This is a genomic window from Prochlorococcus marinus str. MIT 0917 (genome assembly GCF_027359575.1).
GTDB lineage: Bacteria > Cyanobacteriota > Cyanobacteriia > PCC-6307 > Cyanobiaceae > Prochlorococcus_B > Prochlorococcus_B marinus_D.
In genome coordinates this window covers 1,699,326-1,756,578 of the sequence record NZ_CP114784.1, presented here as the reverse complement: position 1 = coordinate 1,756,578, position 57,253 = coordinate 1,699,326, and the positions used below count along the sequence as shown (strand labels likewise).

Below are 57,253 nucleotides of genomic sequence, written 5' to 3'. Positions count from 1 at the left end.
GAAAGATTTCTTAAGACTTTTTAAGGTTATTCCAGCTAAAACTGAAATTATTAATGGTTTAGGGAACTGATCACTCGATTGAAATGATGAGACAGATTCTTTAATTTTGCTGAATTGTTGAGGTTTTACAGCCAATATTTTCAAAGGAGCTTTCCATACTTCTCTGGAGGAAGAATCTTCACTAGATACAACTTTTATTTCCTTGGGAAGATCATTCAATGCAGATTTAATACTTGAGCTACTACCAACAATTCCTAAAACATGTTGAGGATGATATTCACCTCTTTCCAAAAGAGGTGAAACAATAGCCTTCGCCATACTGCCAAGGCCAATTATCCCAATAGAAATTTCCAAGCTATTTAATCATTCAAAGAGCTGTAGCTACAGTCTCCCCCCAAGCCGGCTCTGGAGCAGGAGAGGTTCCCTTGGAAATCAAATCATTACCTTGACTACTCATACTTGAAGGGGAGGCTTCCTCTTGAAATGAATTAGTCACAGTTACGCAAGAAGGTGCAAAAAGGAAAATACTTTCTCCAACTCTTTCTTGATGTCCATCAATAGCAAAAGTCCCACCTGCAACAAAATCAACTGCTCTTTGAGCCTGATCAGGCTCCATCATGGTGAGATTTAAAATAACTGTTTTACGCTCCCGTAAAGCTTGGATCACTCTTGGCATTTCATCAAAGCTACGAGGTTCCATCAAACTAACTTCAGAATCATTTGTTGAGATCCCAGGCATACCAATAACATTTGAAGATTTAAAACCACTCCTTCCATCAAAAGGATTGGTCTGAGAGATAGTTGCCATCTCTCCACTTCCTTCTTTATTGCCTCTATTGAAATTCTCAAAGTCATCACTTGTATCGTAATCGAGCTCATCAAAATCACTATCTAAAAAGTCATCGCCAGCGACGACAGCACGAAGACGGGAAATAAGCGACACCAGTTAATCCTCTCGGGATGATTTGTTAAAGGTTGGACAAGCCAACGATCGATACATCTTCAATGACATGAAGTATGAACCATATACTTAAATAACGTTCCTTATCTTAAGGGGCAAGCTTTTTTATTAGTTTTTTCATATCTTTGACAATCATCTAAGCTTGACGTTTGCCAAATAAAAGAGATCCTAATCTAATCCATGTAGCACCACCTTCAATAGCCTCTTGCCAATCATTGCTCATTCCCATTGAGCAATCCTTTAATCCCAAATAATTTGCAAAGTTTCTACATTCAGAAAATAAATCTTTTCTTTGATATAAATTGAGAGCTATTGGTGGAATTGTCATTAGTCCTACCAAATTAATATTTTCAAGAGAAATAATATTGGACCAACTTTTCATAAGCTCTTGTTTTATAAATCCACCCTTGTGGGGGTCATTTTGAAATTTAACTTGTAAAAATATATTCGGAGTTTTTTGCTCTTCCTGTGAAATTCTAGAGATTCGTTCAAGCAAAGGCAAAGAATCAACAGAATGAATAAAGTCAAATTCTTTTACAACTCCCCTAACTTTATTTTTCTGCAATCTCCCAACAAAATGCCATCGAAGTTGCTTTAGATCATTCAGATCGATTTTTTTTGGAATAGCTTCTTGCAAGCGACTTTCTCCAAAATCCAACTGACCATAACTAGAAAGTTTACGTATCGATTTATGATGATGGCCCTTACTTACAGCAAGTAAATTTACCCCTATGGGCAAATAGTCTTTAATTATCTTAAATTCATTAGAGTCAATCAAAATCTAGTCACATAAAAGTTTGATTAAATAATTCTTGCCAAACATCCATATCTGAGGATTTTTCTCTCTTACATCTAGACAAATTCATTTCAGAATGATGTCGAGCATCCATATATGGAATAACTTCAAAAGTTGCTCCCCGTGGTTGCAAAGTAACTAAGAAAAATATTTTCTGTGCATATAATGTTGCATATACATCTCTACCATTACTTGCTGGTGAGACTAGATATAGCATTCCAAAAGTTGGGTGATTTAGATAGCGTTCAGCGTTCAAATCTGATTTTTTTTAATTAAGACGTACCATACAGACAACGTAAGATAATAGCTATCAAAAGCAAAAGAATCGAATTTAAATTAATCCACAAATGTTTAGGATTACCAATAATACTAGGTCTTAATTGTTGTGATGATAGCCACAGCCCCTCTCTTAACATTAAAGAATCAGCCCCCTGTTCAGCCCTAAGCAAGATATTTGATAAAAGTCTTTCCCCTAAAGTAATAAATAAACCCAATGAACTTTTGAGTCCCAATTTTCTAAATTCAATTGCCCTCACAGCAATTGAACGAAAGAGATTTTGGAACTCCTCTTGAACTAAAGGTAAAAAGCGTAAAGCCAAAAGCAGTTGAAATGATATTTTTTCCAAGGGAAATCCCAATAATGCTAAAGGAGAAAAAAACCACCTTATTGCCCACACAAGGTCTTCAGGAGGTGTTGTAATTAACATCAAATTCACACTGTGAATAACAGTAAAAATCAAGGTCGAAGTTTTAATACCTAATTCTGCAGAGCGACGATCGACAACTAATGGTCCTAATGAAATCCCTCCGAAGTTAAATGGTCCCAACCTAAAAATCTCCCATGATCGAGTCAAAACAATTGCTCCAGGTATTTCATCAGGTGCTCTTATGGGCAATGCAAATGATGATTCACTAGCAGGTAAAACAATAGATAAGGAGCCAATAAGCAAAGAGAAAGCTAATAAAAAGAGTAGAGATCGCCACCAAATACGTGGAGGAAGCAAACTAAGAAATGTAATTAATAAAAGAACAAAAGCCGTTGAAATTCTCCACATGGAGTTAGCTAAGATTGGAGTCAACAAAAACAACAGGATCCAAGAGAGTTTGATTCTAGGATCAATACCACGAAGCCAGCTAGATTTGCCAGAGACATATTGACCAATTGGAATCTTTTTTAGCCAATCCATAAATAGTTACTAATTTCGCCCCCCTTTCTGTTGGCGTGCCAAATCTTTTTCGGCATCGCGTTGCTGCTTCCCTCTCCAAAACAATTTTATAGGAGTCCCTTCAAAACCAAGACCCTCTCTAATTTGTCTCTCAATATATCTTCGATATGTTTCCCCAAACAATTTAGGTTCATTCACAAACAGAGTAAAACTTGGAGGATTAATAGCCACTTGAGTACCGTAATAAAGACGCCCTTGCTTTCCACCTCTCGTTGTAGGAGGACTTCTCCATTTCAATGCCTCAGTCAGTACCTCGTTAACAACTGATGTGGTTACCCTTCTTCTACTCTGATCAACTGCCAAAGTAGCTAATGCAAAAATTCCATCTACTCTTTGTCCCGTAAGCGCAGATGTAAAGATCATCTCAGCCCAGTCGAGAAAGTATAGTTTTGAACGAATGTCTTTTTCCATTGCAGACATTGTGTGACTATCTTTTTCTACAGCATCCCATTTATTAATAACAATCAAACAAGCTCTTCCTTCCTGCTCAATTCTACCTGCAAGCCTTTGATCTTGTTCTGTGACGCCATCCAAAGCATCTATAACCAACACACAGACATCACTTCTTTCTATTGCCTTAAAACTGCGATTAATACCAAAAAATTCTGGGCCATAATTAACACTTCTACGTCTACGTATACCCGCCGTATCAACTAATTTCCATTCCTTACCCTTATTAGTAATTCGAGTATCAATCGTATCTCGAGTTGTACCCCTAATAGAACTAACAATTGCCCTTGTCTCTCCACAAATAGAATTAAGAAGACTTGACTTGCCTACATTTGGTCTCCCAATAATTGCTAATTGGACAGGAGAATCACTAACTTCATCTAAATCTTTAGAGGGAAACAAATTGACTACATTATCAAGCAGGTCGCCTGTACCTACTCCATGTATAGCAGAAATTGGATAGGGCTCACCAAGACCAAGCTTCCAAAATTCAGCTGCCATCGCTAACCCTTGTTCGGGAGATTCACATTTATTGACCACCACGAGTGTTTTACAAGAATGAGACCTTAAAAATTCAGCAATCGATTCATCTGCGGTAGTAACTCCCTCCTGGCCATCAACAATGACTAATGCAACCACTGCCTCTTCAAGTGCAAGATTAGCCTGCTCTCTAATTTCAGGAAGGAACTCACTATCGTCGTCAAAAACCAGGCCTCCAGTATCTACAACTTTGAAATCTCTATCCCTCCAAAATCCATTTTGATAAGTTCGGTCTCTAGTTACACCTGGTTCATCATGAACAATGGCTTCTCTGCTCTGACATAAGCGATTCACCAATGTAGATTTCCCAACATTTGGGCGTCCAATTATTGCAACTATTGGTAGCGCCAAATTTCTCTACCTTTCATAAGATTATTTACCCTTTATAGGTCAAAATCAAGATTCATTCTTCATACTACAAGTATGAGCAAAGAGTTCGATTCCAAAATGAAATTTAGAAATCAAACTTCCCTAAAAAGATTGACCCAAAGGAAAAGGGATTCATTTACTAGCAAACCATCTTTAAAAACAATCCTTCTGGTTTTGATAGCTTTTCTGCAAGTACCAATTTCCTTACAAGCATCATTAAGTATTTTTTGCTTATTTTCTGAAACCGGCGAAGCAAATAAAACTTTGTTTTTTTGTAAAAACTGATATAAATCCAAGATTACTTTAAAGATGAAAGAGTTATCTCCGATTTTTTTAGCAGGAAATGGTACTTCTAGATCTTTGGAATGTCCCATTATTCAGTCCCCACTAGCAGGCGTAAGCGATCAAATATTCAGGAAATTTGTTCGCAGATGGTCTCCAAAAGCTTTACTTTTTACCGAAATGGTAAATGCAAAAAGTCTTGAATTAGGTCATGGAAAAGAGAAGGTAATTGAGCTTTCAGAAGAGAGTGGACCCATTGGTGTTCAACTTTTTGACCATAGGCCAAATTCAATGATAGAAGCTGCAATCCAAGCCGAATCATCTGGTGCATTTCTTATAGATATCAATATGGGTTGCCCAGTAAAAAAAATTGCCAGGAAAGGAGGCGGCAGTGCTCTATTAAAAGAACCAGAACTTGCTCAATTAATTGTCAAAAAGGTTTCCAAGGCGATATCAATTCCAGTAACAGTAAAAATAAGGTTGGGGTGGTGTGAGACCACAAGTAATCCAGTATCTTTTGCTTTAGGGCTACAGGAGGCTGGAGCACAACTGATAACTGTTCATGGGCGAACGAGAAGGCAAGGATTCTCTGGGAATGCAAACTGGGAAGCTATTTCAAAAATCAAAAAGTCATTAGATATCCCTGTCATTGCTAATGGTGATATTAAAAACTCTCGAGATGCTATTGAATGCCTAAATATTACTAATGCCGATGGGGTGATGATAGGCAGGGCAAGCATGGGTGCCCCATGGCTAGTTGGGCAAATTGATGAAGAAATTAAAAAACAAAAAACTTTTGAACCACCTGACGCAAAGATGAAAGTAAGCTTATCTTTAGAACACCTAAAATTACTTGTTTCAAAGAAAGGTACTCATGGACTTTTGATTGCTAGGAAACATATGAATTGGACTTGTAGAGGTTTTGAAGGCGCCTCTACTCTTCGCCACAAATTAGTTAGAGCAAGCACTCCAAAAGACGCAATAAAACTACTCGAAGACGAACTAATGAAATTCAACTAAAAAGTTTTAGGGCATTATCAACGGCCAACTTTGTCTAATCAACAGTAAAGAAAAATATGGCCTAGTCCCTGCGGGTAGATCAGATGCCCTAAGAATTTGTTGAGCTGAAAATCCTATTCTTTCTGCGAATATAGACTTTTTTATTAGATCAAGTTCTTGAAGCAAAGGTTTGACCCATTCCCATTTTTTACCAAGTTTTAGCAAAACAACTACCCTTTTCTTAGACGCCGCATTAGACAAAACAACCTTCAACTCCTCAGATGAGTCTGGAACGGGCAAAACAAGTAATTGTTCCTCTTTAAAAGCAAGTGGTAATCTACTTTTCGCGGCAGCTGCAGAAAAAGATGTAACACCTGGAATCAAGTTAACAACGCACTCTGGATGATATTTTTCTAACTCCTTTGAAAGATACGACCCTGTCGAAAAAATCGAGATATCTCCTTGAGCAAGAAAAATAACTCTTTCACCTTTCTCAACCATCTTCATTAATTCATCCCCAGCGACTCGCCATGCACTTTGTAAAGTGTTCTGATCGTCAACCATGGGGAAATGTAAAGGTAATTTTTTTTTATCTTTGGTTATCCATTTTGAAGCAATTTTTGCAGCAAGACTCTCTCCTCCCCAAGTCGAGACAGGATAAGAAACAACAGTTGATTCTTGAATGGCATCAACTGCTGCCAAAGTTAATAAAGAAGGATCACCTGGGCCTACGCCAGTAATAGTCAAAACTTTCATTTAGTTGAGTAACATTTGTCTACTTAAAAGAGATAATTAACTATGCATTCTTGGTTCATGATGCATTTCCAATAAAGCATCAGATTCAACCTTAGCTAATTCTTCTAACCTAGAAGTAAGAAGATTTCGATCAAAACGTTCATCTGCCAACTTCCAATAAATTCCAAAATGCCTAGCCTCGCTTTTTAGTAAGTCGGCATATAAATTACGAAGTTCAATATCAGTAGAATGTATAGACAATAATTTCATTCTTTCATGACTCCTTGCCTCAATAAGGCCCGCGACTAGAAAACTATCCAACATTCGAAATGGTTCATCTTTAGAAATATTTTTTGCCAGAATTGTTCCATAAGGAGGTGAGGCTAATTTTTGAAGTTTTTTTCCACGCGACTTCAAAATAGACAAAACCCTCTCAAAATGTTCAAGCTCCTCTCTTGCTAAAGGGCTTAAGACCTCTGAAAGCCCAGGTTCACTTACATAACGAAACATAAGTTGCAACGCCACTCCAGCAGCCTTTCTCTCACAATGCGCATGGTCCAAAAGTATTTCCATTGGATTAGAAATTGCAAGATCTACCCAATCTTCAGTAGTTTTATTTACTAGCCAGCGAATCTTTGATTGCCCAAAAACTTGAGATTTTGAATTATCCATAAGTTCCTCAGGCTTGCTTTAAATAAGAAACTATCCCCTCCAAAGCAAGTTGATAACTATTTGCTCCAAAGCCACAAACTAAACCCACTGCTTTATCTGAAAGGAATGATTTATGTCGAAATTCTTCCCTAGAATAAATATTACTTAAATGTACTTCTACATAAGGAATAGAAACTCCTAACAAAGCATCTCTAAGAGCAATAGAGGTATGTGTATAAGCACCTGCGTTAATTAAAATTCCATCAATTGAACCAACACAATTCTGAATGCAATCAATCATCTCGCCCTCTGAATTACTCTGAAAGAATTTGAGCTTTGCATCAAGCTCACTAGCTAAATTCAATAACTCTTCCTGAATGTCTTCTAAAGTTTGCGATCCATATAAAGATGGTTCCCTTTTTCCAAGAAGATTTAAATTAGGACCATTAACAAGTAAAAGATCCATACTCCTTAGGAATTAAACATCTTTCATGATCGTATCCATTACAACCTCAAAGGACCAACAAATTCGAGAAAAGTGGCACCATTTACTGTTAATCTCATGACGTGGATCGGGTCGGTGCCCGAGTGGTTAATGGGGGCGGACTGTAAATCCGCTGGCTACGCCTACGTTGGTTCAAATCCAACCCGGCCCATCTTTCCACAAGCCCTTGTAGCTCAGCGGTAGAGCACTCCCTTGGTAAGGGAGAGGTCTCGGGTTCAAGTCCCGACGAGGGCATCGTCGGAGGGACATCAAAGAGATTCAACCGCAAAAAAGAGACCTCAAAGGGTCTCTTTTTAAATGCTGATGCACTGCGAATAATGAGGATTTGCGAAAAAATACTTAGCAGGAACTTTCAGGATAAATCAAAAACTGAAAACTAAATATTCCCGATTTGTTCCAGACAAGAATACAAATGTTCCCGACAAAAATTGCATTAAAGAAGGGGGTGAGATTATGGTCACCCCCTTTGAGTTCAGCACTTTTGTATCCAAATGAACATTTCACCCCGACTTTCTAACTTCGACCCAATGGAACGGAAGTGCTAGAACTCCTAATTCATTTCTAACAAATATGTATTAAAGAAACATGAGATTAAACACCTGATTAAGCGACAGCATCATTTATCTGATTCTCCACTAACTCCCAATCATTAGACAGCAGTTCATTCCAAGTTTCATAAGCGGATTCATAATCCAGTCTTCTTGTGTTTTTCAATTGGGTTGGGATACCTTTTTCCGTGCAATACCAAAGTTGAGTTAAGACAGTCGGTGTAACCATGACCGATTTCGGATCACGAATAAAGAACAAACAAAAATCTCTTGCAGGAGCGACTAACCATCCTGCTGGAGTCGACAATGCTTCTTTTATTGGTTGGTTCATTTCTTAATTAAAATGACAAAGAAACCTCCTCCTCAATGATGGCTTCTTTGCCGCTTACGACGAGGATTTAACTAATACAAATATACTATCCCTGCCTAGATAGTCAAGCAAAGAGGTCGCGATAAAAAAAGGGGGTGGGTGAGATTTTGGTAACCCCCTTTGAGTTCAGCACTAATGTATTTAACTGAACTTTCCACCTTGAATAACCCAACCATCTACTGGCAAGTAAGTACTAGTACGCCTAATTCATTTCCAGCAAATCTGGACAAAGTGAACATGAGAACAAATTCCTGTTTAATCAGCGACCTAATAATCTTTGTGCTTTCTGATAATCAATTTTAAAAGATCGAAAATCGTTGTTATTAACTCAATATTTCAACTGAAAGTAATAAGGAATTAGATGTGGAAGCATTTCAAAGGAAATCAATAGGATAGATAGCCAAAGAAAGATTGATGAAAGAGTATTAGACCCATTGGACCTGAAACTACGAGTCGCTTGCATGATCACACATCCGGTTAGTTCAATGTTTTTTAGTAGTCCATTGAGCAGTTACCAAACTGCACGCATTCATTCTCGTAATCGACCTCATCAAAATCAGTTTCATAATTAGAAACCAGATTGCACCAATCGTTCCCTTGGATAGGAACCCCACAAGATTTAGAGAATGTTTCCTTTACGTCTTCGATTGCATGTTTAAAAGGATTACCGCATGACATGGCTTGTCCTCCTAATAGTGTCTTGATTTATTTCTACTCCTACAAACCAAAAATATCTATACAGAGAACCCAACTGTAGAAATACCTTGATGTTCTCACCACTATGAATTTCCATTCAAGAGGCGTGAAGCAAGATCAGGAGTCAAAACACTTCTATCTCTGGGGTAATGGCCTCGAAGGGGGCAATCAAACATTCCCTTGCTACTTACGAGGTATCTTTATGATTAAAAAAAGAGCCAAGATTTGGACAACAATCATTGCTAATAGTCAATGGTTTTCTAAACTTTTTACTAGCATGGCAGATGCTTTAGTTGATGACTTCACGAATAATCAACCCATAAGGGTTTGGAAATCAATCTAATTCAGGAGATATTCTCGCCGAAGGAGACTGATTTAACTAATTAAAAATTGCATTAAGAGAGGGGCCCTAATGATTCATCAACCTTGAGTCCGTGTCTTTATTTATAGAACGGATTGTGTGAGTGGTTTCTCTGCTTTCCTTTTTCACTCAAATCCACAAAGAGTCTGCATCAAAAAAAATTCCTAATTACCCAAAGGAAGTAAATCCTACTTATGCATTTATTGCTGAAATGCGCAAACAATTGATTCGACAAACTGACTCTCTTTTGGGATAGAAGACATGATTAAAAAGACGGAGAAGTTCAATGTGAATCAGGGTATGACTCTTTTGCTGCTTAAAAAAATTTCATTACCTGCAAACCTAGTATTTCAACTGATTCTCTTTATTACTAATTCAGAAAATAATATTGGTTACGAGAAATATTAATAGGCACAAAAAAACCGCCCGTTCAGAACAAGGCGGTTTTTTTGTGAGATCAGGCGCAAGTGTTTCCTTGTTTCCACTGCTGAGGATCTCTACTCCTCACAAAACAAAAATAAGCTGATTTACAGTAAAAAGAGCAATTAGAAGTAAAGTTTTTAAACTGTCACAGATCATAAGGATTAAAAAGTTTTGCTTCAGCAAAGACAATCAGCTTTTTGTAACAAGATGAACATCGACAAAACAATATTCTGTTTATAGTAAATCTGTAGCAACAACTACCAAAAACGTTCAACTCATCCAATGATGAGCCGCAGTTTGACTCAAGCCAAGGAACGGGGACTTGAGCATATTTCGGAGATAAAAAATGTCTTTAACCTACAGAGGTCTTAAGTACAACCAGCATAAAGCAATTGTAGAAAAGCAGCATGTACAACTTACATATCGAGGTAAGTTATACCAAAGCTAGATACAATTACAATTTCTATTTGCCCTTAATTTTTAAGGGTTTTTTTTTGCAAACTTTTAAATTACTTAATAATATTAGATCTTTTATTGAAATATAAATTTATCATTGCCAAGGTGAAAATTATTAAAAAAGATATTAAGAATAAAAAAAGGTAATTACCAGAAATCATATCTAATTCTCCATTCAATATTTTTTGTAAGAAATTTTTTAATCCAATATCTTTGATTTTTCTTGCGGCAAAACCACTAGCAACAAAAGGTGAATCTGAGATTATTATGCTAAAAATCAAAGCAGGCATAAACCTTTTCCATGTAATTTTCGTTAGTCCAATTGCATAGCAAACAAAATCAAAGAACCCTGACATCAAAAGAGCTGTCATAAGGAAATAATTATTTTCCAGATAATCTTGACTAATGCTTTCGACTTTTCGCATTTGTCTTGAACCAAGTAATCTACTAATGTAATTTCTTCCTAATTTTCTAGCAAGTAGAAATGATATTGAACAAGAGAAAAAATCTGCAAAAAATATAATAACTAGCCCCTGCGTAAAGCCAAACTGAAATCCAGCAGCAGCGGAAAATATTGTTCCAGGTAAAACTGGTATTATTATACTAATGGATCTTAATAAAAATAATAAGAATATTAATATTAAGCTAAAAAAGTTATTCGAATTTAAACCGCTAACAATGTCATAAAAGAAATCACTAATACTATTAACATCCAACAGAAAAATATTAATACATACAACAACAACAAAGAAAGCTATTATTACGTACCTAAAATATTTACTAATGATAAAATTATTAGTCATAAAATATTTTTACAATGGAAATCTAATTCAATCTTTAAATTATAGTAATCAGATTATTAAAAAATTCGTAAAGAGATCACTAATTCTGTTCAAACTTTAAGCTACACATTGTATTAGCCTCTGTTAAAGGCATTTCTCCGGAGTTCCATTTCTCATATACGCATGTATAAAAAGGTTCATTTAAACTACTTAAATCATTTTTTTGATCTATTAATTCTCTTAGATATTTAGCTTTGGCCCTAAGATATTCTTTTTTATATAACCAGTACATCACCTCGGCAACACCTACAAAAGCAAGGGAGAATACCAAAACGACAAACAAATGATTAATCAATCTTTCTATTCTAGGGATTAATACAATAGTCCTAATATCCAAATAAAGTAACTCGTAAATAATACTCAAAACCCTTTTTCTTTTTTTTTACTTAAAATAGTGATTATTACCTTTGAATATTTTCATAGCCACTGTTAATAATTTTCAGATCAAATAGTTGCCATTCAGAGCCTTAGAGCCAAGAACCGAGTCAAAATACTTATGGAGCTGTCTTCTTAGGCCCTAAGCTCAATTAATGATTTATTTTGTTAGAAGGAATGAAAATCGGAAACAACAATGTCATTAGAAAATTTCGTACTTAATCAATTACAAGATCCCGTTTTATCTGGTAAAACAAGGCACGAGAAGTGGAGAAGGAAACAACTCGATGCTTTATCAAAATTATTAGAAAACCATCAGAAAGAAATCTTAAATGCTTTAAATCAGGATTTAGGAAAGCCTGCCACAGAAGCCTTCTTTGAGATTATTGCTGTTAAACAAGAAATCAAACTGGCGCAAAAAAGTTTATCCAATTGGATGAAGACAAAGCAAATCAACGTTCCTGTCTCTCTTAGACCTGCTCAAGCATTGGTCCAACCAGATCCTTTGGGCTGCATTCTGATAATTGGTCCGTGGAACTATCCTTTTTCACTTACTCTTCAACCACTTGTAGGAGCGTTAGCCGCTGGGAACACAGCTGTTTTAAAACCATCTGAGCATGCACCACATGTATCTTCTCTAATAAAAAAACTTATAGAAAAATATTTTGCACCAGAGATCGCACAAGTCTTTGAAGGAAATGGAAGTATTGCTGCTGATTTAATGACTCAACAATTTGATCACGTCTTTTTTACGGGTGGAGAAAATATAGGAAAAAAAGTAATGGAAGCCGCCTCAAAAAACCTTACTCCCGTTACTTTAGAGCTTGGGGGCAAAAGCCCAGCCATTGTAATCGATGGTGCCAATATAGAAGTAACTGCCAAGAGAATTACATGGGGAAAAAGTCTAAACGCTGGTCAAACATGTATTGCGCCGGATTATTTATTGGTTGAGCATGAACTTTTTGATTCTTTAATTATTAATTTAAAAAATTCGATTAATGATTTTTATGGAAATACACCATTAGATTCAAAACATATGGGGAGAATTATCAATCAAAATCAATTTGATAGACTTAATAATTTATTAAAACAAGCAAAAAAGAATAACCAGATTATCTATGGAGGAGATAGCAATGAAAAAGAAAAAAGAATTAGCCCTACTCTCATCAAAATCGATAATAGAAATGATCCACTAATGAAGGAAGAACTTTTTGGTCCATTGCTACCTATTTTATGTATTAAAAATCTCGACCAAGCCATTTCAGACTTAAAGTTATTGCCTAAACCACTTGCTCTATATCTTTTTGGTGGGAGCGAGAAAGAACAAGGAAAAGTACTTTCAATGACCTCATCAGGAGGCGTTTGTTTTAATGATGTTGTATTACAAGCAGGAATTCCAGAACTTCCATTTGGAGGTGTTGGAACAAGTGGTATGGGAAAATATCATGGCAAAGCAGGTTTTGATAACTTTACTCATTACAAATCAGTCCTAAAAAGACCTTTTTGGCTAGATCTAAATTTCAGATACCCTCCGTATAAATTAGATATATCTTTACTTAACAAATTATTAGGTTAAAATAATTTTATCGACAAGATAGATTATTAATTTAGGCTTGAGATGATTACAAAGAAAAAAATACCAATAGTTTTATTTTGCATTAATAGTGTTATCTTTCTCTTATCAATATTTACTTTAAAAGCTAGTGCAGAAACAAAGATTATTGCAAAAAGTGGTGATACCCTTGTCAAGATATCCAAGCAATATAGAGTTCCCTTGAAAGAACTAATGTATAAAAATAATTTCAATGATGCGACAAAAATAGTAGAAGGAGAAGTTATAGTAATACCTGATAAAAACATTACTAAATACAAAAAGAATGAACATCTAACTTATAAAGTTCTTGAAGGAGATACTCTTTATAAGATTGCAAGAGATTACAACGTAAATATAAAAGATATTATTTACATAAATAATCTAACAAATGATTCTTATCTTAAGCTTAATCAGATTATTTTATTACCAAAGGGAGCTAAATATAAAAAAGCAATTAATGAAGAAGATATTAAATTAGCCAGTAAAAAAGTTTTTTATCATAAAACATCTAAGACAGAAGATCTTTCAACGATCGCATATATACACAAAATACCAATAGAAGAAATTAAGACTTTGAATACATTAAATGATCCTATAAAAATCAAGCCTAATATCAAATTAAAATTAAGAGAGAATAAACCTTCAAAATGGCTAAAATATGGCTCATTAATGATCAATTGGTCAGACTGGACATATTTTGATGGCAAATATATTGCTCAAGCAAAAACAAAAAAAAATAAAAATTTCTATTTAGCTCTTAGCTGCCAAAACAGAGCATTAAACAATACATTAAATAATGCTTACTGGACAAGATGGTATTTCCCTGAAACTGATTTTGAATTTAAATTAATTAATGACTTTTGTGATCAGGATTTTAATTTTTAAATTATTTATTCATTTCAAGAGATGGAGGTTCCAATCTTTCAGAGTCTTCCTCAACAAGTTGCAATCTCAACCTTTTCCCTCCTGAAAGTTCTCCAAGAGAAACTCTTATTGTTGAACCAGTTAGCGTTTGCAGAGTGTCTAAAAGCTCTCTTAAATAAGGCGTACTACTCCCAGACTCGACCCATAGCCTCTCTTGCAAACCTTCTAATCTTTTCCAAGCGGAATGAAACTTTAGAATAGAACTCTCTATTGTTTTTGCTTGCCCAAAAGCATCTGAAAGTAATCCTAAAGAATCCAACCTGAGAGCTTCTTGAGTGGCTTTATCTAAATTTAAATTCTTATTTTGAAAAGCTCTTAAAGCTAGAGAAGCATCTAAAGACTTTCCCATCCATTTAGCAGTATTCGTCATGTCTTTTACTGAATCAATTTCAGGGTTTTCTCTTAAAGTTTGGCAGATTTCTTCTTGCTGTATAGGCGACAACTTAGATAATTCTCTTACCAATGGCGCAACAAACTTAGCTGGTAACAAATTCGATTGCGTTTTTTCTCTAATTTCATCTGGCAAAAGAGAGCTTGTTGCGGCCATAAATTGATCAGTTAAACTCTTTACTTGTCTTCTTGTTATGTCCTTCCCTTCATTCGCAGCCTCAGAAATCATATGTTGAATCTCAGGTTCAGCATGTGCCGTTTCGATAAAAGCTCTTTTTGAAAAATTATTTACGCTTGATTCTTCAAGAATTCCATCCACCACAAGATTATCTGACGAATCAGCTAATTGAATAAGCGAATATGCTTTGCTTTTACTGATTTCCATCTCCCTTAACCACTGCAAAAAGCCTGTACCCCTACCATCCCCGCCTCTCTTTTCTCTATCTCTTACAACGCGTAAAATCCTTCCTCTCCAAATTTCGGTTTGTAAATCAAACTGCTCGCAAATAGACCATGCATTTTCTAATCTCTCAATGAAATCAATATTACTTAAGTCGTCTTGCTCAGGATCAGGCAAATCAAAACTAAGAGAAGAGGGGTCTAAAGATGACTTTGATATCACAAAAAATAAAATCTTTTAAGGTTCAACACTTCAAAGCTAATTGAAAATTAGCCCGAAAATCAATATGAATTATTTTTGTCTGGAAGCTAAAAATAATTTAAAGACGATCTACTTTTTTAAAATACCAGCGACAGTCTGTGACACAAATACAAATATTTCCTGTTCTGATGGATAATAATGATATTAATCATTAGAGAAGTCAGATGAGCTTTGCAAGAAAAGATAAGGTTCGCATCTTGCGACAAGAATCATACTGGTTCAATCAAATTGGAGAAATAGTTTCTATCGATAAATCTCCAGCGATGAGGTACCCAGTGACTGTCAAATTTGAAAAATGTGATTTCAAAGCTTTCAGTGGTGTTGATGGTGGTGCCAATACCAGTCAATTTTCAGTAAAAGAATTAGAAGCTGCATCAAATTAGCTGCATTATTACTTTTGCCTGAATTACCAGAAGTTGAGACAGTTAGAAAGGGACTTAATAAACTTCTCAATAGTTTTTTTATTGAAAGAATAGAAGTATTAAAAGAAAGATCAATTGCAAGTATTGGTGGATCTGAAAGTTTCAAAAGTAATATTAAAAATAGTTATTTAGGGGAATGGGAAAGAAGAGGGAAATATTTAATAGGTTCACTAAATACGAAAGATAAAATTAGTAAAGGTTTTTTGGTTGTTCACCTTAGGATGACCGGTCAATTCAAATTAATAAATAAACAAATACCCCCATGCAAACATACTAGAGTAAGGTTTTTTGCAAAGAGAGGAAAAGAGCTTCGTTTTATAGACATTAGAAATTTCGGACAAATGTGGTACGTACCACCATCGAAATCAGTCCCAGAGATAGTATCTGGAATTAAAAGATTAGGTCCAGAGCCGTTTAGTTCTGATTTTAATAATCATTATTTAAAAGAATACTTGAAGAAAAAAACTCGCTCGATTAAATCTGCTTTATTAGATCAAGAAACTGTTGCTGGTGTTGGAAACATATATGCAGATGAAACATTATTTGATGCAGGTATTAATCCAAAAACCAAAAGTAGGAATTTAAAAAACTCTGAATTAAAAAAACTTTGCAATAGTCTGGTCAAAATTTTAAATATAAGTATAGGAGAGGGAGGTACAACTTTTAGTGACTTTAGAGATTTAGAGGGAATTAATGGAAATTATGGGGGACAAGCATTGGTATATAGAAGAAGTGGTAAAAGCTGTAAAAAATGTGGAGGGAAGATTTTGCGAGAAAAAATTTGTGGCAGAAGCACTCACTGGTGTCCTAATTGCCAAAAATAATTTTCCATTAAAAGAGGGTCCAAAAGGACCCTCTTTTGAAATATTTTTACCTGGCATTGAGCTATTTTCTCAGGGGGCTACCCCCCAAATATCGTCGCCGCTGATGCGTTTCACAACCGAGTTCGAGATGGATCGGAGTGGTTCCACATCGCCATGAACACCAGGATAGTGTTATTTAAGAACCCTGAAGACTGCATAGAAATTATTAAAAAATAATCAGAAAAAACAAAGCATTAATTTGAGTAAAAGCAAAAGAAGGTCAAGCCCTCGATCTATTAGTACTCCTCCGCTGCATCTGTTACCAGACTTCCACGTAGAGCCTATCAACGGGTGTTCTTCCCGTGATCTTACTGGTTTAAACCATGGGAATACTCATCTTGAGGTGGGCTTCCCACTTAGATGCTTTCAGCGGTTATCCACTCCGCACATGGCTACCCAGCGTTTACCGTTGGCACGATAACTGGTACACCAGAGGTGCGTTCCTCCCGGTCCTCTCGTACTAGGGAGAAATCCTCTCAATATTCCTGCGCATACACCGGATATGGACCGAACTGTCTCACGACGTTCTGAACCCAGCTCGCGTACCGCTTTAATGGGCGAACAGCCCAACCCTTGGGACCGACTTCAGCCCCAGGTTGCGATGAGCCGACATCGAGGTGCCAAACCTCCCCGTCGATGTGAACTCTTGGGGGAGATCAGCCTGTTATCCCTAGAGTAACTTTTATCCGTTGAGCGACGGCCCTTCCACTCAGAACCGTCGGATCACTAAAACCGACTTTCGTCCCTGTTCGACTTGTAGGTCTCACAGTCAAGCTTCCTTCTGCTTTTGCACTCGACGACTGATTTCCAACCAGCCTGAGGAAACCTTTGTGCGCCTCCGTTACCTTTTAGGAGGCGACCGCCCCAGTCAAACTGCCCAGCAGATACTGTCCGTTTCCCGGATAACGGGTAAACGTTAGATCTCTAGCTCTGAAAGAGTGGTATCTCACCGTTGACTCAGTAGCACCCAAAAGCACTACTTCAATGTCTCCCACCTATCCTGCGCATTCAGAGCCCGAGAACAATACCAACCTGCAGTAAAGCTTCATAGGGTCTTTCTGTCCGGGTGTATGTAGTCCGCATCTTCACAGACAATTCTATTTCGCCGAGCCTCTCTCCGAGACAGCGCCCAGATCGTTACACCTTTCGTGCGGGTCGGAACTTACCCGACAAGGAATTTCGCTACCTTAGGACCGTTATAGTTACGGCCGCCGTTCACCGGGGCTTCAGTCACCAGCTTCGCTTACGCTAACCAGCTTCCTTAACCTTCCGGCACTGGGCAGGTGTCAGCCCCCATACATCGTCTTGCGACTTAGCGGAGACCTGTGTTTTTGGTAAACAGTCGCCTGGGCCTCTTCACTGCGACCAGCTTTCGCTGGCATCCCTTCTCCCGAAGTTACGGGACCATTTTGCCGAGTTCCTTAGAGAGAGTTATCTCGCGCCCCTCGGTATTCTCTACCACCCCACCTGTGTCGGTTTCGGGTACTGGCAGTTATGCCTTAACGGGTATAGGGATTTTCTTGGAAGCATGACGTCACCAACTTCGCTGCCGTGGCAGCTCGTACTCACGCCTTAGCTCAGAACGTTTTCTCCGTTCCTCAAAGCCTCGAACGCTTGAACCAGTAACCAACATCTGGATTGGCTAGCCTTCTCCGTCCCCCTTCCCAAAACATAACTGGTACAGGAATGTTGACCTGTTATCCATCGACTACGCCTTTCGGCCTGACCTTAGGACCAGACTAACCCTCCGCGGACGAGCCTGCCGGAGGAACCCTTAGGGTTTCGGGGCATGGGATTCTCACCCATGTTTTCGCTACTCAAGCCGACATTCTCACTTCTATGCAGTCCACGCCCGCTTACGCTAACGCTTCACCCCACATAGAACGCTCCCCTACCATTTATAAATAAATCCGCAGCTTCGGTACAACACTTAGCCCCGTTCATTTTCGGCGCAGGATCGCTCGACCAGTGGGCTATTACGCACTCCTTTGAGGATGGCTGCTTCTAAGCAAACCTCCTGGTTGTCTGGGCAATCCCACCTCCTTTATCACTTAGTGTTGATTTTGGGACCTTAGCTGGCGGTCTGGGCTGTTTCCCTTTCGACTATGGAGCTTATCCCCCACAGTCTGACTGCCTAGTTACACACAGGGTATTCAGAGTTCATCACGATTTGGTACCGCTCTCGCAGCCCGCACCGAAATGGTCGCTTTACCCCCCTGCTGGAGCACTAGACGCTACGCCTCAACGTATTTCGGGGAGAACCAGCTAGCTCCTGGTTCGATTGGCATTTCACCCCTAACCACAGCTCATCCGGTGACTTTTCAACGTCAGTCGGTTGGGACCTCCACTTGGTATCACCCAAGCTTCATCCTGGCCATGGTTAGATCACCAGGGTTCGGGTCTATAAACACTGACAAAACGCCCTATTCAGACTCGCTTTCGCTATGGCTCCACCATTCTCGGTTTAACCCGCCAGTGCCTATAAGTCGCCGGCTCATTCTTCAACAGGCACACGGTCACCCGATAAGTCGGGCTCCCATTGCTTGTAGGCTCATGGTTTCATGTTCTATTTCACTCCCCTCCCGGGGTTCTTTTCACCTTTCCCTCACGGTACTGTTTCACTATCGGTCACACAGGAGTACTTAGCCTTACGAGGTGGTCCTCGTAGATTCACACGGAATTCCACGTGCTCCGTGCTACTCGGGATACAGATAGGCTAACTCTCCTTTCGATTACGGGGCTTTCACCCTCTATGGCGCGCCATTCAAGCGCTTCTTCTAGGTTTGTTAGTCCACGTTTCTGTCCCACAACCCCGACAGTCGAAACTATCGGTTTGGGCTATTCCCCGTTCGCTCGCCGCTACTTAGGGAGTCGTTATTTACTTTCCTTTCCTCCAGCTACTAAGATGTTTCAGTTCGCTGGGTTGGCTCGTGCCAGCCTATATATTCAGCTGGCCGTTCTAAGGGTTGCCCCATTCGGAAATTCCCGGATCAAAGCGTGTATCCAGCTCCCCGAGACATATCGCAGGTAACCACGTCCTTCATCGCCTCTGTGTGCCAAGGTATCCGCCATGAGCCCTTTGTAGCTTGACCTTAATACAATCACAAAATCAATTGTGCTCGGCTATTACTCAAGAATTAAACATGAATTCCATAAACAAATAATTTGGTTTTAAGGCCACATTATTTGTTCAGAATTATGCATCCATGAGATGCTTTATTCTTTCTAATCTATGCAGTTTTCAAGGTTCTACTGAATTCTCATGGAATAAATCCATGTGAGCCCAGCATGTTATCAACTTAAAAAAGATGATAAGAAGCTAGGTTCTTTTCAAATAGACAATCTAAGTCACATCTACAATTTTCCTCCGGAAATTTAGTTACCAGGGTAGGTTTCAGTGGAGGTAAGCGGACTCGAACCGCTGACATCCTGCTTGCAAAGCAGGCGCTCTACCAACTGAGCTATACCCCCAACAACGAATGGGCCATCCTGGACTTGAACCAGGGACCTCACCCTTATCAGGGGTGCGCTCTAACCACCTGAGCTAATGGCCCAGGAGAAACCCTTGTTGGGTGTGACCTAGACAAGTTTAGGAACTGAAATTAAAGGATTAATTTATAAAATTAATTCGAAAATCTGAGGTACCGATCGACCTTAAGGTGACAGGATTGCGGCCTAAGATAAATTACTTAGACATCACAATCAATTAATTGTCTCCCTGTTAGGAGGTGATCCAGCCGCACCTTCCGGTACGGCTACCTTGTTACGACTTCACCCCAGTCATCAGCCCCACCTTCGGCGTCCTTCTCCACAAGGGTTAAAGTAACGACTTCGGGCGTGGCCAACTTCCATGGTGTGACGGGCGGTGTGTACAAGGCCCGGGAACGTATTCACCGCAGTATGCTGACCTGCGATTACTAGCGATTCCTACTTCACGTAGGCGAGTTGCAGCCTACGATCTGAACTGAGCCACGGTTTATGGGATTTGCTAGCTCTCGCGAGTTTGCTGCCCTTTGTCCGTAGCATTGTAGTACGTGTGTAGCCCAGGACGTAAGGGGCATGATGACTTGACGTCATCCACACCTTCCTCCGGTTTATCACCGGCGGTCTTTCTAGAGTGCCCAACTAAATGCTGGCAACTAAAAACGTGGGTTGCGCTCGTTGCGGGACTTAACCCAACATCTCACGACACGAGCTGACGACAGCCATGCACCACCTGTCACTGCGTTCCCGAAGGCACCCTCTAATTTCTTAAAGGTTCGCAGGATGTCAAGCCCTGGTAAGGTTCTTCGCGTTGCATCGAATTAAACCACATACTCCACCGCTTGTGCGGGCCCCCGTCAATTCCTTTGAGTTTCACACTTGCGTGCGTACTCCCCAGGCGGAACACTTAACGCGTTAGCTACGACACCGAAGGGGTCGATTCCCCCGACACCTAGTGTTCATCGTTTACGGCCAGGACTACAGGGGTATCTAATCCCTTTCGCTCCCCTGGCTTTCGTCCATGAGCGTCAGTAATGGCCCAGCAGAGCGCCTTCGCCACTGGTGTTCTTCCCGATATCTACGCATTTCACCGCTACACCGGGAATTCCCTCTGCCCCTACCATACTCAAGCCAATCAGTTTCCACTGCCATGATGGAGTTAAGCTCCACGCTTTAACAGCAGACTTGAAAGGCCGCCTGCGGACGCTTTACGCCCAATAATTCCGGATAACGCTTGCCACTCCCGTATTACCGCGGCTGCTGGCACGGAATTAGCCGTGGCTTATTCCTCAAGTACCGTCATATCTTCTTCCTTGAGAAAAGAGGTTTACAGCCCAGAGGCCTTCGTCCCTCACGCGGCGTTGCTCCGTCAGGCTTTCGCCCATTGCGGAAAATTCCCCACTGCTGCCTCCCGTAGGAGTCTGGGCCGTGTCTCAGTCCCAGTGTGGCTGATCATCCTCTCAGACCAGCTACTGATCGATGCCTTGGTGAGCCATTACCTCACCAACAAGCTAATCAGACGCGGGCTCATCCTCAGGCGAAATTCATTTCACCTCTCGGCATATGGGGTATTAGCGGTCGTTTCCAACCGTTATCCCCCTCCTGAGGGCAGATTCCCACGCGTTACTCACCCGTCCGCCACTAACCCGAAGGTTCGTTCGACTTGCATGTGTTAAGCACGCCGCCAGCGTTCATCCTGAGCCAGGATCAAACTCTCCGTTGTAGTCAGGCCCTATTGTAAAAATTAATTCTACTCAGTCTGATTTGCTTCTCCCACTAATAACAGCACTGGCGTACTGACTGTGATTGTTGCCACCTTATTTAAATAAGGGTTCTAAAGAGTGCACTTAGTTTTATCTTCGTGACTTTCCCGGATCTCAGATCCGTCGTTGCTCTAACTCCGTAACACCAAATATCAAGATAGAGCCGTGAAACTCTAATCCGAAATAGTGACAGAATTATGCAACTAATTTCTTTTGACGGGACCTCACACCTTTATCGCAAATACATCCAATTAATAAATAATTGAACGCGATAAAAGCGTCAGTTCCTAAACTTTTAAGTTGTCCAGGTGCAATGTCTTTGACTTAAAAAGCCAAGAACATTTTCGATCTTGCGACCGTTTCTCAGCTTACAACACCAAAGGGTTTAGTCTTCGAATGTTGTAAAACTCCCACTTAACTAAAAAACTTTCGTAATTTCGCTAACTGAGTACGCTCCAGATTGACTTTTGCGCAGAAGAATAATTTAAACCATCAACGTACTTAGATGCAACAAAGTTGCAAATGAAATGTTTTACCTCTTACTATCAATATCAAAGGAGTAAGCCATAACTAGCTTTTAGCGATGGCAACAGATTATCTTAATGCCCGCACGTTTTAGCCAACAACACCAAAGGGTTCGCCCTAACTCGAATGAAGACAAAGTTGTTGCAAGAGCCAAAGAACATTTTGAAAAAACTCTGATTGAAATCTCTGGAGATATCGCAGGAAGTGTCGCGGCTTTAGAACATCCAACAAAAAATGATGCTCTCAATTATGGAGAGATCTTTTTAAGGGACAACGTCCCAGTAATGATTTATCTACTGACTCAAAAACGATTTGACATAGTCAAGAAATTCTTGACAGTAAGTCTCGATTTGCAAAGTACTACTTATCAAACTCGAGGGGTTTTTCCCACAAGCTTTGTAGAAGAAAAAGGAAAGTTAATAGCAGATTATGGTCAAAGATCTATTGGAAGAATTACCTCTGCTGATGCAAGCCTGTGGTGGCCGGTACTTTGTTGGCTGTATGTAAGAAAAAGTGGTGATCAAAGTTTTGGGACAAGTCAACAAGTTCAAAGAGGTGTTCAACTTCTTCTTGATTTAGTTTTGCATCCAACTTTTGAGGGGAATCCAGTTTTATTTGTACCAGATTGTTCATTTATGATCGATCGACCTATGGATGTTTGGGGAGCTCCTCTTGAGGTAGAAGTTTTGTTGCATGCATGCTTAAAAAGCTGCATTCAACTAATGGAATTAAGCAGAAAAAATCAAAAAAGTCGATTACTTGATCAAAGACTTGTTTTAACTCGTCAGTGGGTGCATGACCTTAGACAATTTCTTCTGAAACACTATTGGGTAACAAGCAAAACGATGCAAGTTCTAAGAAGAAGGCCTACTGAGCAATACGGTGAAGATCAACATCAAAATGAATTCAATGTCCAACCCCAAGTAGTCCCTTCATGGCTTCAAGATTGGCTCGAAAATAGAGGTGGATACCTTATTGGAAATATTAGAACTGGTAGACCAGATTTTCGTTTTTATAGCTTGGGGAATTCCTTAGCGTGCATGTTTGGAGTATTGACTGCACCGCAGCAGAGAGCATTATTTCGACTTGTTTTACATAACCGGGAACACCTCATGGCACAAATGCCAATGAGAATCTGTCATCCACCAATGGATATAGAGGAATGGCAAAATAAAACAGGCTCAGACCCGAAAAACTGGCCATGGAGTTATCACAATGGAGGTCATTGGCCAAGTCTTTTATGGTTTTTTGGTGCATCTATATTGCTTCATGAAAAACGTTATCCAAAAGCCGATGTTTTACTCATGGGACAGATGAGGGCTCTTATTGAAGAATGTTATTGGAGTCAATTGAATCAGCTCCCAAGACAAAAATGGGCAGAATATTTTGACGGGCCAACTGGTACATGGGTAGGTCAACAATCCAGAACTTATCAAACATGGACTATTGTTGGATTTTTATTACTTCATCACTTATTGAGAGCTAAGCCTGAGGATGTATTGATGCTGGATTTAGAGGAAAGTTTCTAAAACAAACCAAGAGTTAGAGATTTATCAATAGGTAAACATGCTCCTATACCCAGATACATTGTCAAAAATGTTCCAAACAAAAATAATGACATTGCAACTGGCCTTCTAAAAGGGTTAGCAAATTTATTGATATTTTCTATAAAAGGAAGAATCATCAAACCAAGAGGTATCAAAGTCTGGAGAGCAATTCCAAGTAACTTATTAGGTACAACACGTAAAATTTGAAAAACAGGGTATAAATACCATTCAGGAAGAATCTCCAATGGGGTTGCGAACGGATTAGCTTTATCTCCAAGGAATGCAGGATCAAGAACTGCTAAGCCAACAACACATGCAATGGTCCCAAGAATAACCACAGGGAAAATATACAACAGGTCATTGGGCCATGCTGGTTCGCCGTAGTAATTATGCCCCATTCCTTTAGCAAGTTTTGCTCTTAATTTTGTATCAGCTAAGTCAGGTTTCTTAAGAGTAGACATGATTTAAGAAAATTTTTAAGATAATTGAGTTTTATTGGAATATATATTTTTAATTTTTAATTATAATGGTCCGGAGATTCCTTGTTTTCTAATCATTAGAAAGTGCATCAACATAAATACTGCTAATAGCCATGGCATTACGAAAGTATGAAGACTGTAAAACCTTGTCAAAGTTGACTGCCCAACACTCTCACCACCTCTTAAAAGTTCAACCATAAAGTCTCCAATTACTGGAATAGCAGCAGGTACTCCAGAAACAATTTTAACTGCCCAATAACCGACTTGATCCCAGGGCAATGAATAACCTGTGACTCCAAAAGCAACTGTTATAACTGCCATAACTACGCCAGTTATCCATGTCAATTCTCTGGGTCTTTTAAATCCCCCAGTTAAATAAACTCGAAAAACATGCAAAATAAGCATAAGCACCATCATTGAGGCACTCCATCTATGAACTGATCTAATCAACCAACCAAAGCTGACGTCTGTCATTAGGTAACTGACTGAGCTATAAGCTTCAGTTACAGTAGGCTTGTAATAAAAGGTCATCGCGAATCCAGTCGCGAATTGAATCAAAAAACAAACCAGTGTTATTCCACCAAGACAATAAAAAATGTTGACATGTGGAGGAACGTATTTTGAAGTGACATCATCAGCTATGTCCTGTATCTCAAGACGTTCCTGGAACCAGTCATAAACCGGTGAAGAGTTCGCCATCCACTTATGCACTGTACTTTCAAATATCTTACTCGATGTGCCCCTTGGTCGCCGCAAAAGATCAATCCAATGCTTTCATCTGTTAAATCTTTAACTAAGCTACTGCAAAGATTTTTTGCAGTAATAATTTGTTTTGGTATTTTATTTCAAGTCTTTACTCAGCCCGCTTTTGCCCTGAATGATGGACAATTACTTGTTATTGAGGCCTGGAATCTAGTTAATGCGGGTTTTTTAGATCCTAAGAAATTTGATGAAATTCAATGGAAAAGATTGCGTCAAAAAGCTCTTGAAAAGCCAATAAACAACTCTCAACAGGCTTATTCAGCTATAGAGGCAATGCTTCTTCCTCTTGGAGATCCCTATACACGTTTACTAAGACCAGTTGATTATGAAGCGATGAAGAAAAGCAATATAGGGAGTGAAATAAATGGCGTTGGACTTCAGCTAGGGGCTCGAAAAGAAGATGGAGAGATAGTTGTGATATCTCCTCTTGAAGGCTCTCCCTCCTCGGATGCGGGTATTAAAAGTGGAACAATTTTAAAAAAAGTCAACGGTCAATCTCCCAAACAATTAGGACTTGAAGCAACAGCAGCAAAATTAAGAGGACAAACCGGAACGCAAGTAATCGTTGAATTAGAACAACCTGACAATGAAATAACAGAAATTTCTTTAGAAAGAAGAAGTGTTGATTTAAGACCAGTTAGGACTAAGAGGATAAGAAATGAATCTCATACATTGGGTTACTTAAGAATTACACAATTTAGTGAGGGAGTCCCTGAGCAAGTCAAGGAAGCATTGGAAGAGCTCTCTGACAAAGAAATAGATGGACTAATTTTGGACTTAAGGAATAACTCTGGAGGTCTTGTAAGTTCTGGACTCGCCGTTGCTGACGATTTCCTAAGCAATATGCCGATTGTTGAAACAAAAAAAAGAGATTCCATAAATGATCCAATCAGTTCTGGGATAGAAACTCTTTATGACGGCCCCATGGTTACTCTTGTAAATGAGGGGACAGCAAGCGCTAGTGAAATTCTTGCTGGTGCTCTTCAAGACAATAAAAGATCTGAACTTATAGGTAATAAAACTTTCGGGAAAGGCCTCATACAATCTCTAACCAATCTCAGCGATGGGAGTGGTTTAGCTGTAACAGTTGCAAGCTATTTAACTCCAAGTGGAAGAGACATACAAAATCTTGGAATTGATCCTGATCGCCTCTTGGAAATGCCAGAGCCACTTAACCCAGGTTCTGATGATGACAGATGGCTTTTAGATGCAGAGCTAATCATGCAAGCTACTTTGGACAAAGAAGAAGTCTCAGAAAAATTATCAAAAGAGAATCAAGTAAAAGAAGAACAATTAAAAAGCCAAGAAATTAAATAGTAATGTCAACAAGAACTTATTATGACCCTCTGCATCAATCTATTAAATTAAGCAGCTCAATTCCAGAGGAGAAAATGGTTATGGAATTAATAGATTCCTCTCCATTTCAAAGATTAAGAAGAATCAAACAACTAGGACCTGCTTATTTAACGTTTCATGGTGCAGAATCAAGCAGATTTACTCATTCTCTTGGTGTATTTCATATTGCAAGAAGAGCAATAAATCATTTATCTGAGATGAATTCTAGATTAAAAGAGCACAAATTCATTCTCTACGGTGCTGCTCTTTTACATGATCTAGGTCACGGACCACTAAGTCATACAAGTGAGGAAATATTCAAAATCAAGCACGAAGAATGGACAGCAAAATTAATAAATTCAAATCAAGAAATTACTATGATACTTAATAAATATGGGAAGGGAAATGCAAAAGCAATTTCAGATCTAATCCAATCGAGGAAAGCCTCAGAAAAATCAATAATTTCTTTAATTAGTAGTCAGCTTGATTGTGATAGGCTTGATTACCTAATGAGGGATAGCTATACAACAGGAGCAAGATACGGTCAGTTAGATATTGATCGAATAATATCAGCAATGATAATTGCACCAGATGGAGATTTAGCAATACACCCTAAAGGATTAATGGCAGTTGAGCATTATTTAGTAATAAGGAATCTTATGTATAGAAGCGTATACAATCATAGATTAAATGAAGTTTGCAATTGGTTATTAGAACAAATCATAAAAACAGCAAGAAAAATTGGACCAAAAAAAGTATGGGCTGATGGAAACATGTCTGAATGGCTATGGAATCATGAAGAAATGAGCCTAGAAAGTTTTTTATCTAATGATGACATAGTAACTTGTTATCATATTAATAAATGGCAATACTCTAGTTCTGATAATTTATCTAATCTTTGTAAACGTTTTATAAATAGAAATTTATTAAAAGCATTAAATTTATCCTCCTTCTCTTTAGAGATAAGGCTAGAAGCTCTAGCAAAAGCTAGAATACTATCAGAAAAATATTACATGGAGCCAGATATCTCCTGTGGATTAAGAGAGCAAGTGGTTAAAAGCTATCATCCTTATAAATATGGACTTCGTTTATGGGATGGAGAAAACTTACAGGCTCTAGAGGAAGTTTCACCATTAGTTGAGAGATTAATAGAGCCTAATCAATCTTCATGGTTGATTTATCCTAAAGAAATAGAAAGTGAGTTAAAAATAGAGATAGAAAATCTAAAAATGAAACATAATTAAAAATGAATTCAAAGACTCAAAAAATTATTATTAATCTCGAAGATAGTAAATATCTAAATTGGAAATTATGCTTAAGAAATAAATTAAAAAATCTGAAGTCAAGCAACATAGAAATCGATTGTAAAAATCTCGATCTTTCATGTACAGAAATATCAGATATAATTTCAATTGTAAATCAATCTAATTGTAAAGTAATTAGTTTTTATTCATCATCTTCAAAGACAATAGTAAGCTCTCAATCATTAGGTTATAAATCTCAATTTATTCTTGAAAACGATTCATACGAAAACTTAAAAACAAAAGAAAAAGATTTGACTGTTTCAAAAACTAACTTTCATCAAGGGACTGTAAGATCAGGAGAATATCTTGAAAGCCCTGGGGATTTGTTAATCCTTGGAGATGTAAATCCAGGGGCAAAAGTTAGTGCAGAAGGAAATATTATTATATGGGGAAGACTTCTTGGGATTGCCCATGCAGGCAACAAAGGCAACTCTAAAGCAACTATTTCGGCACTTCATTTTAGACCTGTTCAACTAAGAATCGCTAAAAAAGTTGCCAGAGGGCCTAAGGAGAAGCCTCAACTTGGTCTTGCAGAGCAAGCAAGAATAGATTCCGAAGTAATTATAATTTCCCCACTCGAGAACACATAGTACGAGAAGTTAATCCAAATAGGATTTACAAATAAAATCAAGAATAAATTACTACTTAAGACCTGAGAGATGTCTTCAAAAGCAAACCCAATGCAATCGATCTGACAATAAAGCTTTTTTCTTCATCAAAATCGAACTAAAATTTGTCGAATCCAAGGAGGTCCGTGGCGACAGATACGCGTGTAATTCTTATTTGCTCAGGGAAGGGTGGTGTCGGCAAGACAACCCTTACAGCAAATCTTGGCATTTCACTGGCAAGGCAGGGGTTAAACACTGCTGTCTTAGACGCAGATTTTGGTCTGCGAAATTTGGATTTACTTTTAGGTCTTGAAAATCGAATTGTGTATACGGCACAAGAAGTTCTTGAGGAGGAATGCAGGCTTGATCAGGCCTTAGTCAAGCACAAGCAAGAATCTAATCTATCTTTACTTCCTGCTGGGAATCCAAGAATGCTTGATTGGTTAAAACCAGATGATATGAAGCGTATAGTCGATATGTTAAAAGAACAGTTCAATTACGTTTTAATTGACTGCCCTGCAGGAGTTGAAGATGGATTTAAAAATGCTATGGCAGCCTCTCAAGAAGCAATTGTAGTTACCAACCCTGAGGTATCAGCAGTAAGAGATGCAGACAGAGTAATTGGTTTACTTAATACAAATTCTATTAAACCAGTCCAGTTAGTTCTTAATAGAGTTAGACCAAAGATGATGGCAAACCAAGAAATGCTTTCTATCAATGATGTAACTGATATTTTAGCCTTACCTTTACTTGGTCTTGTATTAGAAGATGAACAGGTAATTGTCAGTACAAACAGAGGTGAGCCTCTAACTTTAAATAGCGTTAATTCCCCAGCAGCTAAATGTTATTTAAATATTGCCAAGAGATTACAAGGAGAAGATATTCCACTTATTGACCCAATAGAGGAGAGTTCGGGATTTGGTGCGAAATTTAGAAGACTAATGCAAACAAAAATTTTCTAAAACAATGGCAATGACACTTAGAGACATTATCAACAAGTTGCTACGTAGGCAGCCCGCTAGCGCTAGCACTGCGAGAGAGAGGTTGCAACTTGTTTTAGCTCATGATCGATCAGATCTCAGTACAGAACTTTTAGATCAAATGAGAAGAGAAATACTTGAGGTAGTAGCTAAGTATGTAGAGATAGATGTCGATGAAGGCGCAGTAAGCCTTGAGACAGAAGATCGCATGACCGCATTAGTTGCGAACCTACCAATAAAAAGAACTATGAATGGTCAAATCAAACTTAAAGAGCCTAAGGATCAGCCAAAAGAAAATCCTCAACAAACTGAAGCCACAGATAAAAATTCTTAATCACTGAAAAGATTGCATTCATTGTGTTGGATGAGATCAAAAAGAAACTTAAAAATTATTTTCAACAAATTTCCTATATGGATTAACTTTTAGATTACTTTCTTAGGTAATATAAAAAAAAGCCGGCTTAGCTCAGCGGTAGAGCAGCGCTTTTGTAAAGCGAAGGTCATCAGTTCAAATCTGTTAGCCGGCATTTTAGAAAGCAGAGCTAAAAATATCTATTTAGATTCACCAGAGACAATCCAAATAAAAAAAACAAAAACAAAGAAGTTGAAAAACTTTAATTGATAAATCCAATCAAAACCAATCATGGGCAATCTAAACACCCACCAAAAAAGAAACTGCAAAAATAAAACGGTCACAAGCAGATAAATCATTCTTGTCTTTTAATTCAAAACAACTGAACCAGCTCTTAATAAATTCCAGTCCCCTTCTCTCCATTCAACAACTGTGCTTGCGAGACCAGAGGAATTTGGCCAAGGAACAGGAGCAAGTATTGGAATCCCAGGGAATTTAATCGAAGCTTCTAAAGCATCTTTAACAGGTGCTTCTCCAGAAATGTTTGCACTAGTAGTTGCAAGAGGACCTGTTTTTATAAGCAAATCTCTTGCAAGCTTTTGGGCGGGGACTCTGAAACCTAGAGAATTAGAATGACAATTTAGATTCTCAGAAAAATTTCCTGTTGTTGGCAAAACAATTGTTAAAGCTCCAGGCCAATAAATTTTTGCCAATTTCAAGCCGTCTTCTTTGGCACAAGGATGAACAAACTCAAATAAATCATCCAAGCATCCTCCCATTAATATAAGTGGCTTAGTTGAAGGCCTTTTCTTGATAGCCCATATTTTCTTTGAGTATTTGGGGTATGAACAAAGTGCTGGCAAAGTATCAGTAGGGAATAAAGCTAAAGATCCCTTTCTCAACTTTAAAGCCAAGTCAGAAACTCCCAATTGCTCGATGATCATTTCATTTTTTACGGCAAATTGCATAACGCTTAATTCCACTTAAATCTTTTTCAAAGGAAACTTCTTCCATTCCAATATTCTTCATGACATCAATTATCTTTTCACTTTGATCATAATGATGTTCAAGAATTAACCAACCTCCTTTAGCAAGTCCATTTGATGCCCCGAGAATGATTTTTCGAGAAGCATTCATTCCATCCTCTCCACCATCCAAAGCTATACGAGGCTCATGGTTTTTAACAACTGGTTCTAACTCTGCAATTAAGTCAGAAGGTATATAAGGAGGATTACTTAAAACTAGATCAAAGCTTCCCCACCATCTTTTCAAAGGTTCCCACCAATCTCCCAAAGAAAATCTCACATTCGCATTAGGAACAATAGATTTTAAATTTCTTTTTGCGAGGTCTAAAGCTTCATTACAAATATCAGAGGCATGTCCATTCCAATTAGGAAGAGATTTAGCTAAAGATACTGCAATCGGTCCAGAGCCCGTACCTAGATCAGCCCATCTTCCACGATCAATATGAGTCACTTTTTTCAAAGCAAAATCAATCAAAAATTCTGTTTCTTGCCGAGGGATCAGAGCCTCTGATGAAGCCTCTAACTCAACATCTCTCCAGGGACATTTAGAAATCAAATATTGAAGTGGTGTTTGATCTTTCAAATGAGATTCCCAAATAGATTCTAATTCTTCAGTTGAGATTTCTAAGAAAATAAAATGCTCAGGATTCAAAATTATCTTTTGCAACTTAATCCAAGAAACTCCAGCAGCTATATCTAAAAGCCAATCAAAATCAACTTTACTTCCTCCTTTCAATATCATTTTTTTTCTCCATTGAAGAAAAGTATTACCAGTAATGGAGTTGACAATCAAAATAATATAATGATTTAAAATTCAGGTCCTTCTTCAAGGAGTAATAATATATTTTTTATTTGTACTGGTAAATCTCTAACTAACTTTATTGAATTATTTATTTTGTTTACGACAACAAGACCTATTGAGGCTTCTGCACCAATATCACCATTTGATTTCAAAAATAAAGTTTTACAATTAAGTCTTATTTTATTTTCCAGCTTAAATTGACTATTTAATAAAACCTTTTCCCCATGAAAAAAAGATATTTTATATTTTATTTGCATAGAAATCACTATTATTTCAAAGCCTTGTTTGGATAATTCGGAATATGAGCATCCAACTTTATCTAATGCATCGATTCTCCCCTCTTCTAAGAAATCTAAATAAGAGCCATGCCACATAACTCCTGCATGGTCAGTGTGCTGAGGAAGAACTGTTTTTTTTAATTTCCATCTATTATTTGCTGCACTCATCCTAAAGAAGAACAAATTATCTTAGTCTTTTAATTTAACGTATAAGTATTTGAAGCCATACCTTTACGGTAAAACTTCAAAAATTTTAAATACCTCAAGCAAATACTTGAGAACTTTTATTTGATTTAAGTCCTAAATTACTTTTTAGGCTCAGGGCTCAATCTACCCTTGCTGGTATCAGAATAAAAGCTTGATTTCTCGCCATCGCTGGTAGAAACGAAAAGGCCAATAAGAAAGATCGTTGGTACTCCAACAAATAAAAGACTTGCGGCAAATCCAAAACTAGTGGTTTCCATACCCAGGTTTTTACTCAGAACAATTTTAACTGAAACAAACTATATATCCCTTAAGCAAAAAAACTGGGTTTTAAATCAAAGAGACTGAGATTTTGTAATTTGCCGAAAAATTACGATTTTAAAACCCTATTCAATTATTTGGATTTGATATGGCCAAAAAAATTTCCCAAACTTATCGGTTTTAAGTAAATTCATTGCCGATTTTCAGTTTTTTTAAAACTAATTGGTTATAAAAAAGTCTTAAAATTACAAAATAAATTTAAATTCAACAAATTCTTTTTTTTCTTCTTTTTTTCATCTTTTCTAGTCTATCACTGTCTATTCGCCATTTTTAGACCCTCAAAACCAGTTAGATTTGACTCAAGAGTGTCAAAAGTCATTTCAGGTCTCTACATCCTGTGCCTTAACTCAAGCAATACCATTTACGATCTTTCCAGTCTTGCTGCATTAAGCAGCTTCGTTACACGAACCTGACCCATGGGATTGCCCTGGTATCGGGTGCACACAGTCGTTATCAACGACCCTGGCCGCCTCTTGGCCGTGCACCTCATGCATACTGCTTTGTTAGCCGGCTGGGCCGGCTCAATGGCCTTATATGAATTGGCCATTTTTGATCCTTCTGATCCAGTACTTAATCCAATGTGGCGCCAAGGCATGTATGTCATGCCGTTTATGGCCCGCCTAGGAATTACAGGTAGCTGGAACGGATGGGATATAACCGGAGCAACCGGAGTTGACCCCGGATTCTGGAGCTTCGAAGGTGTTGCTGCAGCTCATATAGTTTTCAGTGGTCTTTTAATGCTCGCTGCCGTATGGCACTGGACATATTGGGACCTTGAATTGTGGGAAGATTCCCGCACTGGAGAACCAGCTTTAGATCTTCCAAGAATATTTGGAATCCATCTTTTCTTAGCTGGCTTGACATGCTTTGGGTTTGGCGCATTTCATTGCTCAACTGTAGGCATATGGGTTTCTGACCCATATGGATTAACCGGGCATGTAGAAAAAGTTGCTCCAGTCTGGGGTGCAGAAGGATTTAATCCATTTAATGCTGGAGGGATTGTCGCCAATCACGTTGGGGCAGGACTTTTAGGAATAATTGGTGGAATATTCCATATCACCAATAGACCTGGAGAAAGGCTATATAGGGCTTTAAAGCTAGGTAGCCTAGAGGGCGTTCTAGCAAGTGCTCTAGCAGCTGTTCTTTTTGTATCCTTCGTAGTCGCTGGAACCATGTGGTATGGATCAGCAACAACTCCAGTTGAATTATTTGGTCCAACCAGATATCAATGGGATTCTGGGTATTTCAAAACTGAAATCAACCGCAGAGTTCAAGAGTCTATGAATGATGGTGCTTCGAAAGCTGAAGCTTATGAAGCCATTCCTGAGCAACTTGCTTTCTATGACTATGTCGGCAATAGTCCAGCAAAAGGAGGACTATTCAGAGTTGGAGCAATGGTTAATGGCGATGGAGTTCCAAGTGGATGGCAAGGTCACATCTCATTTACTGATAGCGATGGCAATGACTTAGAAGTAAGAAGAATTCCAAATTTCTTTGAAAACTTCCCAGTCATTCTTGAAGACAAGGATGGGAACGTTAAAGCTGACATTCCTTTCCGTCGCGCCGAAGCTAAGTACTCTATTGAACAAACTGGAGTAACAGCTACTGTTTATGGTGGTGAATTAAATGGTCAAACATTTACTGATCCAGTCATAGTAAAGCGTTTAGCTAGAAAGTCTCAACTTGGAGAAGCATTCAAGTTTGATAGAGATCGCTACAAGTCTGATGGTGTATTCAGAAGCTCTCCAAGAGCCTGGTTCACTTATGCACACTTGTGCTTTGGCTTGTTATTCCTCTTCGGGCACTGGTGGCACGCCGCAAGAACTCTATTTGGCGACAGATTCTCAGGTATCGATCCAGAGCTTGGGGATCAAGTTGAGTTTGGTCTCTTCAAAAAACTAGGAGACGAATCAACGCGCCGAGTTCCAGGTCGAGCCTAACTCAGGATTCTTTACCCCCTTATACCGAGAACTTAGATGGAAGCTTTCTCCTACGTGCTAATACTTACTTTGGCACTTGTAACTCTCTTCTTTGCTGTAGCATTTCGCGATCCTCCGAAATACGACAAGTAAAAGTCACAAAAAAAGCCCTGAAATTTCAGGGCTTTTTTTGTGACTGGACCTTAATTTAAAATTTTTATTAACTTCATTCTTCAATAACAAATACAATTTATTTAATTAAAAAGTAGTTTTATTTAATCTTCCCCTTCTCATAAGCCAAATAAATGTTTAAAGTTAGTTAAATCATTGAAAAGGGCTGCATGCAGTGCCCATCTTGCCAAAATACAGACAGTCGAGTTCTTGAATCTCGTTCCGCCGATTCTGGAAGAAGCGTCAGAAGAAGAAGGGAGTGCTTAAATTGCGACTTCCGATTTACTACTTATGAAAGAGTGGAAACTACACCAATTACTGTTTTAAAAAGAAGTGGAGCAAAAGAATTATTTAATCGAAGTAAAATAGTTAATGGTATAAACAGAGCATGTGAAAAAACACTTGTAAATGGATCTCAAATTGAATTTATTGTTGATGAAATTGAACTAGAACTTAATCAAGGAATTCGAAAAGAAGTAAAAACAAATGAGATTGGAGAAATGGTTCTTTCACAATTAAAAGATATTAATGAAGTTGCATACATAAGATTTGCCTCTGTTTATAGACAATTTGATGGGATAAATGATTTTATGAAAACCCTTGAATCACTAAAACCAATAAAAAAAGAACAATTGGCATCAGTTCTTTAACTAGAAAGACCTATCAATAAAGTAGAATTTAAGCTCAATATGGTCGGCGGGCCATTTTGTATTTCTATCGCACTGTCCTAAAAAGGCAGACCGTCATTCAAGCATGTCCGAAAATCAAGCAAGCAAAGTTCAAGAAAAGAATCCTGAAAAAGAAACATCAATACCTGAAGAAACTATCTCAAATTCTGTAAGTGCTGAATTAGAAGAGAATTCCAATAATGAATTAAAAGAAGAAGATATCCCAAAAAACATTCCTGCTGCTGATAACTCTTCAAGCAGAGTTAATAAGAGTGATCTTGAAAGTGCAGGCTTCACTCTTGATGAATTTGCATCTTTACTAAGCAAATATGACTACAACTTTAAACCTGGAGATATAGTAAATGGAACTGTTTTTGCTCTTGAATCCAAAGGAGCAATGATTGACATTGGTGCAAAAACAGCTGCTTTTATGCCAATGCAAGAAGTATCCATAAATAGAGTCGAGGGCCTGAGTGATGTTTTACAGCCTTCAGAAATTAGAGAATTTTTTATAATGACGGAAGAGAATGAGGATGGTCAATTATCCTTATCAATTAGAAGAATTGAATATCAACGAGCTTGGGAAAGAGTTCGACAATTGCAAAAAGAAGATGCAACAATTTATTCAGAAGTTTTTGCTACAAATAGAGGTGGAGCGCTAGTTAGAGTTGAAGGACTTAGGGGCTTTATTCCTGGATCCCATATAAGCACTAGAAAGGCGAAAGAAGAACTAGTTGCTGATTTCCTACCTTTGAAATTTTTAGAAGTTGATGAAGAAAGAAATAGGCTCGTCCTAAGTCATCGCAGGGCTTTGGTTGAAAGAAAAATGAATCGTCTTGAAGTTGGAGAAGTTGTTGTAGGAGCAGTTAGAGGAATCAAACCTTATGGTGCATTTATAGACATTGGGGGTGTAAGTGGGCTGCTTCACATTTCCGAGATAAGTCATGAACATATTGAAACTCCCCACTCTGTATTAAACGTCAATGACCAAATGAAAGTCATGATCATAGACCTAGATGCTGAAAGAGGACGAATTTCCCTTTCTACTAAGGCACTTGAACCAGAGCCAGGAGATATGCTGACAGACCCTCAAAAAGTTTTTGATAAAGCTGAGGAGATGGCCGCAAGATATAAACAAATGCTTCTTGAGCAAGCTGAGGAAGGAGAAGATCCTATTGCAGTAATGACTATTTGATTATTGAATTTATAGGAATGGCAGAGCTGTTAATAAAAAATAGTTCTGTTGGTTTTATTAAAGCAATAATATTTGATAAGGATGGAACATTATCGAATAGTGAGGAATACTTATTAGAACTAGCCAAAACTAGAGTAGATTTTGCAGTTGCCAAATTTAGAAAATTAAAAATAAACAATTTTAAAATCTTTTTATTAAAAAAATTACTTAATTCTGTTTATGGATTAACAAATCAAACTCTTTCAGCTAATGCAAGTCTAGCAATTGCATCGAAAGAACAAAATATTATATCTACAGCAACAATATTCACTATTTTTGGTTTTGATTGGTTTAAATCAATTTCAATAAGTCAAACAATATTCGATGAAGTAGATATTTTCCTTGCTAAAAATAAAAATAATAGACAGAAGCGCAAGAAATTAATTTCTGGGGCATTTGATCTATTAGCTTCTATCAAAAATAAAGGTGTAAGTATTGCATTAATGACGAATGATACACAAGTTGGCATCGAAGAATTTATTTCCAGCAATCAACTAGAGGGTATGTTTGATTATCTTTGGAGTGCTGAGAATAAACCGTCAAAACCCAACCCAAAAGCAGTTATAGAACTTTGCAAAAGAATGCTAATAAATCCTTCAGAATGTGCACTTATTTCAGATGCTGATACTGATTTAAAAATGGCCAAAGAAGCTGACATACCAATAATAATAGGCTTTAGTGGTGGATGGAAAAATCCTCCCATTCTCACCGAAACACAATTCATTATCGAAAAATTAAATGAATTAAATATTCAGATAAACACCTAAAGTAGTATTCAAGTCAGATTTCCAATGAGTAGATACGTTTTTACCTCTGAATCGGTAACAGAAGGGCATCCCGATAAAATTTGCGATCAAATAAGTGATGCTGTTTTAGATGCTCTTCTAACTGAAGATCCAACAAGTAGGGTTGCATGTGAAGCAGTAGTAAATACTGGATTATGTCTAATAACTGGAGAAATAACTTCTAAAGCGGAGGTTGATTTCAATAAGCTTGTTAGAGAGGTCATCAAAAACATTGGCTATGAAAGTGCAAGTGCTGGTGGCTTTGATGCTAATAGCTGCGCAGTCCTAGTTGCACTTGACCAACAGTCCTCAGACATTGCTAAAGGAGTAGATGAAGCTGAAGACCATTCAACAGACCCACTAGATCAAGTTGGTGCTGGCGATCAAGGAATTATGTTTGGATTTGCTTGTGATGAGACTCCTGAACTTATGCCATTGCCAATTAGTCTCGCTCATCGATTAGCAAGACGATTGGCATTAGTGAGGCATCAAAAATTAATTGATTATCTTTTACCTGATGGGAAAACCCAAGTAAGTGTCTCATATGAAAACGGATTACCCAGCTCCATAGACACAATTCTGATTTCTACTCAACACAAATCAGAAGTCAATGGAATAACTCTTGAAGATGAAATCCAAAAAATAATTGCAAAAGACCTATGGGAATTAGTTGTCGAGCCAGCCACAGAGGACCTAGCTCTAAAACCTTCACTAGAAACTACTCGTTTTCTAGTGAATCCAACAGGAAAATTTGTAATTGGAGGACCGCAAGGAGATGCAGGACTCACAGGTCGCAAAATAATCGTAGACACATATGGTGGATATGCTCGCCATGGTGGTGGAGCGTTTTCTGGAAAGGATCCTACAAAAGTTGATAGATCAGCAGCTTATGCAGCAAGATTTGTCGCGAAAGCTTTGGTTGCAGCAAATCTTGCAAAAAAAGTTGAAGTCCAACTTAGTTATGCAATTGGTGTAGCCAAACCAGTCTCAATACTTGTTGAGTCTTATGGCACCGGAAAAGTTTCAGACGCTGAATTAACTCAACTAGTTCAAGAACAATTTGATTTAAGACCAGGGGCAATTATTAAATCTTTTAACCTACAAGAACTTCCTAGACTAAGAGGAGGACATTTTTATAAAGATATTGCAGCTTATGGTCATTTTGGAAGAACTGATATATCTCTTCCATGGGAAGATGTTTCTCAAAAAGCCAAAGAAATCAATTTACTCGTGTAAAAAGATTTAAATCAAAAAATGTTAAATGATTCTCTTGTACTTGGCATAGATCTTGGTACATCGGGTACAAGAATTGCAATAATCAATACTAAAAAAAAAATACTATTCACATCATCAAAAACATACTCTAAAGGTCTCGAAATATCGGAAGACTGGATAAATAGCCTCAAAAATCTAATACAAGAAATTCCAAAAAGTCTAAAAGAAAAATTGGTTTCTTGTTCAATAGCGGGTACTTCTGGAACACTTTTAGCATGCAAAAGAAATGGAGAACCTTTAGGAAAAGCCCTACCTTATTTTGTATCTTGTTCGGAATATTCATACGATATTAAAAAGATATTTACCAAAGAATGTGCTGGCTCAAGCATAAGTGGAAGTGTTGGGAGAGCATTAAGACTTATAGCCTTATACGGTAATGAAATAATCTTAAGGCACCAAGCAGATTGGGTGAGTGGATGGCTTATCAATAATTGGGAATATGGTGAAGAAGGTAACAATATTAGGATGGGATGGGAAATATCAAATAGTTCATGGCCAGCAAAATTTCAAAATTTAAAATGGTTAAAATGTCTTCCTAAAATAATTCCTTCAGGACAAATAATGGGAAATATATGTATTAAAAAAGCCCATGAATTAAATTTACCAAAAAACCTTCAAATCATAGCAGGAACGACAGATTCTAATGCTGGAGTTTTAGCAACTTTACCTAATAAAAATGATGGTATAACAATCCTTGGTAGCACAATAGTTATTAAGAAGTTTGTTAATAAAGCCCTTTCAGGCAAAGGCATATCAAATCATAAATTATTTGGGAATTGGTTATCTGGGGGAGCATCTAATGCAGGGGCAGCGATACTCTTAGATTTCTTTGATATTGAATATATTGAAGAACTAAGCAAACAAATAAATCCTAATAAGTCTACCGGATTGAATCTTCTTCCACTATCAAATCAAGGCGAAAGATTCCCAATAGATGATCCCAGTTTAAAACCTAAACTTGAGCCCAGACCAGTAAGTGATTCTCTTTATCTACATGCATTATTTGAAGGATTGGCGAAAATAGAAGCGAAAGGCTGGCAGAAACTTCATGAATTAGGAGCTGATTTACCTAAGCGAATAATTACTATTGGAGGAGGTGCAAAAAATATTACTTGGAAAAAAATAAGAGAAAAAGAAATCGGTATACCAATAAAAGTTTGCAATACCCCACCCGCAGCAGGAGTGGCAAGTATTGCATTGCAGAGATTATTATGAATAAAGGATTAAATTCTTTATGAAATTTTTAATTTTACTTTCTTTAAACTTAACTAAATTATTAATTAATTCCAAAGTCAATAGTAAAAAAACTTATGAATCCCGAACCAATCACCCAAGAGTCAAGTACAAGAATATGTAATCATATGAACAAGGACCATAAGGATGCAGTCAATGCATATGCAAAATATTATGGAAAAGTTAAAACTTTTAAATCAGCAACAATGATAAGCATATCTAAAGAATCTCTCCAGCTTCAAATTGATAACAAGACATTGGAAATAAAATTTGATCATATTCTTCAAGACTGCTCAGATGCTCATAAAACATTGGTTCGGATGATTAAAGCTATTCCTACGTTATGAAATTTGCTTACAACAAAACCATGGAGAAGCTAGCGTTCTCATGATTTTCAAATTACGTTTGCAATTGACAAAAGAAAATTAAGGAGATTTCAATTTATTTTTCTATAAAGTACTTACGAATTGGTAGATTATCAAGGGTTAATGCCGGGATAGCTCAGTTGGTAGAGCAGGCGACTGAAAATCGCCGTGTCCCCAGTTCAAATCTGGGTCCTGGCACCATTATTAAGCACCGAAAGGTGCTTTTTTAATGCCTATTTACCATCAATTCACTATGCTGTAACCGCCTATCACAACAATGTTTTAGAGAGAAATAGAATATGCCTTCCGTCGAAAACAAGGGTATTAGAGGCGATTCCGAGAGGAGTAAAACTGGTATGTAAGTACCCGATAAGTCCCATAACAACTCACTTACATAACCATCAGGGTCAGTCCACACGCAAAAAAGCATAAAGAAAGAGCACCTGTAACGGTAGGTGCTCTCTAATCCAAATGAGGAATAGGATCTTCTGTTCTATGTATTAACTAAATCTTTTCTACGCTCTCGCTCAAAATAAGCATCGTCTTGGTAGGCGGATTTGTTCTTTTCATACGGCATTAGAAAATATCCTCCCAAATGATCTACTTTCTTGCTCCATAACTCTGTGCTTGTAAGCAAGAAGTTTTGGATACGCTCTAAGAATCTCAGCAACCGTATCTGCTTTGGATAGATTGAACTGTTCTGAATACTCCTCAATTAGTTGAGATAGGTCATCATTTCTGCTTGAAATATTTAACCAAATGCCTTGTTTTCTCATTTGATTTTCATATTTTTATAATAATTATTTATTCGCCTTTAGAAACCCAAAATTGATAAATAGATCTGAAAGTATTGGCATCCTTCTCTTTAAAACGTACTCATTTCTGTAAGCCTGGTTGTTTTGTATCTTCTTATAAATTGTATTTATATAATAATTTGTTTGATTCAATAATAAAAACTTAATAACTATACTTTTCTAAAAATAGAGTTTATATTCCAACTATTATTCATTCCCCAAAAATCGCAAAAATAAGTATCAACTTCATAATTCAGATTTCTTATACCATTCTCAGATTGTATTGTCTCTTGATACTTTATTTGATCTAACGTATCTTCTATTACTAGATAATCTCCAGATCTTAAGAAAGGATCAATAGATCTAACTATCTCGTCAACATTTACATGAGAGTCTTCAATAATTAGAATTGGGCTTTCCATATTTTCGAATAAATCTCTACTTTTATCTATAAATTCATTGATTTTGTTATTGTCAAGTTGATGGTATTTTATTTTGCTATCTTCTGGAAGTTTTACTCTGTCTGGGTTAATATCAAAAGTATGAATTTTACAATCTAATGATAGAGATTTCATAATATCTTCCATCCATAGAGAACTACCTCCATCATATGTTCCAAATTCCAATATAGTTTTAGGCTTTATTTCTTGTATCATCATCATGTAGATACTTAGAGTCATTGGATCTTTCATTAATGTAAGCCCTTTCCACTTATGTTTATTCCATTTAGAGGCTTTTATTGTCTGAGTATAACTTTGAAGGAAAGCAGCTGATAATTGATAAATTACTGTAGCAAACTTCCTATTTTTAATATTTACAAATCTCATTTATTTTTTTGAATTTTGAAATACTAATATTATTGTAATAGGTCTGAATTGTTAGAATATGTTTTATTTTGGAAATGTTAACCAGCCAGTAATAATATATTTTGAACCTGTATTTACAATATTACCTTTATGTGAGTGAGTCCATTCAGCTGGCCAAATAATAGTTAGTCCCTTTCGAGGTTTTATATCTAAATCATAATGTGAGAAATATGTTGATCCTCCATCTTCTACATCATTTAAATAGGTCATAAATGCTAATAATCTGTGAAGTGTACCTAGATTGGATCGTTCAGTATGTATTCTTTTAAAGTGCTGACCAGGTCTATATTTTCCTATATTGAATCTACCTATTTCAAGAGTAGAAACAATTGATGCTAGAAATGGCCATTGTTTATTATAGTCTTTATATAATTCATATAAGCTCGCAAAGTATTTATTGAATATTTCGTTGCCTTTTAGATTTATATCTTTTGGAGACATAGATATATCGCTTCTGTCTTTAGTTTCTAAACTGATACCTCCAAGACCAGTTGCACCTTTTATTTGTTTTTCTTTATTCTTATCATAATAAGCTATTATTTGATCACATAATGAAGATTCTATTTCCCATGAACCTATAAAGTTAGGAGAGAGTTTTGATTTCTCTAAATTTACTCGCTTTGTCATTAGATTCTCGAAAATCCTTTCTTAAGATCAAATATAATTGAGCCATCTCCTTCTCTGATATTTTGTATACCTTCAATATGCTTTCCCTGATTTAAAAGCACTTTTCCGATAGCAGCTATACATTTTTTAGGTTCAATTTTGTTTTCTTTTGCTTTTTTGTAGTTGTACAAAGCCTCATCAAACTTAGCACTAGCTTTTAAAATATTGCCTAAGTAAAAATATGCTTCCCCTATATTAGGATTATATTTAATTGCTTTGCGAGTCGATAATTCTGCTTCTTGTAATTTGCCAAGATCACTCAATATGATTCCCCGATTAGAATGAGCCTCTGCGTAATCAGGTTTTATTTCAATTGCTTTGCGATATGACAATTCTGCTTCTTGAAGTTTGCCAAGATCTTTCAATATGATTCCCAGATTGTAATGAGCCTCTGCGTAATCAGGTTTTATTTCAATTGCTTTGCGAGTCGATAATTCTGCGTCTTTTAATTTACCAAGAGCTCTCAATATATTTCCTAGATTGGAATAAGCCTCTGCGTAATCAGGTTTGATTTCAATTGCTTTGCGGTATGACAATTCTGCTTCTTGTAATTTGCCAAGATCCTTTAATATATTTCCCAGATTAGAATGCACCTCTGCGAAATCAGGTTTTATTTCAATTGTTTTGCGATATGACAATTCTGCTTCTTGTAAGTTGCCCATATCACTCAATATAATTCCCAGATTGTAATGAGCCTCTGCGTAATCAGGTTTGATTTCAATTGCTTTGCGATATGACAATTCTGCTTCTTGTAAGTTGCCCATATCACTCAATATAATTCCCAGATTGTAATGAGCCTCTGCGTAATCAGGTTTGATTTCAATTGCTTTGCGAGTCGATAATTCTGCTTCTTTTAATTTACCAAGATCTTTCAATATATTTCCCAGATTGGAATGAGCATCTGCGTAATCAGGTTTGATTTCAATTGCTTTGCGAGTCGATAATTCTGCTTCTTTTAATTTACCAAGATCTTTCAATATAATTCCCAGATTGTAATTAGCATCTGCGTAATCAGGTTTGATTTCAATTGCTTTGCGATATGACAATTCTGCTTCTTGTAAGTTGCCCATATCACTCAATATAATTCCCAGATTGTAATGAGCCTCTGCGTAATCAGGTTTGATTTCAATTGCTTTGCGAGTCGATAATTCTGCTTCTTTTAATTTACCAAGAGCTCTCAATATATTTCCTAGATTGGAATGAGCATCTGCATAATCAGGTTTGATTTCAATTGCTTTGCGAGTCGATAATTCTGCTTCTTTTAATTTACCAAGAGCTCTCAATATGATTCCCAGATTGGAATGAGCATCTGCGTAATCAGGTTTGATTTCAATTGCTTTGCGAGTCGATAATTCTGCTTCTTTTAATTTACCAAGATCTTTCAATATGATTCCCAGATTGTAATGAGCATCTGCGTAATCAGATTTGATTTCAATTGCTTTGCGATATGACAATTCTGCGTCTTGTAATTTACCAAGATCTTTCAACATGATTCCCAGATTGTAATGAGCATCTGCGTAATCAGGTTTGATTTCAATTGCTTTGCAATATGACAATTCTGCTTCTTTTAATTTACCAAGATCTTTCAACATGATTCCCAGATTGTAATGAGCATCTGCGTAATCAGGTTTGATTTCAATTGCTTTGCAATATGACAATTCTGCTTCTTTTAATTTACCAAGATCTTTTAATATAACTCCATAATTAGAAAAAACTCGGTGATCTTTAAAACCTTGATTTATACAATACTGATAAAGTTCACCTGCTTCTATAATATTTCCTTTTAGGTGAAACTGAATTGCTTGATTAATTATTTGTTCTTTAGAAGGTTTAGAAGAAGTATTTGTATTAACAGTAATATTTTCTTTGATTTCTTTGAACTCATATGGAACTGAGTATGTTTTTACTTCAGTGACTTTTTTCTTTACTTCTCCTTCCTGAGTAGAGCCATCCATCTTCTCTTATCTTTTCTCTCTTGTGGTTCTTCAGATTTTACTACTTAAATTAGGTTATTTTTTAATTAATAACTAAAATCTATCCAACCACTAATAATATATTTTAATCCGGATTTTAATATTTTGCCTCTATGTGCGTGGGTCCATTCAGCAGGCCAGATTAAAGTTAATCCTTTTTTAGGTTTTATATCAAGATCATAATTACTAAAGTATGTAGAACCACCTTCCTCTACATCATTCAAGTAAGTCATAAATACAAAAACGCGATGAAGTGTGTCCAAGCTAAAACGTTCAGTATGTATTTTCTTGAAATGCTGCCCAGGTTTATATCTAACCATTGCGAATGTCCCTATTTCATATGCTGTAGGATTATTTTCTAAAAACTCCCATTGAGAAATATAATCTTTATGACATTTATGAATTTCTTCGATATAATTTTTAAAAATTTCATTTCCAGGTATAAGTATATCTTTTGGTTTTATAGATAAATCTGTAGTGTCTTTGATTTCTGGATTTAATCCCGATGCGGTTACCCCTAAATATTGTTTGCTTTTATTTGCTTCAAAATATTTTATTAATTCATCACATAATGAAGTTGGTTTGATAATCCAGGAGCTAATAAATGTGGGATTAGATTTTGGTTTTGCTAATATTACTCTTTCCATTATTTAAAAAACTTTATTGTTTTTGATGGAGAACGATAATCCATTTTTACACAACCATCTCCCTCTCTTAATTTCTGAATACCTTCTTTATGCTTACCTTGCCTCATTAAAACTGATCCAAGTGAGGAAATTACATTATCTAAGCTTTTATTAAGACAAATCGCTTTGCGTAGTGATAATTCTGCCTCTTGTAACTTTCCAAGATCGTTCAATATGATTCCGAGATTGTAATGTCCGGCTGCGAAATCAGGTTTGATTTCTATTGCTTTGCGAATAGATAATTCTGCTTCTTGTAATTTGCCAAGATCACTCAATATGTTTCCTAGATTCAAATGAGCATCTGCGTAATTAGGTTTGATTTCTATTGCTTTGCGATATGACAATTCTGCTTCTTGTAATTTGCCAAGATCTTTTAATATGTTTCCCAGATTGTGATGAGCATTAGCGAAATTAGGATTAAGTTCAATTGCTTTGCACTGTAAAGATTCTGCTTCTTTTAATTTGCCAAGATCTTTTAATATAACTCCATAATTAGAAAAAACTCTGTGGTCAATCAAACCTTGCTTAATGCAATATTGATAATATTTTGCTGCTTCTGAAATGTTTCCTTGTGAATGAAAATTAAATGCTTGATTGATTATTTCTTCTTTAGAAGTTTCAAATGAATTATTAGTAGAAATAATAATGTTTTCTTTAATTTCTCCTAGAGCAAATGGAACGGAGAATACTTTCACTTCAGTGATCTTATTTTGTCCTTCTTCTTGAATAGAATTATACATCTTTTCTTATATTTTATATTTTTTGTGTTTCCAATTTTACTACTAAAGACAAGCAGATAATTCAAATTGGTTGGTTTCCTGAAGTTGCTTACATATCTACTAACCAGAATCTTTCTGCAAAAATTCTAACGCTAATGATTTAACTGCTTGCTTCTCCTTGAATGATATTCTTTGGCAAGTCTTTTTATCACCAGTACTTATGAATGGCTCTTTAATCAGACAAAACTCCTCAAAAATGTACTGTTATGGAAATCAAGGTTCAAAAAGAGACTATAAAGTACTGTATTTTTTGATTATTTCTGCAAATTAATATGTAGTAAATATTTAATTCATATACCAATATGAGAATCTATACATAACGTGAGATCAATATGCACGAAACTAGCAAATCTATTTTTCACAAAATAAAAGATTCTAGATATGGGACAAGATATATAGTCGGGAACGGCATTGATATAGGATCAGGTGAAGATTGTTTATCACAGTATGGCGAATTTTTTCCTTTAATGAACTCTTGCCGAGCATGGGATACACCCGATGGAGATGCTCAATTAATGGAGAGTATTGAAGATAACTATTTCGATTTTGTTTATTCATCACATTGCTTAGAGCACACGGTGAATCCTTATATATCACTTGACAATTGGATAAGAATATTAAAACCTGGTGGTCATCTTGTTTGCACTATTCCCGATGAGGACCTTTATGAGCAAGGGATATTCCCATCAACATTCAATCACGATCACAAGCATACGTTTACAATACACAAAAAAAAATCATGGTCTAATAAAAGTATTAATTTAATCCAAATGTTGTCAAATACTTCCTTGCCTATTGAAATTAAAAAAATTGAATTGCTTGATGCGACATTCAGATACAACTTAAACCAGAAAATAAATATTCCCAGATTTGATCAAAGTATGACTCCAATAGGAGAGTGTGCAATTGAATTCGTCTTGAAGAAGATTATGCTCTGAAGTTATCAAAAAGTATAGTAATTTACCCCAAACTTTGATTTTTTTAGGGAAATGTTGGTTTATTACCTATTTAATTCTTACATATATTTCATGTTTTCTCTTTAAGGCATAGATAACGGAAGAATTGAACCATTTCTAGCCTCTATGAGTCTGTATTCCACTCTTCTTGAAGTTTTGAAGCTACTAAAAGTCCCCAGAACTTCCATACCTATGAGTCTGAAATAAGAAACAGAAACATTCCTAAGAAAGGTACAGGTATGGAATTGTATGAAAAACCTCCAAAAATAGTGCTTTTTCATATCCTTTCATACCAAATATGATGTTTTAAAGGAGTTTTCTGTAAATGTCCCCCAGTTCAAATCTGAGTCCTGGAACCATTCAAATAGGATTATTTGAATATTCAAAGCACCTCCAAAAAGGCTATTTTTAATGCCTAGGACAGTATTAGCAATACTTTTGATTTCTGAATTTACCTGCCCATCCTATGAAACTAAAAGGCATTTAAGTCCTAAGTTGATAAGGAGACAAAACATAATTATTACAAAACTGCATAAGAGTTGATACTTGAAGCTCGAAAATTAAAAGATCATTTCAATCTTGAGTTAGCATAAAAGAAACTAGTAGTTAAGAGATTATGAACCTTTTACTCGGAGTTCAAAGTACATTTGATCTTTCTAAAGTCGATTTCTCCTCAGGTCTAGGTATAAATTCACCTGATCTTGCTGGTATATCATTTTTAATGGTTATTTTTGCGGGGGTTTTAGCATTGAGACTGGGAACAACTCTTAGAGACTCTTAGTTTTTAAGAATATTACATATTAAATACTTTTACTATATTTGATAATCTTCAAAGACTAAGTAATTTTTTTTCTTAAAACATTAATAAAATTTGACGATTCTAATTTCGATTTCTTCGAAAGAAGTTCACAAGTAAAATGAATACAATAATAAATAAAACTAAAAGATCGTTAATATCTGGCAAAATCAATAGTTGATAATCAATTATATTTTATACAATAATCATAATTTATGTTGGTTTTCATATCATTTATCTCCAAATGCTTTATTTAGCTTATAAATCAAAAATCATACTGAGATAGTCTTTATAGACCAAAATAAATAATGATTAACTATATTGCAAAGAATAGGATATTTTTAATATCCTATTAAGGAGTTAAAATGATTTAAAGATTTGATTCTATTCTTATGAATTTAGAAGCATCTAGTGAAAATTTATATGATAATGCTGATAGTTTTGCAATGTCCTTTGATGCAGCCTGGAAGGATTGTGATCTAGGAACTAATAAAGATGTAGAAATAGATGAAAAGATTGAAATAGCTTTTGAAAAGATTAAAAATCACCCTTTTCTAATTTCTAATCCAATCCAATCAAAAAATGTTGCTCTCTTCAGAATTAAATTATTAGGACTAGCCTAAGTTATAAATAATCAGAAAAAACCAAAATAATTCTTCAATACGTATTTTTAAAATAATCTAAGTACCATTCAGAAAACAATTTAATACCATTCTCTATGGATGTCGTTGGTTTGTATTCTACCCATGAATTAAGCAAGTCCATCCTTGCAGCAGTTGAAACCACATCTCCTGGCTGTATAGGTTGAAAATTCTTTATAGCTTTCTTTCCTAAATTCTTCTCTAATAACTCTATAAAATATGTGAGTTGAATTGGATGTGAATTACCTATATTAAAAATTCTATAAGGTGCAGATGACGTTGAAGGGTTAGGAGTAAGAGGATTAAAATGATCATCAACTCTTGCTTTCTTGAAGCAACAACGAATTATCCCTTCTACGACATCATCAATGTATGTAAAATCCCTCTTCATTCTGCCGTGATTAAATACTTGGATTGGCTCATTATTTAAAATTGATCTCGCAAAAATCATTGGAGCCATATCTGGTCTTCCCCATGGGCCATAAACGGTAAAGAATCGAAGCCCAGTTGTTGGCAAGTCATATAAGTGGCTATAGGTATGGGCCATTAATTCATTAGATTTCTTAGTCGCGGCATATAAACTCACTGGATGATTTACTGCTTGTTCTTCATAGAAAGGAAGATTTTTATTGCCACCATAAACAGAACTGCTAGATGCATAAATCAAATGAGGAATCTTATTCTGCCTACATCCTTCAAGTACATTTGCAAAACCTACCAAATTACTTTGTATATATGCAGCAGGATTTGTTATTGAATAACGAACACCAGCTTGCGCGGCAAGATGAACAAAAACTTTTGGATTGTATCTATTAATTATATCTTGCAATACTTTATTATCTTCTATAGGAATCTCATGAAAAAACCATTCTCCATTTTTCGTGGAAACTTTCTCAATTTCTGTTAATCTAGATCTCTTTAAGGAAATAGAATAATAGTCATTCAAGTTATCAATACCTATAACTTTACAATCCAAAGTAAGAAGAGCTTTTACTAAAGCCGCACCAATAAAACCTGCAGCACCTGTTACAAGAATTGTCTCATCACTCGGCTTTAAATTCATGTGTTTATTATAATTTACTAAGAATAAACATTTTCACTATGATCATAGCATCATAGTGATTAACTTTTTAAATTTATAATAGTTAATTACTTATTTAGTTTTTACAAAGGTTAATTTCATTTCAAAATACTCTCTCATAATTTCTAATCAGTCTTTCAAGATTATTTTGTGATCCCAATTTAATTCTTTTTTGAAAGATAAATTCAAGGTTTATTATCTAAGGATCATACAATAGTTCTTCTAAAAATTTCAGATTTACTTATTCAATTACTTTTATCATTAAGTTATTAATTTAAAGAATAGATAATTCTTCAGTATCGCCTAAATTAATTGGTTCTATATTTGAAAAATTCATGAATAAAGTTAAACCATCAATAAAAAACAAACGAAACAAAAGCTTATAGTTTGATTACCATTGCAATATATAGTTAGGTCCTTTACATCTATTTATTGAACTAATAAGTTACTAAACAGTATTCCGTCATTTAATAACATTCTAGAACCAAAGGTATTAAATATTCTGGAAATTCTTATCTCAATACCATTCATTCTCATATAGTCATAACACAATTATTAGGCAACACGTTTACCCTCATCGGAGCAACTACGAATTCCTATAGGATTTAATTAAAGTTATATTTTCAGTATGATTATATGTTTCGGGATTTCCATAAATTTGACTAGTGCTCGCGAATAATATTCGAGCTCCAACTCTCCTCGCTAATCCAAGCATATTGTAAGTCCCAAGAAAACTCGTTTTAGTTGTTTTAATAGGGTTAAATTGATAATGAATTGGAGAAGCTGGACAAGCAAAATGCCAAGTCCTATCCACATCAAGCTTGACTGGCTTGGTAACGTCATGATTCATAAGCTCAAAAGATGAATGACCAATCAAATGTTCAATATTTTCTTGACTCCCAGTAAAAAATCATCCAAACATATAACTTTTTCTCCAGATTTCATTAAGCGATCAACCAAATGAGAACTTACAAAGCCAGATCCTCAAGTAAACAAGTTTTTTTCAGCAGATGTGTGCATCAAGTTTCACGCTTTAAAATTTAATTTTAGTATCTTGCCAAGACTCATGAAATTGATTAATTATTTTCTCGTAAATTATGGATTAATAAAAATAAATACATTTTAAATAGGATAATTAAATTAGAAATCTTTTAAGATCTGATCACAGACAGCTAGGAGTGAACTTTGAGAAAGGAAAAATTACGAAAATTCCTATTGATAGCGCTTTTCGTATTGGCAGCTGCTCTCTTTTACTACTTTATTGTAATCGAATGGGAAGAACAGATTAATCAGATTGTTAAGGATATGGGTATCTTGGCTCCTTTAGGAATCTTTATTCTTAGAGGTATAAGTACTATCTTCCCTGTTATATCAAATCTCCCATATGCAATTCTTGCTGGAAGGTTGTTGGATTTCAAAACTGCTTGTTTAACAATTTTTTTGGCTGACTTTATATCGTGCCAAGTGGCATTTTGGATAGCAAGAAATTTAGGACGTGAACCTGTGCGTCGCTTGGTTGGAATAAAAGCAATGAAAAGAATTGAAAGTTTCAATCAAAACCAACTAGAAGGAAATTTCTTCCTAATGACTGGGGTTCTAATGACAGGACTTTTTGATTTCCTCAGCTACGGATTAGGGCTAGGAAGAACAAGGTGGAGACTATTTACATCTGCTTTGCTTCTTTGTCTTCTGATTTTTGTCCCTGTAGCAGTTGCTATAGGAGCTGGACTCGCGGATAAGATATATATCGTATTTGCAATGGTTGGTATGTTTGTACTTGCTATTATTAGTGGTTTGATAAAAAAAAGGGTTTCTTTAACTCAAGGTAAAAGCCAAGGCAGTTGATACTAATATTAAGAAATTAAATAATAAAGAGAATTAAATGCACAAAATTTATATTTAGCCTAACTGTATTGTTAAAATTGACCAGTACAAATCAATCATATGTTATCTATTCCATTTAAAGCATTAAGAATAGGAGCAGAAACTATTAATAAAGAACCAGTTAAATATAATAAAAGCAGGATATCTGGAAGCAATAGAATACCATACAATTTACACATTAGAGGTGCATCAATGCCCGGTCAAAAAAATAAATTCACCACAACATCTACGACAAAACCTAAATCAAACTCAAGCCTTCTAAACAACAATGTTATGAGCTCTTACAAGCGAAATAAGATAAATACATACAATTATAAAATACAAAATAACAATGAAATAAATTTACTTCAAATCAATGAATTTGTTCCTAATGATGATGATGCATTACTTGAAGCAATCAATGCATTGTATAAACACATCTTTGGAAACTTATCTTTAATGCAATCAGAGCGACCAATTGATATTGAAAGGAAACTAAGAAATGGTGATATAACAGTAAGAGAGTTTACGAGAAAAATTTGTAAATCTACTATTTATAGAAATTTCTACTTTGATAGTATTAGTCAATATAAATCTATCAAGTTAAGATATAAACATATTCTTGGTAGGCCCATCAAAAGTCAACTCGAAGTAGCTCAAAGTTCTAATATTATAAATAACCTAGGTTTTGAAGCTCATATTGATTTTCTAATAGATTCTGATGAATATAATAATGTTTTTGGTGAAGATATAGTTCCTTACATGAGGTCATGGAATTCTCCAATTAGTTTTAAAACAAAAAGTTTTCTAGAAACTGCAGCGATAACAAAAGCCTTTGCTACAAGTGACATTTGTCAAGTTATTTAATTTTCTAAAAATAAATTAATCTCAACTCAAATAAATTAGATGAATATTGAAGAGTTTTTCTTAAAAAGCGTTGGAGAATGGAACTCAATGAGAAGCGGACATTCACTAGCATTTCAAGAGTTTGAAGAAATAAGAAGTAAAATAAAAATAGTTCCTTCAAAAAGAAACGATTCTAGAGTTGTTAAATTTTTAAAAGATAATTTAATAAATACTAATGCAGAAAATAAAGCATTCCTAATTAATTGGCAAGCAAAAAGTGAATGGGGTGAAGAGAATCAAAAAGAAACATCTTCTGGTGAAAGCATACTCGTTCCAATAGAAATTTCTAAAACAGAAGGAAAGATAATTAGGAGTGTTGGATATACTGAAGCGGTGCAAGTAGTATCATTATATAAAATTCTTGATGATGGAACTCTAATTATTTATTCAGACTATAGTCATATTTGTACCGAAGAAAGAATTTGGTTTGTATCAAACAATTTAAGGAGTAGAACTTCTGTAACAAGAGCAATAGATTCATCAGCTATTCTGCAAACATCTTATGCATCCGAAATTCGTTCTATAAAAAAATAAATTATATCTATAAGATGAGCAACAAAAACTTACTAGAATTTGCAAAGATAATTTCAGGCATATTTAGCAATAAGGAGCAAGCCTTAGATAATCCAAAAAACTTTGCGCATATTCAAATACATATTCGACCATTGTTTTTTAAAACATATAAATGTTTTGCTTTTTACTCAGAACAGAGATATCAACATGATATATGGAATCCATATAGACAGTCTATAAATAAATTATCCCACGAAAAAGAAATTTTTATTTTAAGTAATCATAAGATTGAAGATAAAGAAAGATTCACAGGTGGTGCTTTAGATATATCTCTTCTAGATACAATATCTAAATATAAGTTATATAAAAAGTCTGGTTGTTCTATGCATTTCAGAGAGACAAGCCCAGGAAATTTTTCAGGAACTTTAGAACCAGGGTTAAGATGCTATATACAATATGGGAAACATAAGACTTACGTAAAAAGTGAAGTTACAGTTAATAAAAATAGTTTTATTGCTGAAGATTCTGGTTATGAAATAGAAACTGATAAAAAAATTTGGGGATCAGACTTTGGACCATTAATATTTAAAAAATTAGATAATTTTGATTTTTTCATCAACGAGAATTGGGTATAGATCTTCTATTTATCTTTAAAAATAGAAATTGACTAAGAACAAATTTCTTGCGCCTTTAATCTCACAAATCTATTGCTATCATTGAGAAATGATTTACCAAAATCTTTTTTAATATGTATTTGCCTATTTTGTAATACAAGCAAAGCTGTATATCTATTTTTCCAATAAGGTGTAAGCCTCTCATCGGAAAATTTATTTATATTATTATAGAATTTAGCATCATTTAAACAGCCCAGAATTTCTATTGCTGAAGATTTAAATTTCATATAATTAGGCCAATAGTCTGATAATAAAAAATCTACTTTATCTAAAATTGATTTATCATATAATTGCTTAGCTAATAATATTTTATATGCATTTATAAAGAAATATATTGCTCCATAATCTGATTTTGCTCTATCCCAATTATTATTTAGGTGATACAAAACTTCATCTAAGGGGAATTTTTCTAACTCCTTCATTGATTTATAACATCTATTGAAGTCAGTATGAAAAAGTTGCTCTATCAAAAAAGCTAAATCTTTTTTAAAATTATTAATATCTAATGTGTTTATCTTTTTTGGATCATCAATAATTACTAAATCTATACAATCAAGGATATTTATATTTTTGCAAAATAATATGTCATCAATCCAAAGAGAGTCTATTGCCTGTAATTTAAATGATGGAGAAATTGGGGACTTGATTAAAAAAGGTAGAACAGCTATTTGACCAGCATTTATAATATCTTGAACTGCGCAATGTCTATCATTTTGATTAGATAGTCTCAAGAAATCCTTTAAATTACTAAGCTTATCCTCTTCCCCACAAAGTTTTATTAATGCGGTAAAAGAAGCTGCTTTAACTCCATTTGAGGATTGCATATCCGTTGATAATGATCTTATCTTATCTATTTCGTTTTTAACTCCCAATTTAGTTAAGGTTTGTATTACTACTCTTTTGTTATTGAATTGTTTATACAATATTGAACAAATACTATTAATAATATAAATATCATCACATTTAAGTTTACCTAATGCCCATACAGATGTCTCAATGAGATAATCATCATCATGTTTTAGAAAATCTGCAATAATTGGTATAGCCCTTTTACAATCAAAAATAGCAAGTACTTCTATCGCTTTTCTTTTTGCTATCTTATATTCAAGTTTTTCGCAGTCATATTTAATAAAGTCAAGAAGTATGTTTTCTGATTCTTCACAAGGGAAATTTGCCAAGTGAAATACAGCTTTATAATAGTCGGCTAAAATCTTAACTTCAGAAATTGGTTTTCTAAGAATATTGATAGCATCTCTTTTCTTGATTTTAGGTAGATTATCAAATGAATTGGATTGCACTTTAAATTTAAGGGTCTTTATTCAATAGATACTCTGAGAGCATTATATTCAGCATAAAATTGATGATGAATATAAAAAGATATTATTTATGAAAATACATGTAATAACATTGCAGCGAATAGTTTAATCTAGATTATATAAGAAGCTTTTAAGTCGATAATAAAAAAGTGGATAATTACTCTAAAAGTAATCTAACAACAGAAGAACAGACATCAAACACCCAGGGTGGCAACCAAAATATGAGGAGTAAGAAAAAATCAATTCAAGACGAAATCAAGTTTTTAATAAAAGGTCTTAATGATGAAAATGGTTTAGTTAGAAGAAGTCATGCAGAAGCTTTAGCTAAAGTAGGTACAGCCGCTTTACCTGAGTTAATTAATGCTCTGCTCAATAGTAAAAACGTAATACAAAGAAGAGCAGCAGCCAAAACTATAAAGTTAGTTGGAGATCCAGTAGCCTTACCTCATTTAATAAAAGCACTTACTAATGATTCAGATTCTGTAGTGCAATTCTCTGCCGCTGGTGCAATTGCGATTTTTGGCGAGGCTGCTGTGAATCATTTAATCATTGTTTTAGAAAGTGGAGAATATACAGAAATGCAATATGGTCTTGCAGCCTGGTGTTTAGAATTTATTGGATCCGAAGCACCAAGTGCAATAAAGAGAGCAGCTAAATCAAAAAACACAAATGTTAAATCAGCTGCAATTTCAGCACTTGAAGAACACATTAGGCAGTCGCAAGACCAAGAAGCAATTCAGCTAGTAGAAGGTGCTATTAATGATACTGCTGAAAATGTTCAGATTGAAGCTATTAAATTAGTTGGTAAATTAAATAAAATAGAATCATTTATTCCAACCTTAATATCAAAATTAAAAAACAATAGTGTAGATATTCGAAAAACCTCAGTATTGTCTTTAATGCAACTTAATATTAACGAAGCTATATGTCCACTAAAAGAACTACTGAAGATTGAGAAAGATAAAAATGTTAGAAAAATAATTAAATTAGCTATAAAAAAAATTGATAACTAAAAGAATTAAAAATAATCAAGAATATTCAATATTTTTGTCTCTTAAAATATCTTCTTTTATCATTGGATCAATAGATTTATCATTTAATAATTCATCAAATAAATCATCAACAGTCTGGTCTTTCATTTCCAAAAGAGCGCTTATAGAAGCTTTAGCTTTTAACAAGTCTTTATCTCTACTAATTTTGATCAAAATATTTCTACCAGTTTCCCCTAATTGCCTCAAAAGAGAAATAACAGTCAATATTATCTCAGGCGCGTCTTCATTAAGTGCTGATTCCACTACTAACATATTTTCCTGAGTTAATTCTTCTAAATCAAAATTAACAACAACTTTGATCATCGTTTTAAGGCAGCTAACTTTAACAGTTGTATTATTACTATCCATATACAATGTAACTATTGACTTTAAAGTCTTTTCTCCAAATCGTCCCAAAGCTAATATTGATTTTCTTCTTAGAAATAAATCTTCTTCCTTGAGATTAGCTAAAAGATTATTCATAAATTTAGACTCAAATTCTTTTCTTAAAATCAAAAATGCTTGAGAATTAATATTTGGATTTGGATGCAAGAAATCTTGATAAAGTTCTATATATTTATTTAAATCTATAGAATCAATCATTATAATTTCAAATACTTATTTAAAAGTCGTAAAAAATATTGAATTAAATTAATTTATTTTTATGCAAGTGCGTTTATTAAATAATCCAATAATCCTTTGAATTCCGTTGCGGCTTGCTGACTCATAACATCATTGATCTTAATTTCATCCCGAATAAAAATAAATGCTTCTATATATGCAGCTGTTGGTAGTAGCTGGATACGAATAATTTCTCTCATACCTGAGATTCCCCATTCATCTAAAGGACCAGTGCCACCAGTTACTAAGCAATAATTGATAAGACGCAAGTAATGATGAATATCTCTCACGCACTTATCTTTATTAGCCTGCTCATATGAACCATTTTCATACACAGCATCAACAGCAAGATTAGTAAATTTATCAAGACAAGAAGCAAGTTTTTCTGCAGCCTCTAGACGAGCATTTGCCCTATCAAAAGAACCTTTCACAGACTCAAAATCGCTCATGCTAGGAAATCTTCCTGCTGCATCAGCTGCGCTTACAACGGTTGTAACTGCAGATTTCATAATGATTAATAAGATTTGGTTGGAAGTACCCTAGAAGAGGAATTAAAATTAAAGTTGAATATTCAACTCAAAGCCTCTATTACAAGATCAAAATATGATGCTGCCTCCGCCGCGATATCTTGACATTGTGCTCCTGAACCAGAATTAATTCCCTTAAACATTTTTCTTCCTGTATTTGTCTCAGTCATAATTGCTACTGTGGCAATCTTCATGATTTCAACTGCCCGAACAGCATTAGAAGTTGGTACTCCAAGAGCTAGATAAGTTTCTTTTAAACCGTTTAAACATCTATCTTCAAGAACAGATGGATCCCCTGCAAGAAGTGCGTAGCTTACATATCTCAAAATAATTTCTCCATCCCTTAAACAAGCTGCCATTCGACGCGTTGGATAACAATGTCCCCCTGGCTGAGTAAGTCCAGTATTTTCACAAACCATCCCTGCCACTGCATCTGCAGCTATGCAAGAAACATTTTGAGTAATTGCAAGGGTTGCATCGATTCTTTTATTTGCGTCTGCTACGTACTTTCTTAAATCTGAAAGATCCTCACTTCCAATTGCTGCACCTTTGGCATCAGCACTTACAACTGTTCTAGAGAACGCATCAAGCATCTTTTAACCACCTACGATATGTAAGTAAAAAAATTTAAATAACTAATGATTTACTAGTCATTACTAATTCAACTTAAGACTTACAGTCACATTTCACTGAACGAAACCTAAGAA

General features: G+C 35.7%; 61 protein-coding genes, 6 tRNA genes, 3 rRNA genes and 1 pseudogene (1 of these 71 running past the window's edge). 33 read left to right on the top strand and 38 right to left on the bottom strand.

The window, feature by feature from the left end; all coding sequences use genetic code 11:
- The 7 genes from proC to O5637_RS09750 all read right to left on the bottom strand — a co-directional run.
- Positions 1–354 carry the start of a pyrroline-5-carboxylate reductase gene (gene proC, locus O5637_RS09780; protein ID WP_269604580.1) on the bottom strand. It extends 489 nt beyond the left edge of the window, so 354 of the gene's 843 nt are visible here — the first part of the coding sequence; the start codon lies at positions 352–354; the stop codon falls past the left edge of the window.
- Positions 355–367: 13 nt separating this feature from the next.
- On the bottom strand, positions 368–943 hold the full coding sequence (locus O5637_RS09775; protein WP_269604578.1) for a cell division protein SepF: 576 nt from the start codon (positions 941–943) through the stop codon (positions 368–370).
- A 154-nt stretch (positions 944–1,097) separates the two neighbouring features.
- Positions 1,098–1,742 (bottom strand): YggS family pyridoxal phosphate-dependent enzyme, encoded by a 645-nt coding sequence (locus tag O5637_RS09770; RefSeq protein ID WP_269606978.1) that lies wholly within the window; start codon positions 1,740–1,742, stop codon positions 1,098–1,100.
- Positions 1,743–1,746: 4 nt separating this feature from the next.
- Positions 1,747–2,013: a PipX family protein gene (locus tag O5637_RS09765; RefSeq protein WP_269604576.1), complete on the bottom strand. Its 267-nt coding sequence runs from the start codon at positions 2,011–2,013 to the stop codon at positions 1,747–1,749.
- A gap of 16 nt (positions 2,014–2,029) precedes the next feature.
- Positions 2,030–2,944, bottom strand: a complete 915-nt coding sequence (locus O5637_RS09760; RefSeq protein ID WP_269604574.1) for a CbiQ family ECF transporter T component — start codon at positions 2,942–2,944, stop codon at positions 2,030–2,032.
- 9 nt (positions 2,945–2,953) lie between these two features.
- A complete protein-coding gene (der, locus tag O5637_RS09755) occupies positions 2,954–4,324 on the bottom strand; it encodes a ribosome biogenesis GTPase Der (protein WP_269604572.1) in 1,371 nt (456 codons plus the stop codon).
- A 110-nt stretch (positions 4,325–4,434) separates the two neighbouring features.
- Positions 4,435–4,638 carry a hypothetical protein gene (locus O5637_RS09750; RefSeq protein WP_269604570.1) on the bottom strand — a complete coding sequence of 68 codons (204 nt, stop codon included), beginning with the start codon at positions 4,636–4,638 and terminating at the stop codon, positions 4,435–4,437.
- 13 nt (positions 4,639–4,651) lie between these two features.
- On the opposite strand from O5637_RS09750, the gene dusB reads away from it, so the two are divergent.
- Positions 4,652–5,644: a tRNA dihydrouridine synthase DusB gene (gene dusB, locus O5637_RS09745; protein WP_269604568.1), complete on the top strand. Its 993-nt coding sequence runs from the start codon at positions 4,652–4,654 to the stop codon at positions 5,642–5,644.
- Positions 5,645–5,650: 6 nt separating this feature from the next.
- On the opposite strand, the gene cobI is transcribed toward dusB, so the two are convergent.
- Genes cobI through aroQ form a run of 3 tightly spaced genes read right to left on the bottom strand, consistent with a single transcriptional unit; the run spans position 5,651 to position 7,475 of the window.
- On the bottom strand, positions 5,651–6,379 hold the full coding sequence (gene cobI / locus O5637_RS09740) for a precorrin-2 C(20)-methyltransferase (RefSeq protein ID WP_269604567.1): 729 nt from the start codon (positions 6,377–6,379) through the stop codon (positions 5,651–5,653).
- Positions 6,380–6,415: 36 nt separating this feature from the next.
- Complete coding sequence (locus tag O5637_RS09735) at positions 6,416–7,030, bottom strand: tRNA-(ms[2]io[6]A)-hydroxylase (protein WP_269604566.1); 615 nt, start codon at positions 7,028–7,030, stop codon at positions 6,416–6,418.
- Positions 7,031–7,037: 7 nt separating this feature from the next.
- A complete protein-coding gene (gene aroQ, locus O5637_RS09730) occupies positions 7,038–7,475 on the bottom strand; it encodes a type II 3-dehydroquinate dehydratase (protein ID WP_269604564.1) in 438 nt (145 codons plus the stop codon).
- A gap of 108 nt (positions 7,476–7,583) precedes the next feature.
- Between aroQ and O5637_RS09725 the strand changes: the two genes are divergently transcribed.
- Positions 7,584–7,665 (top strand) — tRNA-Tyr (locus tag O5637_RS09725).
- A gap of 11 nt (positions 7,666–7,676) precedes the next feature.
- Positions 7,677–7,748 (top strand) — tRNA-Thr (locus O5637_RS09720).
- A gap of 369 nt (positions 7,749–8,117) precedes the next feature.
- Here O5637_RS09720 and O5637_RS09715 read toward each other — a convergent pair.
- Both O5637_RS09715 and O5637_RS09710 read right to left on the bottom strand, forming a co-directional pair.
- Positions 8,118–8,393, bottom strand: coding sequence for a DUF1651 domain-containing protein (locus O5637_RS09715; RefSeq protein WP_269604562.1), 276 nt, complete (start codon positions 8,391–8,393; stop codon positions 8,118–8,120).
- A 531-nt stretch (positions 8,394–8,924) separates the two neighbouring features.
- The gene (locus O5637_RS09710) at positions 8,925–9,110 is read right to left on the bottom strand and encodes a hypothetical protein (RefSeq protein WP_269604560.1); all 186 of its coding nucleotides are present in this window, start codon (positions 9,108–9,110) and stop codon (positions 8,925–8,927) included.
- Positions 9,111–9,330: 220 nt separating this feature from the next.
- Here O5637_RS09710 and O5637_RS09705 point away from each other — a divergent pair, with 220 nt between their 5' ends.
- Positions 9,331–9,471, top strand: a complete 141-nt coding sequence (locus tag O5637_RS09705) for a hypothetical protein (RefSeq protein WP_269604558.1) — start codon at positions 9,331–9,333, stop codon at positions 9,469–9,471.
- Between the two features lie 787 nt (positions 9,472–10,258).
- The gene (locus tag O5637_RS10810) at positions 10,259–10,360 is read left to right on the top strand and encodes a DUF4278 domain-containing protein (protein ID WP_420063712.1); all 102 of its coding nucleotides are present in this window, start codon (positions 10,259–10,261) and stop codon (positions 10,358–10,360) included.
- 61 nt (positions 10,361–10,421) lie between these two features.
- Here O5637_RS10810 and O5637_RS09700 read toward each other — a convergent pair whose 3' ends face one another.
- The gene (locus tag O5637_RS09700) at positions 10,422–11,171 is read right to left on the bottom strand and encodes a TVP38/TMEM64 family protein (RefSeq protein WP_269604557.1); all 750 of its coding nucleotides are present in this window, start codon (positions 11,169–11,171) and stop codon (positions 10,422–10,424) included.
- Between the two features lie 79 nt (positions 11,172–11,250).
- Positions 11,251–11,574 carry a hypothetical protein gene (locus O5637_RS09695; protein WP_269604555.1) on the bottom strand — a complete coding sequence of 108 codons (324 nt, stop codon included), beginning with the start codon at positions 11,572–11,574 and terminating at the stop codon, positions 11,251–11,253.
- Between the two features lie 207 nt (positions 11,575–11,781).
- Here O5637_RS09695 and O5637_RS09690 point away from each other — a divergent pair, with 207 nt between their 5' ends.
- Both O5637_RS09690 and O5637_RS09685 read left to right on the top strand, forming a co-directional pair.
- Positions 11,782–13,161 carry an aldehyde dehydrogenase family protein gene (locus tag O5637_RS09690; protein ID WP_269604553.1) on the top strand — a complete coding sequence of 460 codons (1,380 nt, stop codon included), beginning with the start codon at positions 11,782–11,784 and terminating at the stop codon, positions 13,159–13,161.
- 42 nt (positions 13,162–13,203) lie between these two features.
- Positions 13,204–14,064, top strand: a complete 861-nt coding sequence (locus tag O5637_RS09685) for a lytic transglycosylase (RefSeq protein WP_269604551.1) — start codon at positions 13,204–13,206, stop codon at positions 14,062–14,064.
- A gap of 1 nt (position 14,065) precedes the next feature.
- On the opposite strand, the gene O5637_RS09680 is transcribed toward O5637_RS09685, so the two are convergent.
- Positions 14,066–15,115: a hypothetical protein gene (locus O5637_RS09680; protein ID WP_269604549.1), complete on the bottom strand. Its 1,050-nt coding sequence runs from the start codon at positions 15,113–15,115 to the stop codon at positions 14,066–14,068.
- Between the two features lie 203 nt (positions 15,116–15,318).
- On the opposite strand from O5637_RS09680, the gene O5637_RS09675 reads away from it, so the two are divergent.
- Positions 15,319–15,537 (top strand): photosystem I reaction center subunit IV, encoded by a 219-nt coding sequence (locus O5637_RS09675; protein WP_269604548.1) that lies wholly within the window; start codon positions 15,319–15,321, stop codon positions 15,535–15,537.
- A gap of 14 nt (positions 15,538–15,551) precedes the next feature.
- Positions 15,552–16,400 (top strand): DNA-formamidopyrimidine glycosylase, encoded by an 849-nt coding sequence (locus O5637_RS09670; protein WP_269604546.1) that lies wholly within the window; start codon positions 15,552–15,554, stop codon positions 16,398–16,400.
- A 48-nt stretch (positions 16,401–16,448) separates the two neighbouring features.
- Here the strand turns inward: O5637_RS09670 and rrf are convergent.
- From rrf to O5637_RS09645, 5 genes are all read right to left on the bottom strand, one after another.
- A 5S ribosomal RNA gene (gene rrf / locus O5637_RS09665) occupies positions 16,449–16,565 on the bottom strand.
- A gap of 90 nt (positions 16,566–16,655) precedes the next feature.
- Positions 16,656–19,531, bottom strand: a 23S ribosomal RNA gene (locus tag O5637_RS09660).
- Positions 19,532–19,837: 306 nt separating this feature from the next.
- A tRNA-Ala gene (locus tag O5637_RS09655) sits at positions 19,838–19,910 on the bottom strand.
- A gap of 9 nt (positions 19,911–19,919) precedes the next feature.
- A tRNA-Ile gene (locus O5637_RS09650) sits at positions 19,920–19,993 on the bottom strand.
- 167 nt (positions 19,994–20,160) lie between these two features.
- Positions 20,161–21,645, bottom strand: a 16S ribosomal RNA gene (locus O5637_RS09645).
- Together the 16S, 23S and 5S rRNA genes with 2 tRNA genes alongside form the textbook arrangement of a ribosomal RNA operon.
- Before the next feature lie 642 nt (positions 21,646–22,287).
- On the opposite strand from O5637_RS09645, the gene O5637_RS09640 reads away from it, so the two are divergent.
- Entirely contained in the window at positions 22,288–23,739 is a 1,452-nt protein-coding gene (locus tag O5637_RS09640; RefSeq protein WP_269604544.1) for a glycoside hydrolase 100 family protein, read from the top strand.
- Here the strand turns inward: O5637_RS09640 and petD are convergent.
- The gene (gene petD / locus O5637_RS09635; protein ID WP_269604542.1) at positions 23,736–24,218 is read right to left on the bottom strand and encodes a cytochrome b6-f complex subunit IV; all 483 of its coding nucleotides are present in this window, start codon (positions 24,216–24,218) and stop codon (positions 23,736–23,738) included. The genes O5637_RS09640 and petD overlap by 4 nt on opposite strands.
- Positions 24,219–24,278: 60 nt before the next feature.
- Entirely contained in the window at positions 24,279–24,935 is a 657-nt protein-coding gene (petB, locus tag O5637_RS09630) for a cytochrome b6 (RefSeq protein ID WP_011294336.1), read from the bottom strand.
- Positions 24,936–25,004: 69 nt separating this feature from the next.
- Between petB and ctpZ the strand changes: the two genes are divergently transcribed.
- The 6 genes from ctpZ (at position 25,005) to O5637_RS09600 (ending at position 29,752) form a co-directional block, all read left to right on the top strand.
- The gene (gene ctpZ, locus O5637_RS09625) at positions 25,005–26,315 is read left to right on the top strand and encodes a carboxyl-terminal processing protease CtpZ (protein WP_269604540.1); all 1,311 of its coding nucleotides are present in this window, start codon (positions 25,005–25,007) and stop codon (positions 26,313–26,315) included.
- A gap of 2 nt (positions 26,316–26,317) precedes the next feature.
- Positions 26,318–27,577 (top strand): HD domain-containing protein, encoded by a 1,260-nt coding sequence (locus O5637_RS09620; RefSeq protein WP_269604539.1) that lies wholly within the window; start codon positions 26,318–26,320, stop codon positions 27,575–27,577.
- A gap of 2 nt (positions 27,578–27,579) precedes the next feature.
- Positions 27,580–28,227, top strand: a complete 648-nt coding sequence (minC, locus tag O5637_RS09615; protein WP_269604537.1) for a septum site-determining protein MinC — start codon at positions 27,580–27,582, stop codon at positions 28,225–28,227.
- A gap of 164 nt (positions 28,228–28,391) precedes the next feature.
- Positions 28,392–29,207, top strand: a complete 816-nt coding sequence (gene minD, locus O5637_RS09610; RefSeq protein ID WP_269604535.1) for a septum site-determining protein MinD — start codon at positions 28,392–28,394, stop codon at positions 29,205–29,207.
- A gap of 4 nt (positions 29,208–29,211) precedes the next feature.
- Positions 29,212–29,559 carry a cell division topological specificity factor MinE gene (gene minE, locus O5637_RS09605; protein WP_269604533.1) on the top strand — a complete coding sequence of 116 codons (348 nt, stop codon included), beginning with the start codon at positions 29,212–29,214 and terminating at the stop codon, positions 29,557–29,559.
- 121 nt (positions 29,560–29,680) lie between these two features.
- Positions 29,681–29,752, top strand: a tRNA-Thr gene (locus O5637_RS09600).
- A 193-nt stretch (positions 29,753–29,945) separates the two neighbouring features.
- Here O5637_RS09600 and O5637_RS09595 read toward each other — a convergent pair.
- The 4 genes from O5637_RS09595 to psbM all read right to left on the bottom strand — a co-directional run bounded on the left by O5637_RS09595 (position 29,946) and on the right by psbM (position 32,146).
- Positions 29,946–30,545: an L-threonylcarbamoyladenylate synthase gene (locus O5637_RS09595; protein WP_269604531.1), complete on the bottom strand. Its 600-nt coding sequence runs from the start codon at positions 30,543–30,545 to the stop codon at positions 29,946–29,948.
- The gene (gene prmC, locus O5637_RS09590; protein WP_269606977.1) at positions 30,523–31,344 is read right to left on the bottom strand and encodes a peptide chain release factor N(5)-glutamine methyltransferase; all 822 of its coding nucleotides are present in this window, start codon (positions 31,342–31,344) and stop codon (positions 30,523–30,525) included. The genes O5637_RS09595 and prmC overlap by 23 nt, the downstream gene beginning before the upstream one ends.
- 65 nt (positions 31,345–31,409) lie before the next feature.
- A complete protein-coding gene (locus O5637_RS09585) occupies positions 31,410–31,850 on the bottom strand; it encodes an acyl-CoA thioesterase (protein ID WP_269604530.1) in 441 nt (146 codons plus the stop codon).
- A gap of 137 nt (positions 31,851–31,987) precedes the next feature.
- Complete coding sequence (gene psbM / locus O5637_RS09580) at positions 31,988–32,146, bottom strand: photosystem II reaction center protein PsbM (RefSeq protein ID WP_011294327.1); 159 nt, start codon at positions 32,144–32,146, stop codon at positions 31,988–31,990.
- A 477-nt stretch (positions 32,147–32,623) separates the two neighbouring features.
- Between psbM and psbB the strand changes: the two genes are divergently transcribed.
- The 9 genes from psbB (at position 32,624) to O5637_RS09535 (ending at position 40,058) form a co-directional block, all read left to right on the top strand.
- Positions 32,624–34,147, top strand: coding sequence for a photosystem II chlorophyll-binding protein CP47 (gene psbB / locus O5637_RS09575; protein ID WP_269604527.1), 1,524 nt, complete (start codon positions 32,624–32,626; stop codon positions 34,145–34,147).
- A 36-nt stretch (positions 34,148–34,183) separates the two neighbouring features.
- Positions 34,184–34,279, top strand: coding sequence for a photosystem II reaction center protein T (locus tag O5637_RS09570; protein WP_011294325.1), 96 nt, complete (start codon positions 34,184–34,186; stop codon positions 34,277–34,279).
- Positions 34,280–34,467: 188 nt separating this feature from the next.
- Positions 34,468–34,947: a transcriptional regulator NrdR gene (nrdR, locus tag O5637_RS09565; RefSeq protein WP_269604524.1), complete on the top strand. Its 480-nt coding sequence runs from the start codon at positions 34,468–34,470 to the stop codon at positions 34,945–34,947.
- A 103-nt stretch (positions 34,948–35,050) separates the two neighbouring features.
- A complete protein-coding gene (locus tag O5637_RS09560) occupies positions 35,051–36,160 on the top strand; it encodes a 30S ribosomal protein S1 (RefSeq protein WP_269604523.1) in 1,110 nt (369 codons plus the stop codon).
- Positions 36,161–36,177: 17 nt separating this feature from the next.
- Positions 36,178–36,966, top strand: a complete 789-nt coding sequence (locus O5637_RS09555; RefSeq protein ID WP_269604521.1) for an HAD family hydrolase — start codon at positions 36,178–36,180, stop codon at positions 36,964–36,966.
- A gap of 24 nt (positions 36,967–36,990) precedes the next feature.
- Complete coding sequence (gene metK / locus O5637_RS09550; RefSeq protein WP_269604519.1) at positions 36,991–38,220, top strand: methionine adenosyltransferase; 1,230 nt, start codon at positions 36,991–36,993, stop codon at positions 38,218–38,220.
- Between the two features lie 18 nt (positions 38,221–38,238).
- On the top strand, positions 38,239–39,474 hold the full coding sequence (locus O5637_RS09545; RefSeq protein ID WP_269604517.1) for an FGGY-family carbohydrate kinase: 1,236 nt from the start codon (positions 38,239–38,241) through the stop codon (positions 39,472–39,474).
- 95 nt (positions 39,475–39,569) lie between these two features.
- Positions 39,570–39,839 (top strand): DUF2470 domain-containing protein, encoded by a 270-nt coding sequence (locus tag O5637_RS09540; RefSeq protein ID WP_269604516.1) that lies wholly within the window; start codon positions 39,570–39,572, stop codon positions 39,837–39,839.
- Positions 39,840–39,982: 143 nt separating this feature from the next.
- Positions 39,983–40,058 (top strand) — tRNA-Phe (locus O5637_RS09535).
- 365 nt (positions 40,059–40,423) lie between these two features.
- On the opposite strand, the gene O5637_RS09530 is transcribed toward O5637_RS09535, so the two are convergent.
- From O5637_RS09530 to O5637_RS09505, 6 genes are all read right to left on the bottom strand, one after another.
- The gene (locus tag O5637_RS09530) at positions 40,424–40,633 is read right to left on the bottom strand and encodes a hypothetical protein (protein ID WP_269604514.1); all 210 of its coding nucleotides are present in this window, start codon (positions 40,631–40,633) and stop codon (positions 40,424–40,426) included.
- 188 nt (positions 40,634–40,821) lie between these two features.
- The gene (locus tag O5637_RS09525; protein WP_269604512.1) at positions 40,822–41,478 is read right to left on the bottom strand and encodes a CmcI family methyltransferase; all 657 of its coding nucleotides are present in this window, start codon (positions 41,476–41,478) and stop codon (positions 40,822–40,824) included.
- 63 nt (positions 41,479–41,541) lie between these two features.
- Entirely contained in the window at positions 41,542–42,144 is a 603-nt protein-coding gene (locus O5637_RS09520) for a 2OG-Fe(II) oxygenase (RefSeq protein ID WP_269604511.1), read from the bottom strand.
- A complete protein-coding gene (locus O5637_RS09515) occupies positions 42,144–44,138 on the bottom strand; it encodes a tetratricopeptide repeat protein (RefSeq protein ID WP_269604510.1) in 1,995 nt (664 codons plus the stop codon). Before O5637_RS09515 ends, O5637_RS09520 begins: the two co-directional genes overlap by 1 nt.
- 65 nt (positions 44,139–44,203) lie before the next feature.
- Entirely contained in the window at positions 44,204–44,803 is a 600-nt protein-coding gene (locus tag O5637_RS09510) for a 2OG-Fe(II) oxygenase (protein ID WP_269604508.1), read from the bottom strand.
- Entirely contained in the window at positions 44,803–45,582 is a 780-nt protein-coding gene (locus O5637_RS09505; protein WP_332299748.1) for a tetratricopeptide repeat protein, read from the bottom strand. The genes O5637_RS09510 and O5637_RS09505 overlap by 1 nt, the downstream gene beginning before the upstream one ends.
- Positions 45,583–45,953: 371 nt before the next feature.
- Here O5637_RS09505 and O5637_RS09500 point away from each other — a divergent pair, with 371 nt between their 5' ends.
- The 3 genes from O5637_RS09500 (at position 45,954) to O5637_RS09490 (ending at position 47,996) form a co-directional block, all read left to right on the top strand.
- Positions 45,954–46,559, top strand: coding sequence for a methyltransferase domain-containing protein (locus O5637_RS09500; RefSeq protein ID WP_269604506.1), 606 nt, complete (start codon positions 45,954–45,956; stop codon positions 46,557–46,559).
- A gap of 634 nt (positions 46,560–47,193) precedes the next feature.
- Positions 47,194–47,358 (top strand): photosystem I reaction center subunit XII, encoded by a 165-nt coding sequence (locus O5637_RS09495; RefSeq protein ID WP_269604505.1) that lies wholly within the window; start codon positions 47,194–47,196, stop codon positions 47,356–47,358.
- A 407-nt stretch (positions 47,359–47,765) separates the two neighbouring features.
- Positions 47,766–47,996, top strand: coding sequence for a hypothetical protein (locus tag O5637_RS09490; RefSeq protein WP_269604504.1), 231 nt, complete (start codon positions 47,766–47,768; stop codon positions 47,994–47,996).
- Positions 47,997–48,030: 34 nt separating this feature from the next.
- Here the strand turns inward: O5637_RS09490 and O5637_RS09485 are convergent, their stop codons facing one another.
- A complete protein-coding gene (locus tag O5637_RS09485) occupies positions 48,031–49,077 on the bottom strand; it encodes an NAD-dependent epimerase/dehydratase family protein (protein ID WP_269604503.1) in 1,047 nt (348 codons plus the stop codon).
- Between the two features lie 147 nt (positions 49,078–49,224).
- Positions 49,225–50,040: pseudogene (locus O5637_RS10805) on the bottom strand (NAD-dependent epimerase/dehydratase family protein).
- A 240-nt stretch (positions 50,041–50,280) separates the two neighbouring features.
- On the opposite strand from O5637_RS10805, the gene O5637_RS09475 reads away from it, so the two are divergent.
- The 4 genes from O5637_RS09475 (at position 50,281) to O5637_RS09460 (ending at position 53,012) form a co-directional block, all read left to right on the top strand.
- Positions 50,281–50,940, top strand: coding sequence for a TVP38/TMEM64 family protein (locus O5637_RS09475; RefSeq protein ID WP_269604502.1), 660 nt, complete (start codon positions 50,281–50,283; stop codon positions 50,938–50,940).
- Between the two features lie 99 nt (positions 50,941–51,039).
- On the top strand, positions 51,040–51,825 hold the full coding sequence (locus O5637_RS09470; RefSeq protein WP_269604500.1) for a phycobilisome rod-core linker polypeptide: 786 nt from the start codon (positions 51,040–51,042) through the stop codon (positions 51,823–51,825).
- Positions 51,826–51,864: 39 nt separating this feature from the next.
- A complete protein-coding gene (locus tag O5637_RS09465) occupies positions 51,865–52,398 on the top strand; it encodes a phycobiliprotein lyase (protein ID WP_269604499.1) in 534 nt (177 codons plus the stop codon).
- Positions 52,399–52,412: 14 nt separating this feature from the next.
- Positions 52,413–53,012, top strand: coding sequence for a chromophore lyase CpcT/CpeT (locus O5637_RS09460; protein WP_269604498.1), 600 nt, complete (start codon positions 52,413–52,415; stop codon positions 53,010–53,012).
- A 32-nt stretch (positions 53,013–53,044) separates the two neighbouring features.
- Here the strand turns inward: O5637_RS09460 and O5637_RS09455 are convergent, their stop codons facing one another.
- A complete protein-coding gene (locus O5637_RS09455; RefSeq protein ID WP_269604496.1) occupies positions 53,045–54,349 on the bottom strand; it encodes a HEAT repeat domain-containing protein in 1,305 nt (434 codons plus the stop codon).
- Between the two features lie 167 nt (positions 54,350–54,516).
- On the opposite strand from O5637_RS09455, the gene O5637_RS09450 reads away from it, so the two are divergent.
- On the top strand, positions 54,517–55,380 hold the full coding sequence (locus O5637_RS09450) for a HEAT repeat domain-containing protein (RefSeq protein ID WP_269604493.1): 864 nt from the start codon (positions 54,517–54,519) through the stop codon (positions 55,378–55,380).
- Positions 55,381–55,395: 15 nt separating this feature from the next.
- Here the strand turns inward: O5637_RS09450 and O5637_RS09445 are convergent, their stop codons facing one another.
- The 3 genes from O5637_RS09445 to O5637_RS09435 form a co-directional block, all read right to left on the bottom strand.
- On the bottom strand, positions 55,396–56,001 hold the full coding sequence (locus O5637_RS09445; protein WP_269604491.1) for a glycosyltransferase: 606 nt from the start codon (positions 55,999–56,001) through the stop codon (positions 55,396–55,398).
- A gap of 59 nt (positions 56,002–56,060) precedes the next feature.
- Positions 56,061–56,528 carry a bleomycin hydrolase gene (locus O5637_RS09440; protein ID WP_269604489.1) on the bottom strand — a complete coding sequence of 156 codons (468 nt, stop codon included), beginning with the start codon at positions 56,526–56,528 and terminating at the stop codon, positions 56,061–56,063.
- Positions 56,529–56,590: 62 nt separating this feature from the next.
- Positions 56,591–57,139 (bottom strand): bleomycin hydrolase, encoded by a 549-nt coding sequence (locus tag O5637_RS09435; protein WP_269604488.1) that lies wholly within the window; start codon positions 57,137–57,139, stop codon positions 56,591–56,593.
- Positions 57,140–57,253 lie beyond the last annotated feature (114 nt).

Bases quoted from the DNA above. Each gene is read 5' to 3' on its own strand.
- O5637_RS09760 (WP_269604574.1), bottom strand. From the start codon at position 2,944: ATGGATTGGCTAAAAAAGATTCCAATTGGTCAATATGTCTCTGGCAAA.
- dusB (WP_269604568.1), top strand. From the start codon at position 4,652: ATGAAAGAGTTATCTCCGATTTTTTTAGCAGGAAATGGTACTTCTAGA.
- cobI (WP_269604567.1), bottom strand. From the start codon at position 6,379: ATGAAAGTTTTGACTATTACTGGCGTAGGCCCAGGTGATCCTTCTTTA.
- O5637_RS09735 (WP_269604566.1), bottom strand. From the start codon at position 7,030: ATGGATAATTCAAAATCTCAAGTTTTTGGGCAATCAAAGATTCGCTGG.
- aroQ (WP_269604564.1), bottom strand. From the start codon at position 7,475: ATGGATCTTTTACTTGTTAATGGTCCTAATTTAAATCTTCTTGGAAAA.
- O5637_RS09715 (WP_269604562.1), bottom strand. From the start codon at position 8,393: ATGAACCAACCAATAAAAGAAGCATTGTCGACTCCAGCAGGATGGTTA.
- O5637_RS09710 (WP_269604560.1), bottom strand. From the start codon at position 9,110: ATGTCATGCGGTAATCCTTTTAAACATGCAATCGAAGACGTAAAGGAA.
- O5637_RS09705 (WP_269604558.1), top strand. From the start codon at position 9,331: ATGATTAAAAAAAGAGCCAAGATTTGGACAACAATCATTGCTAATAGT.
- O5637_RS10810 (WP_420063712.1), top strand. From the start codon at position 10,259: ATGTCTTTAACCTACAGAGGTCTTAAGTACAACCAGCATAAAGCAATT.
- O5637_RS09700 (WP_269604557.1), bottom strand. From the start codon at position 11,171: ATGACTAATAATTTTATCATTAGTAAATATTTTAGGTACGTAATAATA.
- O5637_RS09690 (WP_269604553.1), top strand. From the start codon at position 11,782: ATGTCATTAGAAAATTTCGTACTTAATCAATTACAAGATCCCGTTTTA.
- O5637_RS09685 (WP_269604551.1), top strand. From the start codon at position 13,204: ATGATTACAAAGAAAAAAATACCAATAGTTTTATTTTGCATTAATAGT.
- O5637_RS09675 (WP_269604548.1), top strand. From the start codon at position 15,319: ATGAGCTTTGCAAGAAAAGATAAGGTTCGCATCTTGCGACAAGAATCA.
- O5637_RS09640 (WP_269604544.1), top strand. From the start codon at position 22,288: ATGCCCGCACGTTTTAGCCAACAACACCAAAGGGTTCGCCCTAACTCG.
- petD (WP_269604542.1), bottom strand. From the start codon at position 24,218: ATGTCTACTCTTAAGAAACCTGACTTAGCTGATACAAAATTAAGAGCA.
- petB (WP_011294336.1), bottom strand. From the start codon at position 24,935: ATGGCGAACTCTTCACCGGTTTATGACTGGTTCCAGGAACGTCTTGAG.
- ctpZ (WP_269604540.1), top strand. From the start codon at position 25,005: ATGCTTTCATCTGTTAAATCTTTAACTAAGCTACTGCAAAGATTTTTT.
- O5637_RS09620 (WP_269604539.1), top strand. From the start codon at position 26,318: ATGTCAACAAGAACTTATTATGACCCTCTGCATCAATCTATTAAATTA.
- minC (WP_269604537.1), top strand. From the start codon at position 27,580: ATGAATTCAAAGACTCAAAAAATTATTATTAATCTCGAAGATAGTAAA.
- minE (WP_269604533.1), top strand. From the start codon at position 29,212: ATGGCAATGACACTTAGAGACATTATCAACAAGTTGCTACGTAGGCAG.
- O5637_RS09595 (WP_269604531.1), bottom strand. From the start codon at position 30,545: ATGCAATTTGCCGTAAAAAATGAAATGATCATCGAGCAATTGGGAGTT.
- prmC (WP_269606977.1), bottom strand. From the start codon at position 31,344: ATGATATTGAAAGGAGGAAGTAAAGTTGATTTTGATTGGCTTTTAGAT.
- O5637_RS09585 (WP_269604530.1), bottom strand. From the start codon at position 31,850: ATGAGTGCAGCAAATAATAGATGGAAATTAAAAAAAACAGTTCTTCCT.
- psbM (WP_011294327.1), bottom strand. From the start codon at position 32,146: ATGGAAACCACTAGTTTTGGATTTGCCGCAAGTCTTTTATTTGTTGGA.
- psbB (WP_269604527.1), top strand. From the start codon at position 32,624: ATGGGATTGCCCTGGTATCGGGTGCACACAGTCGTTATCAACGACCCT.
- O5637_RS09570 (WP_011294325.1), top strand. From the start codon at position 34,184: ATGGAAGCTTTCTCCTACGTGCTAATACTTACTTTGGCACTTGTAACT.
- nrdR (WP_269604524.1), top strand. From the start codon at position 34,468: ATGCAGTGCCCATCTTGCCAAAATACAGACAGTCGAGTTCTTGAATCT.
- O5637_RS09560 (WP_269604523.1), top strand. From the start codon at position 35,051: ATGTCCGAAAATCAAGCAAGCAAAGTTCAAGAAAAGAATCCTGAAAAA.
- O5637_RS09555 (WP_269604521.1), top strand. From the start codon at position 36,178: ATGGCAGAGCTGTTAATAAAAAATAGTTCTGTTGGTTTTATTAAAGCA.
- metK (WP_269604519.1), top strand. From the start codon at position 36,991: ATGAGTAGATACGTTTTTACCTCTGAATCGGTAACAGAAGGGCATCCC.
- O5637_RS09545 (WP_269604517.1), top strand. From the start codon at position 38,239: ATGTTAAATGATTCTCTTGTACTTGGCATAGATCTTGGTACATCGGGT.
- O5637_RS09540 (WP_269604516.1), top strand. From the start codon at position 39,570: ATGAATCCCGAACCAATCACCCAAGAGTCAAGTACAAGAATATGTAAT.
- O5637_RS09530 (WP_269604514.1), bottom strand. From the start codon at position 40,633: ATGAGAAAACAAGGCATTTGGTTAAATATTTCAAGCAGAAATGATGAC.
- O5637_RS09525 (WP_269604512.1), bottom strand. From the start codon at position 41,478: ATGAGATTTGTAAATATTAAAAATAGGAAGTTTGCTACAGTAATTTAT.
- O5637_RS09520 (WP_269604511.1), bottom strand. From the start codon at position 42,144: ATGACAAAGCGAGTAAATTTAGAGAAATCAAAACTCTCTCCTAACTTT.
- O5637_RS09515 (WP_269604510.1), bottom strand. From the start codon at position 44,138: ATGGATGGCTCTACTCAGGAAGGAGAAGTAAAGAAAAAAGTCACTGAA.
- O5637_RS09510 (WP_269604508.1), bottom strand. From the start codon at position 44,803: ATGGAAAGAGTAATATTAGCAAAACCAAAATCTAATCCCACATTTATT.
- O5637_RS09505 (WP_332299748.1), bottom strand. From the start codon at position 45,582: ATGTATAATTCTATTCAAGAAGAAGGACAAAATAAGATCACTGAAGTG.
- O5637_RS09500 (WP_269604506.1), top strand. From the start codon at position 45,954: ATGCACGAAACTAGCAAATCTATTTTTCACAAAATAAAAGATTCTAGA.
- O5637_RS09495 (WP_269604505.1), top strand. From the start codon at position 47,194: ATGAACCTTTTACTCGGAGTTCAAAGTACATTTGATCTTTCTAAAGTC.
- O5637_RS09490 (WP_269604504.1), top strand. From the start codon at position 47,766: ATGAATTTAGAAGCATCTAGTGAAAATTTATATGATAATGCTGATAGT.
- O5637_RS09485 (WP_269604503.1), bottom strand. From the start codon at position 49,077: ATGAATTTAAAGCCGAGTGATGAGACAATTCTTGTAACAGGTGCTGCA.
- O5637_RS09470 (WP_269604500.1), top strand. From the start codon at position 51,040: ATGTTATCTATTCCATTTAAAGCATTAAGAATAGGAGCAGAAACTATT.
- O5637_RS09465 (WP_269604499.1), top strand. From the start codon at position 51,865: ATGAATATTGAAGAGTTTTTCTTAAAAAGCGTTGGAGAATGGAACTCA.
- O5637_RS09460 (WP_269604498.1), top strand. From the start codon at position 52,413: ATGAGCAACAAAAACTTACTAGAATTTGCAAAGATAATTTCAGGCATA.
- O5637_RS09445 (WP_269604491.1), bottom strand. From the start codon at position 56,001: ATGATTGATTCTATAGATTTAAATAAATATATAGAACTTTATCAAGAT.
- O5637_RS09440 (WP_269604489.1), bottom strand. From the start codon at position 56,528: ATGAAATCTGCAGTTACAACCGTTGTAAGCGCAGCTGATGCAGCAGGA.
- O5637_RS09435 (WP_269604488.1), bottom strand. From the start codon at position 57,139: ATGCTTGATGCGTTCTCTAGAACAGTTGTAAGTGCTGATGCCAAAGGT.